The following is a 51,796-nucleotide window of genomic DNA, read 5'->3' as shown; positions in this document are numbered from 1 at the left end:
GCGGCCAGCGTCGCTGGCCGGCTCGTCAGCTTCATGCCCCAGAAGACGCAGCTGCCCGCCGCGAGCAGCCAGACCGCGAAGGTCGCGCCGCGCACCGTCCAGCTGCCGGGCGTCGCGTTCACCATGGGTTCACCATGCGGCGATTATCATTGAAGCGATGGCTTCCTCTTCCGTATCCCCGCGCCGCCGCGTCCGCACCGCATCCCACGGCTTCACCCTCATCGAGCTGATGGTGGTGCTGGTCATCATCGGCGTGCTGGCCGCGCTGATCGTGCCCAACGTGCTGGACCGCGCGGACGACGCGCGCAGCACCGCCGCACGCACCGACGTCAACAACCTGATGCAGGCGCTCAAGCTCTACAAGCTCGACAACCAGCGCTACCCCAGCGGCGAACAGGGGCTGGGCGCGCTGGTCACGCGGCCCACCACCCAGCCCGTGCCGCCCAACTGGAAGCCCTACCTGGAGAAGCTGCCCAACGACCCCTGGGGCCGCCCCTACCAGTACCTCAACCCGGGCGTGAAAGGCGAGATCGACGTGATGTCCTTCGGCGCGGACGGCCAGGCCGGCGGCGAGGGGAAAAATGCCGACGTCGGCTCCTGGCAGTAGCCGGGCCCCTCGCTCCCGCGGCTTCACGCTCCTGGAGCTGCTGGTCGTCGTCGCCATCATCGCCATCGCTTCCGCCGGCGTCAGCTTCGCATTGCGCGATGCCGAGGGCGCGCAACTCGAACGCGAAGCGCAGCGCCTCGCCGCATTGCTCGAATCGGCCCGCAGCCAATCCCGCCTGAGCGGCCAGCCCGTGCGCTGGCGCGCCACCGATGGGGCTTTCACCTTCGACGGCCTGCCGGCTGAATCGCTGCCCCGCACCTGGCTGGTGGAAGGCACGCAGGTCCTGGGCACCACGGTGCTGGTGCTCGGCCCGGAGCCGATCATCGGCCCGCAGTCGGTGGTGCTCGGCTCCACCCGGCAGCCGGGGCGGAGCCTGCGCATCGCCACCGACGGCCTGCGGCCCTTCCACGTCGCGGCCGACGCGCCATGAAAGCGCGGCTCGCCGGCTTCACGCTGATCGAAGTGCTGGTGGCGCTGGGCATCGTCGCCATCGCGCTCGTCGCGGGGCTGCAGGCCACGGCGGCGCTCACCAACAACGCGCAACGCCAGTCCGACATCCTGCTGGCGCACCTCTGCGCCGAGAACGAACTGGCCAAGGTCCGGCTGTCGCGGCAGGTCCCCAGCGTGGGCGACAGCGACCAGCCTTGCGAACAGGCGGGCCAGGCCTTCCAGGTGAAGGTGACGGTGTCGCCCACGCCGAACCCGAGCTTCCGGCGGGTCGATGCGCAGGTGGTGACGGCCGGCTACCCGGTCGTGCGCCTGTCGACGGTCGTCGGACGCTACTGAGCATGCGGCGGGCACGCGGCTTCACCCTGGTCGAACTGCTGGTGGCGCTGTTCGCGCTGGCGCTCCTCGCCATGCTGAGCTGGCGCGGCCTGGACGGCATGGCCCGCGCGCAGGAGCGCACGGCCGAACGGGCCGACGAGGTGCTGGCGCTGCAGATCGGCCTGGCCCAATGGACGGCCGACCTGGAGGCGCTGGTGCAGATTCCCCAGCTGACCGCACTGGAATGGAACGGCCGCGCGCTGCGCATGACCCGCCGCGGCACCGCGTCGGTCACCGACGGCCTGCGCGTGGTCGCCTGGACCCGGCGCGACGGCCAGTGGTTCCGCTGGCAGTCGCCCCCGCTGGTGACGCGCGGCGAGGTGGCCGCGGCCTGGCTGCGGGCCGACCAGTGGTCGCAGAACCCGGGCGATGCCGAACGGCGGGACGAAGTGATGGTGACGCCGCTGGAAGAGTGGCAGCTGTTCTACTTCCGCGCCGATGCCTGGACCAACCCCTTGTCCAGCGACGCCACCGCGGGCGTGGGCGAGGCGACCGGCAGCACGACCGGCGGCCGCGCCACCGGCATCATCCCCGACGGCGTGCGCCTGGTGCTGCAGTTGCCGCCCGGGCGCGCCATCACCGGCCGCATCACGCGCGACTGGGTCCGGCCCACCGTGGGGGGCGGCAAGTCATGAGGGTGCGCGAATCCGGGGCCGCGCTCCTGGCGGCGATGCTCACCGTCTCGCTGGTGGCGACTTTCGCTGCCGCCGCGCTGTGGCAGCAGTGGCGCAGCGTCGAAGTGGAGGCGGCCGAACGGGCCCGCGTGCAATCGTCCTGGATCCTCACCGGCGCGCTCGACTGGGCCCGCCTGATCCTGCGCGAAGACGCGCGCTCCGGCGGCGCCGACCACCTGGCCGAGCCCTGGGCGGTGCCGCTGGAGGAGGCGCGCCTGTCGACCTTCCTCGCCGCCGACAAGTCGAACACCACCGAGAACGACGCCGACAACACCTTCCTCTCGGGCCAGATCCTCGACCTGCAGTCGCTGCTGAATGTGACCAACCTGGTGGAAGCGGGCCGCATCTCCGAACCCGGCATGCGCAGTTTCATGCGCCTGTTCGACCTGCTGGGCCTGCCGCAGGCGCAGCTCAGTCGCATGGCGGAGAACCTGCGCTTCGCCTCCGACATCAGCACCGACAACCGCTCGGCCAGCCAGGCGCCGCTGCTGCCGCAGCGCGTGGAGCAACTGGTGTGGCTCGGCCTGCCGGTGCAGACCATCGCCGTGCTCGAGCCCTATGTGACGGTGCTGCCGGTGCGCACGTCGGTGAACCTGAACACGGCAAGCGCGGAGGTGATCCACGCCGCCGTGACCGGCCTCAGCATGGCCGACGCGCAGCGGCTGGTGGCCGAACGCGAACGCGCGCACTTCCGGCACATGACGGACGCGGCCAAGGCGATCGGAGCGGCCGACACGATCTTCGCCGACGGGACGGCCGGCGTGGTTTCGCGCTTCTTCGAAGTGCGCGGCCGGCTGCGCCTGGGCGAAGTGGTGGTCGAGGAGCGCTCAGTCGTGCAACGCGACGGCCTGGAAGTCCGCACCGTGCAGCGCGAACGCGGCGTCGTGGATCCGACGGCCCTGACGCGAGCGGCGCAGAAGCGTTAGGCCCTGGCGCCGACCCCGCACCTACAATCCCGCAGTCCATGAGTTCCCTGATCGTTTCGCTGCCGCGCGAGAGCGCCACCGCCGCCACGGAATGGGCCTACGCGCTCACGCCCGACGGCCGCATCCTGGCCAGCCACGGCACGGCGCAGGCCGCGCTGCTGCCGGTCCCCCGCGGAGCCGGCGCCGAAGTGGTGGCGATCGTGCCGGTGCACGCGCTGGCCTGGCACCGGGTCGAGCTCCCCAAAGGCATTGCGCCCGGTTCGCCGCGGCTGCGCGCCGCGCTGGAGGGCATGCTGGAAGAGCAGTTGCTGGACGAACCCGACGCCCTGCACCTGGCTTTGCAGCCCGGCGTGCACCTCGGCCAGGCCATCTGGGTCGCCGCCTGCGACCGCGCCTGGCTGCGCCAGGCGCTGCAGGCGCTGGAAGCCGCCGACCGGCCGGTGAGCCGGATCGTCCCGGAATTCGCGCCGGAAGGCGATGCGGCGCTGTACGTGCTGGGCGAGCCCGAGGACGCGACCGTCGTCGCCACCTCCGCCGAAGGGGTGCTGGCGCTGCCGCTGTCGGCTGCCGCCGGGGCGCTGCTGCCGCAGCTCGACGAGTCCGCGCCACGGATGGCGGAACCCGCCGTCGCGGCGCTCGCCGAACAGCTGCTGCAACACAAGTGGACGCTGCAGCAGGCGCCGCAGCGCTGGCTGCAGGCGGCCCAGTCGCGCTGGGACCTGTCGCAATTCGAATTCGCCAGCGCCGGTCGGGCGCGGATGATGAAGAAGCTCACCTCGGGCTGGGGTGAACTGCTGAACGGGCCGCGCTGGCGCCCGGCGCGTTGGGGCGCGGCGCTGCTGGTGCTGGCGCACCTGGTGGGCCTGAACGCCTGGGCCTGGAAGGAGCGCGACAGCCTGGAAGCCAAGCGCGAAGCCGTGCGCCGGACCCTGACCCAAACCTTTCCCCAGGTGAAGGTGATCGTCGACGCCCCGGTGCAGATGGAGCGCGAGATCACCGCGCTGCGCCAGGTCACCGGCGCTGCGTCCGGGCGCGACCTCGAGGCCCTGCTGGGTGCGCTGGCCTCGGCTTTGCCCCCGGGGCGCACGCCCTCCGCCCTGGAATTCACGCCGGGCGAACTGCGCGCCAAGGGCCTCACGCTCTCGCCCGACGAACTGCGCAGCGTCTCCGCCAATCTCAAGGGGCTGGGCTACGGGGCGACGCCGCAGGGCGACCTGCTGGTGGTGGTGGCGGAGGACGCGCGATGAGCGCCGCCCGGCCGCCCGAAGGCGCTCGCCCCCTCCGCTTGCGGAGGGGGGAGGCCCTCCAATGAACAAGTCAGAACTGCGCGCCCGCTGGAACGGGCTGGCCCCGCGCGAAAAGACGCTGGTCCTGGGTGCCGCCGCCCTGGTCGCCTTCGCGCTGCTCTGGTGGCTGGCGCTGGCGCCGGCGCTCGCCACCCTGCGCAGCGCGGAAAGCCAGCACCGCACGCTGGACGCGCAGCTGCAGCAGATGCAGCGGCTGCAGGCGCAGGCCCAGGCCATGCAGGCGCAGCCGCGCCAGACCTATGACGAGGCGCTGCGCCAGCTGGAACAGGCGATCCGGGGCCAGCTGGGCACCACGGCGCGCTATTCCATCGCGGCGGAACGGGTGACGGTGACCCTCACCGGCGCCTCGGGGCAAGTGCTGGGCCAGTGGCTCGCGCAAGTCCGCGTCAATGCCCGCGCCCTGCCGGGCGAGGCCCGCCTCGTCCGCAACGCCAACGGCAGCTGGGACGGCACGCTGGTGCTGACCCTGCCGCCGCGCTGACGGCCCCCCGCGTGGTGCGCGCACAGCGGATCGTGGTTCCCGCACCCTGGGCCTGGGCGGTCTGGGGCGGCGTGCTGGGTCTCGCGGGCGCGTTTCTGCTGTTCGCGCCGGCCCAGTGGCTGGCTTCCGCGGTGGCCCGGGCCAGCAACGGCCAGCTGCTGTTGAACGATGCCCGCGGCACCGTCTGGACCGGCTCGGCCCAGGTGGTGCTCACGGGCGGCCAGGGCAGTGCGGACGCCGCAGCCCTGCCGGGCCGCCTGGAATGGCGGCTGCGCCCGCGCTGGGACGGCGCCTGGGTGCGGCTGCGGTCGGAATGCTGCCTGCGCCAGCCGCTGGACGTCCGCCTGCGGGCCCGGCTGCGCGGCGCCGACGTGGACATTTCCGATTCGGTCTCCCAGTGGCCCGCCAGCGTGATGGCCGGCCTGGGCACCCCCTGGAACACTTTGCAATTGGACGGCGGTTTGCAGCTGTCCACGCAGGGGCTTTCAGTAGAATGGGCCGAAGGCCGCCCGGCAGTGACCGGGCGGGCCGAGTTGGTGGCGCAGCGCCTGTCGTCGCGCCTGTCTACCCTGAGGCCCATGGGCAGCTACCGCATCACCCTGCAAGGGGGCACCAGCACGACGCTGCGGGTGGAGACCCTCGAAGGCAGCCTCCAGCTGTCCGGCAGCGGCCAGTGGGTCGGCGCCCGGCTGCGCTTCCAGGGCGAGGCCAGCGCCGCGCCGGACCGCGAGGCGGCGCTGTCCAACCTGTTGAACATCATCGGACGGCGCAGCGGCCCCCGCTCGCTCATCACCATCGGTTAGAAGGTTTCATGATCTCTCGTCTTGCCGCCGCCTCCCTCGCCGCCGCGCTGCTGCTCGTGGCGGCGCCGGGCGCGCTGCACGCGCAACGCGCGAACGAACCCGTCACCCTCAACTTCGTCGGCGCCGAGATCGAGGCGGTGGCGCGCACCATGGCGGCCATCACCGGCCGCAACATCGTGGTCGACCCGCGGGTGAAGGGCACCATCAACCTCTCGACCGACCGCCCGGTGTCGCCGGCCGCCGCCTTCAACCAGTTCATGGCGACGCTGCGCCTTTCCGGCTTCACGGTGGTGGAGTCGGGCGGCTTGCTCAAGGTGGTGCCGGAGGCCGACGCCAAGCTGCAGGGCGGCGCCGTGTCGGTGGAGGCGCCCCCGGGCGGGGGCCAGATCGTCACGCAGATCTTCCGCCTGAACTACGAGAACGCCGGCAACCTGGTGCCGATCCTGCGCCCGCTGATCAGCCCCAACAACACGATCAACGTGAACCCGGGCAACAACTCGCTGGTGATCACGGACTACGCCGACAACCTGCAGCGCATGGCGCGCATCATCGCCGCGCTGGACGTCTCGAACGCCACCGACGTCGAGGTGCTGAACCTGCAGCACGCGCTCGCGTCGGACCTGGCGCCCATCGTGCAGCGGCTGGTCGAAACCGGTGGCGGTGCGGGGCCGGGCGGCGCGCCGGTGGCCGGCCAGGGGCAGGCGGACACCTCGTTCCGCACCACCGTGATCGCCGAGCCGCGCAGCAATTCGCTGATCGTGCGCGCGGCCAATGCGGCGCGCCTGAACCTCGTGCGCTCCCTGGTGGCGCGGCTGGACCAGCCCGGGCCCCAGGCCAGTGCTTCGGGCATGGGCAACATCTACGTCGTCTACCTGAAAAACGCGGACGCGACCAAGCTGGCGGCCGTGCTGCGCGCGGCGATTGCCAGCAACAGCACCACGGGCGGCGGCGCGGCCATCAACGTTCCCGTTGCCGCCGCGGCCAACATCAACCAGGCCGCGGGCAGCACCGCCGCCACGGCGCCCGTGCAAGGCTCGGCCCAGCCTTCCACCGGCGGCCAGATCCAGGCCGATCCCGCGACCAACTCGCTGATCATCACCGCCCCAGAGCCGCAGTACCGGCAGTTGCGCGCGGTCATCGACCGGCTGGACGCGCGCCGCGCCCAGGTCTTCGTCGAAAGCCTGATCGCCGAAGTGAACGCCGAGAAGGCCGCCGATTTCGGCATCCAGTGGATGAGCCCGCTGGGCCGCAGCGGCAACAACACCGTGGGCGTGCTGGGCACCAACTTCAGCCCCGGCGTCTCGGGCACCAACATCATCGACCTGGCACTCACGGCGGCGGGCGAGGGCACCACGCTGCCGTCGCCCGGGCTCAACATCGGGGTGGGCCGCAAGATCGGCGGCGTCTACGTGCTGAGCGCGCTGGCGCGTTTCCTCGAGTCCAAGGGCGACGGCAACATCCTCTCCACGCCCAACCTGCTCACGCTCGACAACGAGGAGGCGAAGATCGTCATCGGCCAGAACGTGCCTTTCGTGACGGGCCAGTATTCCAATTCGAATTCGGGCACCGGTGGCACGGTGAACCCGTTCCAGACCATCGAGCGCAAGGATGTCGGCCTGACGCTGCGCGTGCGCCCGCAGATCAGCGAGAACGGCACGGTGAAGCTGCAGATCTTCCAGGAGGTCTCCAACGTCGTGCCGAATTCGGTCAACTCGGCCTCCGGCATCATCACCAACAAGCGCTCCATCGAGTCGAACGTGCTGGTGGAAGACGGTGGCATCGTGGTTCTCGGTGGGCTGCTGCAGGACGAATACGCGGGCAACGTCGAGAAGGTGCCGGGCGTCGGCGACGTGCCGTTCTTCGGCAACCTGTTCAAATCGGAAACGCGTTCGCGCAAGAAGCTCAACCTGATGGTGTTCCTGCGGCCGATCGTCGTGCGCGATGCGTCGCAGACCGAATCGCTCTCGCTGGACCGCTACGACCTGATGAAGGGCAAGCAGGAATTCTCGCAGCCGGTGCCGAGCGTGGTGGTGCCGGTGAACGAGTCGCCCATCCTGCCGTCCGCGGGCCGCAGCCCCGCCGGCGCGATGCCCGCGCCCGCGCCACTGGGGCAGCCCGCCACGCCCACCCCTGTGCGCTAGCGGGAGCAGGACGATGCGGTACCCACTGCCCTACGCGTTCGCGCGCAGCCAGCAGTTGCTGCTGGAGGACGATGGCGACGAGCTGGTGCTGGTCCATGCCGGCAGCCTGGCGGCCACCGGCTTCAGCGAGGTGATGCGCAAGTACCCCGTGCGCACGCTGCAGCAGGTGGAGCCCGGCGCGCTGGCGCAGCGCATCAGCGCGGCCTATGCCCAGGGCGAGTCGAGCGCGGCCACCGTGGTGAGCGAAGTGCAGAACGACGCCGACCTTTCGCGCATCATGCAGGAGCTGCCGGCGGTCGAAGACCTGCTGGAAGCCAGCGACGACGCGCCCATCATCCGCATGCTGAATGCACTCCTGACGCAGGCCGCGCGCGACGGCGCCAGCGACATCCACATCGAGCCCTACGAGCGCCATTCGAGCGTGCGTTTCCGCGTGGACGGCACGCTGCGCGAGGTGGTGCAGCCGAACCGCGCGCTGCATGCGGCGCTGATCTCGCGCCTGAAGATCATGGCGGAGCTGGACATCTCCGAGAAGCGCCTGCCGCAGGACGGCCGCATCTCGCTGCGCATCGGCACCCGCGCGGTCGACGTGCGCGTCTCCACCTTGCCGAGCGCGCATGGCGAACGCGCCGTGCTGCGCCTGCTGGACAAGAGCGAGAGCCGCATCACGCTGGAAGCGGTGGGCATGACCGGCGACACGCTGGACCGCTTCCTCGACCTGATCACGCAGCCGCACGGCATCATCCTCGTGACCGGCCCCACGGGCTCGGGCAAGACGACGACGCTCTATGCGGCGCTGGCCCGGCTGGACGCCAGCAGCAGCAACATCATGACGGTGGAAGACCCCATCGAATACGAGCTGCCGGGGATCGGCCAGACCCAGGTCAACCCGAAGATCGACCTCGATTTCGCCAAGGCCCTGCGCGCCATCCTGCGCCAGGACCCGGACGTGATCATGATCGGCGAGATCCGCGACTTCGAGACGGCGCAGATCGCCATCCAGGCCTCGCTCACCGGCCACCTGGTGCTGGCCACGCTGCACACCAATGACGCGGCCAGCGCCGTGACGCGCCTGACCGACATGGGCGTCGAGCCGTTCCTGCTCAGCTCGTCGCTGCTCGGCGTGCTGGCGCAGCGACTGGTGCGCAAGCTGTGCCCCTACTGCAAGGTGGCGGTGGAGGGCGTGGTGCGCGGCTGCCAGCATTGCGGCCATACCGGCTACCAGGGCCGCACCGGCGTCTTCGAGCTGATGACGGCCGACGAGGCCATGCGCGCGCTGATCCACAACCGGGCCGCGGAAGCAGAGATCCGCAGCGCCGCGCTCACCACCGGCATGCGGTTGATGCGCGACGACGGGGAGCGCTTGATCCGCGAGGGGATCACCTCGCGGGAGGAAGTGCTCAGGGTGACGCGGGACTAGGTTCCCGACGCCGGCGCGGCTGCGGCCCGCGGCGGCACCCCCGTCGCGGCGAACAGCGCGAGGGCCTGCAGGACCTTCGGGTCCGCGCAATGAAAGGCGACCACGCCGCCGACGCGCATTCGCACGATCAGCCGTGGCGCCACCAGCCACTCGAGGCCGGGCACGGCCAGCAGGCGCGCCTGCGCGATGTCGCCCCAGGCGGCGCGTTTGGTCCAGATCCAGCTTTGCCGGATGCCCGCCGCGTCCACCGCCGTCCGGCTGCGCCAGATCCACCAAAGGCACCAGCCGACCGAAAGCCCCGCCAGCACGAAGACGGCCGCGGCGCTGTCCGTCCAGCCCGCCTCCAGCAGCGGCACCCCGACCCGCGTCCCCTGCAGCACCAGCGCGGCGACGAACACACTGGCGAGCCACTTCACCGTGAGCGGAAACGCGGTGCCCTCCACAGCGTAAACGGTATCGTTCATCTGGTGGCCGGCGCCGGCTTGAACAGCTCGTCGAGCTCCTTCTGGGTGTCCGTCGCCGGCTGCGGCTGCGGCTGCGACTGCGACTGCGACTCGGCTTCCCCCGGCATCTCGATCTTCACCTTGTCCAGGTCCACCGCCACTTCCTTGTCGAGAAACACGGTGACGGTCTCCGGCACGAAGATGACGATGACGACGAGCGCCAGCTGCAGGATCACCCAGGGGATGGAGCCGAGGTAGATGTCGCGCGACTCCACCCGCCTGGGAATCGCCCCGTTCTTGAACAAGGTGTCGGCGATCCCGCGGAGATAGAACAGCGCGAAGCCGAAGGGTGGGTGCATGAAGCTGGTCTGCATGTTGACGCACAGCAGCACGCCGAACCAGACCAGGTCGATGCCCAGCTTGTGCGCCACCGGCCCGAGCAGCGGCAGGATGATGAAGGCGATCTCGAAGAAATCGAGGAAGAACGCGAGGAAGAAGATGAACACGTTGACGACCAGCAGGAAGCCGATCTGGCCGCCCGGCAGGTTCGAAAGCAGATGTTCGATCCATTTCCCGCCGTCCACGCCCTGGAACACCAGCGAGAACACTCGCGAACCGATCAGGATGAAGACCACCATGGCCGTCAGGCGCATGGTCCCGCCCACGGCCTCGCGGATGAGGTTCCAGTTCAACCGCCGGTGCAGCGCCGCCAGCACGAACGCCCCGACAGCGCCCATGGCGCCCGCCTCCGTCGGCGTCGCGATCGCGTGCCGCATGCCGGGCAGGCCGCCCATGCTTCCGAGCACCATGAAGATCAGCACGGCCGAGGGGATGATGCCGCGCAGGCATTTCATCCAGAGGGCGAAGCCGTCGAGCGTCCGGGCGTCGCGCGGCAGGCCCGGCATGTGGTGCGGGCGGAAGCGGCTGAGCGCGAAGGTGTAGATCGCGAAGATCAGCACCTGCAGGATCGACGGCCCCCAGGCGCCCTTGTACATGTCGCCCACCGAGCGGCCGAGCTGGTCGGCCATGACCACCAGCACCAGCGAGGGCGGGACGAGTTGCGTGATCGTGCCGGAGGCGGCAAGCACCCCGGTCGCGTAGCGCATGTTGTAGCCGTAGCGCATCATCACCGGCAGCGAGATCATCGCCATGGCGATCACCTGGCCCGCCACCGTGCCCGTGATCGCGCCGAGGATGAACCCGACGATGATCACCGAGTAGCCGAGGCCGCCGCGGACGGTGCCGAACAGCTGGCCCATGGAGTCGAGCATGTCCTCGGCGAGCCCGCACTTCTCGAGGATCGCGCCCATCAGGGTGAAGAAGGGGATCGCCAGCAGCAGCTCGTTCGACAGGATGCCGAACACGTTCAGCGGCAGGTTCGCCATGAAGCTCGCCGGGAACCAGCCCATCTCGATGGCGTAGAAGCCGCACATCAGCCCCAGCGCCGAGAGCGAGAACGCGACCGGAAAGCCGATCAGCATGATGAAGATCAGCCCCGCGAACATGAGGGGCGCGAAGTTCGCCATCGTCATTGCAGCGGCCTCTCGTAGTGGAGGTCCATCTCGTACCGGTGCGTGAGCCAGCCGACGCGCTTGATGGCTTCGGAAATGCCCTGCAGGAACACGAGCGCGAATCCGAGCGGCAGCATCAGGACCGCCGGCCAGCGGATCAGTCCCCCGGCATTGTTGGACATCTCCCCGCTGGTGAACGCGCGCAGGAAATAGGGCGCGGCGAACCAGAACATGGCGGCCATCGAAGGCAGCAGGAAGAACAGCAGGCCGAGCAGGTCGACCCAGACCTTCCCGCGGCCCGGGAGCTGTCCGTAGACGAGGTCGACCCGCACGTGCTCGTTCAGTCGCAGCACGTGGGCCGCGCCCAGCATCACGCACGCGGCGAAGAGGTACCACTGGATTTCCAGCCAGCCATTGGAACTGACACCCAGCCCATAGCGGATGAACGCATTGCCCGCGCTGATCAGGCAGGCCAGCGCCGCGGCCCATTTGGCGACGAAGCCGAAACGGTCGTTCACCCAGTCGATGCCGTGCGCGAGCGCCAGCAGAACTTTCACGCGCGTCCCCTCGTCGTTTGTCAATCGAATGTATCGAGGGGGGCGTAAACGGCCCGTAAAAATCGGGCCCGGTCTCTGACGGACGCCTGACGCTCAGCCGCAGATCGCCTGCAAAGTGTCACGCGAGGACGCGGGCTCGCTGCTCCACTCGTGCTCGCGGAACAGGCGCCAGAGCAGGAGCGGCTCCCGCGCCGCCCGAAGCCGATCGCGAAATCCCGGGCTGCGCAGCAATGCGCGGTAGTGCTGCAGCATCGCGCTGTGCACACCCGTCGCCGGGCGGGGTGCCACCAGCACCAGCACTTCATGGACCGCCACGCCGTCGATGGTGCCGAGAAAATCGATGGGCGCCGTCGAGCGCACGAACGCCGCTTGCGGCCGGGTCAGGCCCCAGGCATCCGCGTGGGGCGTGGCGATGCCGTCACCGACGACGGTGGAGCGCCGGCCTTCCCGCGCGCACAGGCGCCTGACGAGTTGCAAGGCATCCACGCCATGGGCCTCGCTCAGCGTCGCCGCCGCCAGCTGGAACGCTTGCGCCGTCGTGGCGACTGCGGCGTCGCACACGATGCATTCCTGCCGCAGCAGTCCGCGGTTGATGGTGGCTTGCCAATTCACCCTTCGATTTCACAACCGGCCGCGTAAAGGCCGCGTAAGGATTGCAGACAGGTCCCGCGCGGCACAATGCCGCAGGGCAGGAGACGCATGCGGCAAGCCAGTAACAACTTTCTCGACCGGCTCGCGGCACGACGCCGTGAGCGCCTGGGTTGGGCGCGCGCATTCGCCGTTGTCGTGCTTTGTGCCTTTTGTGCCGAGCTCCTCGCACCGCACGCGGCCTTGCAGGACGTCATCATGGTCTACCTCGCCGGGGTGGCGTACGTGGCCTTGCACGAAGGCCTGCGCACCTCCGTCGCGACGGTCCTCGCCAGCATCCTGCTGTTCGACCTCCTGATCGTGCCGCCGCGCTGGGGCCTGAACCCCCTGCACACCAGTCACCTGCTGACCCTGGCGGTGATGCTGGCGGTCGGGCTCCTGATCAGCACCCTCAGCTCGCGCGCGCAGCAACAGGCCGCGCTGGCCGAGCGGCGCGCGCTGCGCGCGCAGGCCATGAGCGACCTCGCCGCGCAGCTGGCGTCGGCGCGGTCCCATGCCGAGGTGGAAAGGACGGTGTCCGCCGCTTCGCTGGCGATGCTGGGTTCCGGCTGCCGCATGGACCTGGACGGTCGGTTGCTGCTCGATCAAGCCGGCAGGCTCCTGACGGATGAAGAGCGCGAACTGTTCCGCGGCTTCGAACACCAGGGGCGGCTGGCGGTGGAGCGATGCGTCTTCGAACAGCGCAGCACCGAGGCCACCGTGGCGGCGGAACGGGAGCGGCTGCGCAACACACTGCTGTCGGGACTCTCGCACGACTTCCGCACGCCGCTCACCACCATCGTGGGCGCCGCGACAACCCTGCAGGAGCAGGGCGCGCGCCTCGACGATCGCATGCGGCAGACGCTGGTGAGCAGCATCCACACCGAAGCCAGGAGGTTGCACGAACGCATGAGCCACCTCCTGGATCTCACGCGCATGGAGGAAGGGGCGGTCCAGGTCAGTCCGGAATGGTGCCCCGCGGACGACCTGGTCGCCGAAGTCCTGCTGTCGTTCGGCGACCGGCTGGGCCGGCACGTGGTGGACGTGGACGCCGCCCCGGATGCCGTGGTCTGGTGCGATGCGCGCCTGGTGGAGCAGGCGCTTTCGAACATGGTCGACAACGCGTTGCGCTGCACCCCGGCGGGTGGCGTGATCCGGATCCGCGTGAAGACGCAGGAGACGCAGTGGTGGCTCAGCGTGTCGGACACCGGCCCGGGGCTGCCGCCCGGCGCCACGGAAGACGTGTTCCGCAAGTTCTACCGGGGGCAGGCCGAACCCGCCGGCACGGGCTTCGGACTCGGCCTCGCGATCTGCGCGGCGGTGGCGCGCCTGCACGGCGGCTCGATTGCCGCGCACAACGAGGGCGGCGCGGTCTTCACGATGCGGCTCCCTCAGCCGCAGCGCCTGCCTCTGGAGGAAGGATGAGTGCGCGCGGCGCGCAGATCCTGCTCCTGGAGGACGAGGAGCAGATCCGTCGCTTCCTCGTCACTTCACTGGAAGCGGAGGGCCACGTCGTGCTCGAAGCGGGCACCGCCGCGCTGGCGACCCAGCTGGCGGCGAACCGCCGCATCGATGTCTATCTGGTGGACCTCGGCCTGCCCGACCTCGACGGCGTGGAGTTCATCCGGCGGCTGCGGCAGTGGACGCAACGCCCGGTGATCGTGCTGTCGGCGCGTTCCCAGGAGCGGGAAAAGGTGGAGGCGCTGGATGCCGGCGCCGACGATTACCTCACCAAGCCGTTCGGAGCGGCGGAGCTGCACGCGCGTCTGCGCGTTGCCTTGCGGCACGCCGCGCAGACGAGCCAGGGGGGCGAGTCGGTGCTGCGCATCGGCGCACTGCGCATCGACCTGCAGGCAGGCGCGGTGTACCGGGCCGGCGAGCTGGTGCGACTCACGGCGACCGAGTGGCGGCTGCTCGAGGCACTGGCGCGCCGTGCTGACCGCGTGGTGACCGCGACGCAGTTGCTGCGCGATGTCTGGGGTCCGGGACGCAGCGAGCACGGCCACTACCTGCGCATCTACATGCGCCAGCTGCGGCAGAAACTCGAAGCCGATCCGGGGCGCCCCAGGGTGCTGCTCACCGAGACGGGGGTGGGCTACCGGCTGGTGGCTGGGGTCACGGACGGGAGTCCGGGGTAACGCAATCGCAGCGCTTTCTGAGTGACTACACCGTGATCACTTCGTCGTCCGTCGTCTTGCACTTCGCGATCATCGCCAGCGCCAGGGGGTCGCCCGGGAACGCTTCGGTGATCTCGATGAAGCGCTGGCGCGCCTGCCCGATGTCGCCGTCCTCGAACGAGGCATAGGCCTTGTTGGTCATCTCGCACAGGCGGATGATCTGCGGCGTGGCCAACAGCTCGGGGTCGCCGTCCTTCAGGCCCATCAGCTCGTAGACCTGCAGGTCCTGCCGGCGGCCCTTGACCGTCACCACGCCGATGCGGCGGATCCACAGGCGCTCGCCGGCTTCGCGGAACACGGCGTGGCTGATGCAGATGTTGGTGCCGAATTCCTTGTTCGTGCCTTCCAGCCGCGCCGCCAGGTTGACGCCGTCGCCCATGACGGTGTAGCTCATGCGGTCGGGCGCGCCCATGTTGCCCACCAGCACGGCGTCGCTGTGGATGCCCACGCGCACTCGCAGGGGCGGGATGCCCCTTTCGGCGTAGTCGGCGTTGAGCTTGTCCATGCCGCGCTGGATGCGCAGCGCCGCCACGCAGGCGTGGTAGGCATGGTCTTCCAGCTGCGCCGGGGCGCCCCAGAAGGCCATGACGCCATCGCCGATGAACTTGTCGAGGGTGCCCTTCTCGACGATGGTCGCGCGCGTCACGACGTCGAAGTAGTGCGAGACGCGGTCCAGCAGTTCCTGCGCCGGCGTGATCTCGGTCAGCGTCGAGAACGCCTCCAGGTCGGTGAACATCACGGTCAGGAACTGGCTGCGCCCGCCCAGTTCGAGCTTGTGGCCGGTGGCGATCAGCTGCCGCACCAGTTCGCGCGGGACGAAGGCCGAGAACGCGGTGATGGCGCCCTGCAGCGTGCCCACCGAGGTCGCCAGCGAGGAGATCTCGCGGATGCGGGAACGCACCGGCTCGCTGTGGGTCGTCTTGAAGTCCTGGACGTCCTGCACCTGCTGCTCGAGCTGCTCCAGCGGCCGGGCGATGCGGCGCGACAGCGCATAGATCACCAGCACCTGCAGGCCGATGGCGACCAGGCCCATGAGGAGCAGCTGGCGGTTGTTGGCGCTGGCCTCGCCGACGAAATCTTCCAGCGGCGTGACGATGACGACGTCCCAGGCCTTGCCGAACTCCGGCGGGAACGGGGCGAACATGGCGACGTACTCGTCGCCGCGGTGCATGAAGTTGAACTGCGCCTGCTTGTGGGCGCCTCGCTCGCCGAACGCCAGGGCCGGCAGCGGGTCTTTCAGTTCGTTGATGCGCACGCGGCTCAGTGCACCGGCGACGTCGCGCTTCAGGACCTGGCTGGCATCCGAGTGGGCCACGATGAGCCCGTCACGGTCGACGATGAGCGACAGCGAATTGGGGCTGACCAGGCGCGCCTTCAGGAAGTGCGACAGGCTGTCCATCAGGATGTCGATGGCGACCACCCCGCCGACCTGGCCCTTGACCATGAACGGCATGGCGACGGTAATGCCGGGGAGGCCGGTCGTGGCGTAGATGTAGGGGTTGGAGGTGATCAGCCCCTTCTTTTCGACGGCATCCTTGTACCAGGCCCGCACGCGCGGGTCATAGGTGGTGGTGGCCGTCGAGGTGCCGAGCACCTGGCTGCTGGTGTCCAGGAAGGTGTAGACCTCCAGCGGGCTCTTCGCGCTGCGGTCGATCCAGCGGTTGGCATACAGCGTGATGGGCGGGGGGTCCTTGCCATGGATCTTCACCTTTGGCGGCACGCGCAGGGCCATGCGGTAGGAACCGTCGGCGAAGCCGACGTAGACGCTGCTGATGGTGGGGCTGTGGCTCAGCACCTCCAGCATCGTCGGCAGGGCGCGGTCCTGGCGGAAGAACTCCGGCTGCTCCGCGGCCAGGCGCGAACTCACGCGCACCAGTGAAGCGATGGGGTCGACCAGTGCCTCGGTGTGGCCGATGGTTTCCACGCGCGCGCGGTCCACGGATTCCTCGGCCTGGCTGCGTGCCATCCGCTCCAGCGAAACGTAACCCGCCCAGATGGCGGCGGTGAAAACCGGCAGGACCATGGCGATGAAGAGCACAACGATGCTCGGGCGCAACCGCCATTCGCCCAAACGCATTCTCATCCGCGGCCCCTTCATAGCTGTGGCGGGCCCGCGCGTAAGCGGCCCACCGGCCATCATAGACCGGGGGGTGGCTCGCCGTCGATTGGTTCAGACCCTCTGGGGCACGGAGCTGTCGCCTGGAAGCTTCACCGGCGCCTGCGGCCCGCGCTCCTCCTCGATCGGGGGCGGCATGGGCTGAGGGTCATTGGGCGAGGGTTCCGGGGTCACCGGCGGCACGGGTTCCGGCGTGTGGAAGCGGGCCTTGAACATGACCATGGCGGGCGTCCTCATGCCGGCTGCTGCGTCACGCTGGGCTTGCCCGTGTCGCCGTCGTCGGCGATGCCGGGGCCGGAGTCGATGACGGGGTCCGCCTCTTCGTCCTCCAGGTCGGCGGCGCGGATCTCGGCCTCGAGGGGCAGCGGCGGGCGGCCGGTGACCGGGGGCAGGGGCCCGGCGGCGCGGCCCGGTGGCGGCTCGGGAATCACGGCGCGCTCGGGGGGCTGGTGGAACGCCTCGCCGCCGTGGGGAGTGGTGTCGTCAGGCATGGGCAGGTCCTTTCCTTCCCATGAAGCTTCGCGCGCCGAACGCGGGCAGGCGTTAGTCCAAGCTCCCGCGCGGCTGTCGGAACAGCGCCCCTTTTCGCTCAGCAGCCCAACTGACCGGCCAAGTCTTCGAGGCCTTTGGTATGCATATCGTTATCCGGCCGGGCCGTGACGTCCTTCACGTGCCCGGCACCGAATTCCAACGGCCGCTCGACATAGGCCGTGCGCAGCCCGCAGGCGCGCGCCCCGGCCAGGTCGTCGTGGTGTGCCGCCACCAGCATCACGCGCGCAGGCGGCAGATCGAACACACGCGCCACGCCGAGGTACGTGGCTGGATCCGGCTTGTAGGCGCGGAACACTTCGGCGGACAACACGCAGTCCCAGGGCAGCCCGGCGCGCTTGGCCATGCGCGTGAGCAGGCCCAGGTTGCCGTTCGACAGGCTGCAAAGGATGTACTTGCGCTTCAGCCGCTGCAGGCCCGCGACAGCCTCGGGCCACGGGTCCAGCCGGTGCCAGGCGCGATTGAGATGCCGCCGCGCCTCTTCGTCCAGGGCTTCCAGGCCGAACTGCGGCAGGATGCCGTCGAGGATGATGCGGTGCAGGTCGTCGATCAGGGTCCAGCCCAGCTCGCCGGACATCACGCGCGCCATCGCCGGCTGGTAGCCGGCGCGCCAGGCGCGCGCGAACGCATCGCCATCCACCTGCGGCTGCAGCTGCGCGAGTTCGCGCACGATGCTGCCGTGCCAGTCGACGACGGTGCCGAAGATGTCGAACGCGAGGACGTCGACCTCGCCCGCCAGTGCGTGCGCCACGATCAATCGAGCTTGATGTTGCCGGCCTTGACGACGCGGCCCCACTTGGGGACTTCGCTTTCGATCAGGGCCTTGAACTGCTCGGGCGTGGTGCCGCCGACGATGAAGCCCTGGCTGCCGAAGAACTCCTTGATGTCGGCGCTCTCCATGGCCTTGACCACTTCGGTGTTGAGTTTCGCCAGCACCTCACGCGGCACGCCGGCCGGCGCGAACAGGCCCTGCCACGAGGCCGCTTCGAACTGCGCGAGGCCGGGCAGGCCGGTCTCCGCGACCGTCGGCACGTCGGGCAGCATCGGATGGCGGCGTGCCGAGGTCACGGCCAGCGGCGTGACCTTGCCGGCCTTGATCTGCGGCAGCAGCACGAGGAAGTCCCCGAACATGGAATCGAGCGTGCCGCCCAGGAGGTCGTTCATGGCCGGCGCGCTGCCCTTGTAGGGCACATGCATGAGGCGCACCCCGGCGGCCTGGTCGAACATCTCGGCGGTGAGGTGCATCGAGGTGCCGTTGCCCGGCGTGCCGTGAGACAGCGGCTTGACCCGCGCCGCGGCCACGTAATCGCGCACCGACTTGATGGGACTGCCGGCGTTCACCGACAGCACCAGCGGCGCCGAGACCAGCTGGCTCACCGGCGCGAAATCCTTCAGCGTGTCGTAGGGCAGTTTGGGGTACAGGCTGGCTGCGATGGCGTTGCTGCCGGTCACGCCCATCAGCAAGGTATAGCCGTCGGGCGCCGACTTCGCGACGAAGTCCGCGCCGGTGGTGCCGCCCGCGCCGGGCTTGTTCTCGACCACCACGGGCTGGCCCATGGCGGTGGCGAGCTTCTCGCCGAGGCGGCGCGCCAGCAGGTCGGTGCTGCCGCCCGGCGGGAAGGGCACGACGATGCGGATCGGCTTGTTGGGATAGGCGCCTTGGGCGAGTGCCAGCGTGGGCAGCAGGGCCAGGGTGGCGGCGAGGAGGGTACGGCGGGTGAACGGCATGGCCAAAGTCTCACGCAATTTCCGGTCCCGCGGACCCGGGCAAGCCCCAGCCACCGGCGCCCGCGGTCTCGATCACCAGCCGGTCGCCGGCGTGCCATTGCGCTTGCGCCTTGGCGGGCAACGGCACGACGGTGCCATCCGCGCGTTCGATGCGGGCCGAGCCCGGCGCGCCTGCGGCGGCGCCGGTCGCGCCCTGGGCCACGCTGCGATGGCGCTCGCCGCGGTACGAGATCATCCCGCTGCCTTCCAGCAGCCGATAGCAGCGCACCACGCCGTCGCCGCCGCGGTGCTCGCCGGCGCCGCCCGAACCGCGGCGCACCGCGATGCGTTCCACCCGCAGGGGCGCGATGCCTTCGATCGTTTCGGCCGGTGTGTTGCGCGCGTTGCCGACGTCGGTGGACACGCCCGAGCCGCCCGGCCCCCAGGGCGCGCCGCCCGAGGCGGAGGCGATGATCTCGGTGAAGAGCCACTCGGTGCCCTCGGCGCGCTGGCCGCTCAGCGAAAGCACGACCGAGACCCCGGCGTTGGCGGCCGGCATGTAGTCGGGCAGGGCCTGCGCCCAGGCGCCCATCAAGGCATTGGCCAGCAGCTTGACCAGGTTGGTGCGCGCGTTCAGCGCCGCCGGGAAGCCCGGGTTGACGATGGTGCCCGGCGCCGTCTTCAGGGTGATCGGCGCGGTGCAGCCGTCGTTGCTGGCGGCCTGGGGTGCCAGCATGCGTGCCAGGTAGCTCACGGCGGCCCAGACCGAGGCCCGCGACGCGTTGGCCGGCCCGCGCGTCTGGGGGGCGCAGCCGCGCAAGTCCACCTCCAGCGTGTCGCCGCGCTTGCGCAGCACCACGTCGATGCGGACCGGCTCGTGGCTGATGCCGTCGCCATCGAGCGCGTCCACGAAACGGTAGTCGCCGTCGGGCGCGGCCGCCAGCGCGGCCCGCGTGGCCGCTTCGGAAGCGTGCAGCGCGGCTTCGCATTGGGCGGTGAAGCCGACCTTGCCGGCCAGCAGCGGCTGCAGTGCGGCGTCGCCGTGCAGCAAGGCTGCCCATTGCGCCCGCAGGTCGCCAGCCAGGTGATCAGGCGTGCGGCTGTTGGTGCACAGCAGGCGCAGCAGGCTGGGGTCGGTCTGGCCGGCGCGGTACAGCTGCACCGGCGGGATGCGCAGGCCTTCCTGGTGCACCGACGTCGCGTTGGCCGGCAGCGACCCGGGCGTGATGCCGCCCACGTCCTGGTGGTGCAGGATGCAGGCCACCAGCGCTTGGACACGGCCGCCTTCGAACACCGGCCGCAGCAGGATGAAATCCGGCAGGTGCGTGCCACCGCGCCAGGGATCGTTGCTCAGGTAGCCGTCGCCCGGCACCATGGCGTTCACCGGGCATTCGGCCAGGATGCCCTGGACCGCCGGCGACAGGCTGCCCAGCAGCAAGGGCAGGGTGCGCGCCTGCGCCACCATGCGGCCATCGGGCAGGAAGATCGCCGTGGCGCAGTCCATCGCCTCGCGCACGATGGTCGAGAACGCCTTCTCGGCGATGACGTTCTGCATCGCATCGGCGATAGCTTCCATCTGCGCGGGGAAGCTGTCCTGGTCGCCGGGCGCGGCCTGTTGCGGTGGGACCAGAGCGGCGACGTCGAGGCCGGCGGCGGCCACGGCGGCGAGGGTGCGTTCGTACTCGCCACCCGGGCCCTCCGCTTCGTGCGAACAATGGACCGGCACGTGCGGCAACGTGGCCACGAGCAGTTCGCGCACCTGTTTCTCGTGCAATGGATTGCGGCTGGCGAACAGGAGGCTGACGGCAATCGCCTCCGGCGGCTCCGGCAGTGCCTTCAGCGCCGCGACGAGTCCCTTGGCGTCCAGTGGCTCCACTTCGGCACCGTGCGCGTCGATGCGCCCGCCGACTTCGAAGCGGCGTTCGGGCGGCAACGCCGCCAACCAGGGCGACGCCGGAACGTGCAAGGCATAAGGGTCGGCGCGGTTCTGCCGGGCCAGCGTCAGCACGTCGGCGAAGCCGCGCGTGCAGACCAGGGCGACTCGCTTCACGGCGCTTTTCAGAAGCGGTCTGGCCGGAAGGGCGCCAGGTCCACCTGCGGCGCCCGGCCGGCCACCAGGTGGGCGACTTCGCGGCCCGTGGTGGCGCCGCCGCACATGCCGACGTGGCCATGGCCGAACGCCAGCCAGGCGTTTTGCAGGCGCGGCGCCCGCCCGATGACGGGCAGGCTGTCCGGCAGGCAGGGCCGATGGCCCATCCAGCGCGACGTGCGCGAGACGTCGAGGTGCGGGAACATCTCGCGGCCCTTGGCCAGCAGCACGTCGGCGCGGCGGTAGTCCGGCTGGCGTTTCAGGCCCGCGAATTCCACGCTGCCGGCCAGCCGCAGGCCCATCGCCATCGGGTTCACCATCAGGTTGTATTCGGGAGCCATCACGGTATGGCGCAATGCCAGGTTGCTGCTTTGCACGGTGACATGGTAGCCGCGCTGCGTCTCCAGCGGGACGCTCAGCCCCAGGCTTTGCGCGAGCGCGCGCGACCATGCGCCGGTGGCGACGACGACGCCTTCGCATTCCAGGCGGCCACCGCTGAGCAGGCGCACCGCCGTGACGCGATCGGATGAGCTGTCGAAGCCGATGGCGGCGTCATTGAGGCTCTGCGCGCCATCGGCGACGCACTGCGCGTGCAGCGCCTTCACCAGCGCGGACGGATCCACGGTCGAGCCGTTGTCGGGCGCGAGGATGCCGAAGCGGAAGCGGCCGCGCAAGTCGGGCTCCAGCTGGGCGAGCGCCGCCTCGTCCACGTCGCGCAGGTCCACGCCCAGCTGGCGGCGCAGGTTCATGCCCCACTGCCATTTGGCGGCGGCGTGCCCGGAGCTGTAGACGTAAAGGCAGCCGCTGCGCCGGACCAAGTGCTCCGCCTGCGCATGCGCCAGCAGCGGTGCGTAGCTCTCGAAGATCGGCGCGAGCAGGCAGCGCAACGCTGTGGCGATGCGCACCACCTCGGCGCGCGACGAGGCGCGCACGAAGCGCAGCAACCAGGGCAGCACCGTGGGCAGGTAGGACGGTTCGATGCGCAGGGGGCCGTCGGGGTCGCGCAGCCAGGCCGGGACCTGCTTCCACATCCCCGGCATGCCGACCGGCAGGCAGGCGCTGGGCGAAAGCGATCCGGCATTCCCGAACGAGCAGGCTTCGCCGGGCGGCGTGGGCGAGACGAAGGTGATCCGATGGCCGTCGCGCTGCAGCCAGGCGGCGGTGCAGGCGCCGACGATGCCGGTGCCGAGAACGGCGAGATGCATGCGAGGGAGTCTAGCGGCGTCGCCGGTTTCCGTATCAAATTGTTCGGTAGCTCATCCATATCCCCTAAGATGCGCGAACGCGCCTGACGGTGGGCGCGGTCGGAGGGGCTGATGCTCACGGAAGACGAAAAAAGAATCCTGCGCGAGTCCTGGCGGCTCGTCGCTCCCATCATGGACACCGCGGGGGACCTGTTCTACCGCCGCTTGTTCGAGCTCCAGCCCGCGTACCGCAAGCTGTTCCCGGACGACATGGCGGCGCAAAAGCGCAAGCTCACGGGCATGCTGGCGTTTGCCGTCCGCACGGCCGACTGGTCCGAAGAGAAGTGGGCCCAGGACGTGTCGAGCGACGATGACCTGTTCCTGGTCGTGCTGGCGCTGGGCCGGCGGCACGCTCTTCTCTACAACGTGCCGGAAGAGGCGTTCCCGACGGTGGGCGAAGCCTTGCTGTGGACGCTGAACATGGGGCTGGGCCAGGCCTTCACCGCCGAAGCCCGCGCCGCCTGGAGCAAGCTGTACGCGCTGCTCTCCGCCACCATGCTGATGGGCGCCCGGCAAGCCGGTACCCCCGCAGCGGCCTGACGAGGACAGCCACCATGCAATCCTCCCCCACCTTCACCCCGATCCCGTTCGGCACCAACGACGTGCAGATCATGACCGGCACCTTCGACGAGTTCACGTTCGACGATGTCATCCAGGTCCTGGGCCTGAGCCGGCAATGCCTGCGCTTCCTGGTGCGGCGCGGCGAGTCGGCGGTCAGCGAGGTCCTGCTGAAGGCCGGCCAGGTGCTCGACGCGCGCATGTCGAGCAGCTCCGAGCCCGAGACCGTGTTCGTCTCCCTGAGCGGCAGCGCGATCCGCGGCTCGGGCCTCTCGTTCGCGGTCTATCACACCCAGCCGACCGGCCCGTTCCCGCTGCCACGGGCGCGGCTGAGCGACCTGTATGCGCGATCACGCCGGGTCCAGCCTCAGTCTGTCTCGGCGAACGAGCCCACGCTGCGACTCACGGCGCAGCAGGCGCAGGCCCCGGCAGCTGCGGCGCAGGCGCCGGCGGCTCAGGCCACGGCCCCGGCGGCACGCCCCCCGGCTGCCGCAGCGACACCCGACCACCTGCTGCCGACGGTCTCGCTGCCCGCGACGTCAGCCGACACGCTGAGCAGGGCCGTGCTGGCCGACCTGCAGCCGGTGCTGCGGCAGGAACTGCAGGCCGCCATCCAGATGTTGCGCGAGCAGTCGCAGGCCCTGCACACCCTCGATGGCCGGCTGCAGGCCTTGCCCCAGCTCGTGGCCTCCGAGGTGCGGCTGGCGCTGGCGCAACAGGAAAGGCGGTCGGCCGCGGCGCCGGCACCGGCGCCGGTGGCCCCGGCCATCGTCCCTCCGCCAACATCGCCCGCCCTGCTGGCGGCGCTGGGCGCTGGCTTCATGATCCTGCTCGGAGTCATGGTGGTGCTCGTGGTGAAGCTGCTGCGCTGAGCCGATGACGGTGGTGGGCGCGGACTCGATCATCGCGGGACGCTACCTGGTCCGGCGTCCGCTCGGGACCGGCGGCATGGCGGACGTGGTGGCGGCGGACGACCTCGAAACCGGCCAGCTGGTCGCCGTCAAGCTGATGCGCGACCCGTTGGCCGACGGTGCCTTCGACCGCCGCATGCTGCAGGAGCTGCTGTCGACGGCCCAGGTCATCCATCCGAACCTGGTGGGCGTGCTGGACTTCGGCATCGTGGCGCACACCGGCCGGCCGTTCTTCGTGATGGAGCTGTTGCAAGGCGAGGACCTCTCGTTCCACCTCGCGCGCGAGGGCAGCTGCGCGGCCGACTGGATCATTCCCCTGTTCTGCGATGCGCTCGATGGCCTGCACGCCGTGCACGCCACGGGCATCGTGCACAAGGACATCAAGCCGGCCAACCTGTTCCTGGATACCAAGCCCGGCCTGCCGTGCCGGCTGCGCATCACCGACTTCGGCATCGCGCGCCACATGCAGCGCGCGCAGATCACGCAGGACGGCGGCCTCGCCTGCACCCCGAGGTACACGGCGCCGGAATATCTGGCCACCGGCACGGTGACACCCGCGTCGGACGTCTACCAGATGGGCCTGGTGCTGGCCGAGGCGCTGCTGGGTTGGCCCATGGTGGCCGAGGGCGCGTTTCCGGAAGTGATGAAAGCGCACGCTCAAGGCCTGCTGCGGCTGCCGGCGGGCATCGCGACCAGTCCGGTCGGCCAGATCCTGCGCCGCGCGCTGGCGCGGCACGCGATCGAACGCTATCTGCAAGCCAGCGAGTTCGCCGCCGCGTTGCGCGAACTCGATCTCGAAGCGGCCTCCGCGTCGATCGAGCTGCACGCGGCCTTGCACCGCCGCGCCATGACCGCGCAGCCGTAGCGGCGCCGGTCAGGCCGGCAGGACCTTCGTCTCGGCCGTGGGCGCGTTGGCCTTGACGGAAGCGATTCCGCCCTCCATCGCCGCCGCCGACTTGTACATCTCGCTCTTGCCGATGGTCTCTCCATTCACCGCCACCAGCACGAAATAGGACGAACTGTCCTTGGCGGACTTGCGGTGGAAGTGGGCGTCGACGGCGGCGTTCGTCTTCACCGATGCAATGCCGCCTTCGGCGGACTGCCTGGACGCGTAGGTTTCGCTGGTGAGGATGACTTCATGGTTGCCCGCCTTCAGGTTGAACATGAATTGCGAACCGGCGGCCGGTTTGAGTTCGAAGTAGCCTGCCATGACGAATCCTTTGGAGTGGAGGTCGAGTCTGGCACCTGCGCGCGGCGCGTGCGGGCCGGAGGTGGCGCATCTGTAAGCAAATAAGTGGCCGGCGGCGCAGGCAATCTGTGAAATCCGCAGGAGATTCCGCTGCCATCCCGGCACTGACGCCACGCGGGCGGACATGGCCCACTGACGCATCACACACCACCAGGAGAACCGTGATGAACGTCAAGTGGAAGCTGTTGCTGGTCACCGCCGGCTGCCTGTTGTCCTGCGCGAGCCTGGCGCAGGTCACCCTGTCGGGAGTCCGCTACGAAGCCGGCGCCGAATTGCGCGGTGGTGCCAAGGTGCAGTTGAACGGCGCGGGCATTCGCTACCGTGGTCCGTTCAAGGTGTACACCGCCGGTCTCTACCTGGGCCGCAAGTCCGCGATGCCGGAGGAAGTGCTCGCCGCGGCCGGCCCCAAGCGGCTGGCTGTCACCATGCTGCGCGACATCGACGCCTCGGAGCTGGGCAAGCTGTTCGTGCGCAGTGTCGAAGACAACATGGACCGCGCGTCGTTCTCCCGGCTGATCCCCGGCTTGATGCGCATGAGCCAGATCTTCACCGACCACAAGAAGCTGGCGGCCGGCGACGGCTTCACCATCGATTGGGTGCCGGGCGTCGGCACGGTGATCAGCGTGCGCGGCGTCCCGCAAGGCGAGCCGTTCCGTGAGCCGGAGTTCTTCACCGCGCTCATGCGCATCTGGATCGGCCCGGTACCGGCAGACTGGCAACTGAAAGAGCAGTTGCTGGGGCGGCCGGCCCAGGGCTGAGAAAACTTCAGCGCAGCGGCGCGGGCTCCGTCGTATCGAACGCGCTGTTGCCGTGCCGGTCGGCGGCGCCCTCCGCCAGCAGGCGGTCGAGGTCGGCTTTCGCGCCGCGCGTGGATGCGGCGCGTGTGCTGATGTGGACCGGACCGGCGATCACGTCGGCACCGGCCGCGGAGGCCATGGGGAGAAGGTTCGCGCGCGGCTCGTTCGGCTGCGCAGTCCAGGAGCCGGGCCGGGGCAGGGGCGCCACGACGGCGTCGGCTGCCAGCCCGAACTGCCACGAGAAGCCCATCACCCATTGATCGGCCAAGGGGTCGAGCGCCATCAGGCGCTGCACGAAACTCTGCTCGAGCCCGGGCGCGTGGACCATCAGCAGCGGATTCCAGTGCCTGATGATGAAGCGCGCGTGCACCCCGGTGGCCTTGCCGCTCGACGAGGCGGCGAGCGCATGCATCTCGATCCATCCGGCAGGGATGCCGGTGCGCGTGAGGGTGTCGCGCAGCACCAACCGCAGCAGGTCGCGCCGGACGGTGAACTGTTGCCGGGCGTCGAGCGGGACCTGGCTCAGCATGCTCGAAGTGGCGAAGCCGGAGGCGGTTGAATTCTGGAAGGTGGATGGATGGGCGGAGGCGGGCGGCACCCGGGCCCCCGGCTTCTTGCCGGCCCTGGCCTGTGAGGTCCCGAAGAGCGCACTGAGTAGTCCCATCCCGTCCCCGCTTGTCATGAAGTTGCCCGAATGTATTTGGATCGGCGGGGAATGCAAGATTGCCGGCGCGAAAAAGGGACAGGGCCGTGCGAAAAGCCGGGACCGTGACGCACGAGTGCTCCTCCGGTTGACCGCGCGCCAGCTTCACTTCTTTCGCGCGAAGAGTGCCACCGCGCCCAATAGCAACACGGCATCCATGAAAATTGAAAAAGCACCGAACCAGAAGCGGCACTCCGCTTCGCTGGTCGGTATGCGTAGACGGCCACTGGTGCAGCTGCGTTCGCCTGGGCCGAAAGCGGCCCAGTGCGTGATGACAAGGAACAGCGCCGCACCGACCATGAACGCCGCAGTGGACGCGCGCGCCATGCGCAAGCTGTGGAGCGCCCAGAAGAGGCCGAACATGAAGACGAAGCCGCCCAACACTTGGATCTGCCACGCCGCCACACCCGGCGCCGGGCGCAAATCACCGAAGCTGACGGCAAGACCCAGGATGCAGATGCCGGCGCCCAAGAAAGCACCTATTGGGCTTTTCCGGCTGGCGTCGAGTTCTTCCAGGCGGTGCAGCAACGGTGGATGGTCGGACATGGCGGTGGGGGTGTCGCGATGCCAGGGCAGGATACATCGGATGTCTTGGAGGTCGCCAAGAAAAACGCCCCGGAGCCAAAGGCTGCCGAGGCGATTTTTCACCAACTGGTGGCCTGGGGCGGAATCGAACCACCGACACGCGGATTTTCAATCCGCTGCTCTACCAACTGAGCTACCGGGCCGTGAGCCGGAAATTATATCAGGGCCGTCCCCGCTCGCTCGAGGTCACCCCGCCGCGCCGCGCTTGCCGCGCGACAGGTCCACGCCGAGCTGCTTGAGCTTGCGGTACAGGTGGGTGCGTTCCAGCCCAGTCTTCTCGGCCACGCGGGTCATCGAGCCGCCTTCCTTGGCCAGGTGGAACTCGAAGTAGCACTTCTCGAACTCGTCGCGCGCGTCGCGCAGCGGCTTGTCCAGTTCGAACAGCTGGCGGGCCTGCGGGCCCATTTCCACCACGGCCGGCAGGTTCTGGCCGCCGGTCATGGCGGCTTCGACGGTCAGTTCCACCTGCGGCATGGGGGCCACGATGCCCATGCCGGGCTTGCGGACCACCCCTGGCGCGGCTGCGGCGGCCGTCCCGCCATTGCGGACCAAGCCGGCTTCGACCGCCTTCAGCAGCTTCTGCATCGTGATCGGCTTCTCCAGGAAGGAGTGCGCGCCGATCTTGGTGGCTTCCACCGCGGTCTCGATGGTGGCGTGGCCGCTCATCATCACCACCGGCATGGTGAGCAGGCCGGTGGTGGACCACTCCTTCAGCAGCGTGACACCGTCGGTGTCGGGCATCCAGATGTCCAGCAGCACCAGGTCGGGGCGCTGGCGCTGCCGTGCCGCACGGGCCTGCGCCGCGTTTTCGGCGAGGTCGACGGTGTGGCCCTCGTCATTGAGGATTTCGGACAACAGATCCCGGATGCCCAGCTCGTCGTCGACCACCAGAATATTTGCCATCGCACCTGCTTCGTTGGTTTGCTTTGCGGGTCCAGCCGCCGGACTGCCCTGGGCTGTTGCTAACTCGCAACTGCGAATGATAACGAGACTTGGGCGCCCTGGATGACATCGTCCTGCACCCGGTTCTTCAAGTCGATCCGCGCGCCATGCTCGTCCGCGATTTTCTTCACGACGGCCAGCCCCAGGCCCGTTCCTTTGGGCTTGGTGGTGACGTAAGGCTCGAACGCCCGTTTCAGGATGTGTTCGGGGAAGCCGCCTCCGCTGTCCTGGACGATCAAGCGCACGCGCTTGGCCGCTTCGTTCCACTGGGTCTTCAGCGTCACCTCGCGCACCGGCCGGCCTTCGGTGGCGTCCTGCGCGTTCTGCAGCAGGTTGTGGATCACCTGCCGCAGCTGCTGGCCGTCGCCCAGCACGTGGGGGCACCTGGCGTCGAGCTCCATGCGGATCGGCACATGCGGCGCGTCCGCGCGCTCGGCCTCTTCCTCCCGGGCGTAAAGATGCAAGACATCCGTGACGAGTGCATTCAGGTCCACCGGCTTCAGCTCCGCGGCGGGCAGGCGGGCGTAATCGCGGAACTCGTTGACCAGGCGCTTCATCGCATCCACCTGGTCGACGATGGTGTGGACCGACTTGGTCAGCACGGCCTGTTCGGCCGCGCCCAGCTTGCCGGTCAGCTTCATCTCCAGCCGCTCCGCCGAAAGCTGGATGGGGGTCAGCGGGTTCTTGATCTCGTGCGCCAGCCGGCGCGCGACTTCGCCCCAGGCCTGGGCGCGCTGCGCGGACACGATCTCGGAGATGTCGTCGAACACCAGCAGCCTGGCCTCCCCGGGCATCTCGGCGCCGCGCGCAACCAGTGTCACGACGTTCGCGGCCTGCTGCGCGCTGGCCGGGCCGGCGTTGAGCTCGAACGATTGCTGCCAGTGATCCAGGCCCTGCTGCAGGCGCTCGTTCAGGTAGTCGTCGAAGCGCTGCTGCACCGCGCCGCCGAATGCCTCCAGGCCCGGCACCGACGCCAGCGGCTTGCCTTCGTAGGCGGCCAGCGGCACGCGCAGGATGCGCGTCGCGCCGGGATTGATCGAGAGGATGCGGCCCTGCGCATCCAGCACGATCACGCCGGCTGTCAGGTTGTCCAGGATGGTCTGCAGGTTGGCGCGCGCCGCGTCCACCTGGTGCATGCTGCGCTGGACCGCTGCCCGGGCGTCGGACAGCTGCTGCGTCATGTCGGCGAACGAGCGCGTCAGCCCACCCAGTTCGTCCTTGCCCTGCAAGGCGGGTTTCGGCGACAGGTCGCCTGCCGCCACCTCGCGCACGCCGGCGGCCAGCAGCACCAGAGGGCGGGCAAGCTGGTTGCCGAGGATCACCGCCAGCAGCACCGCCCCGAACACCGCGAGGAACAGGCTCAGCGTCAGCGTGCCGATGTACATGCGGCGCAAGCCACCGCGGGCCAGGGCGCGCTCCTGGTATTCGCGATTCGCCTCCTGGACGGCGATCGCGTTGGCCACCAGCGCCGGCGGCACGCTCATCGTTGCCTGCAGGTACCGGGTTTCGGCCAGCAGGCCGAAGTTCGGCTGCGGCACCAGGGCGATCGCCTTGATGCGCGTGTTCTGGATCGAGGTGAGGCCCGGGTCGTCCAGGCCTTCGATGACCGTCACCACGCGCTGGCTCCGCGCGTTGCGCAGCTGCTGCGCCGCCGGCCTCTCGGGGCGCAGCTGGAAACGCGAGGCTCCCGCGCTGCCGATCATCTGGCCGCCCGCGCCCCACAGCACCGCGTCGGTGGCCGACAGCTGCTCGCGGACGCGCTCCAGCGCCAGCGGCGCGGAGGATTCGGGCACCTCCGCCAACTGCGACGCGGCGCTGCGCGTCTTGTTGCCGAAGTCGCTGGCCAGCGTGTCCAGCGTGGTCCGCCCGAGCTCGAGGCCGGCGCTCAACGCGCCCTCCACTTTCACGTCGAACCAGCTTTCGATGGAGCGCGAGACGAACTGGTAGGAGACCACGTAGATCAGCATCCCGGGCAGGAAGCCCACCAGTGCGAAGATGGCCGCCAGCTTGATCAGCAGCCGGCTGCCGAATTTGCCGCGGCGCAGGCGCGAGGCCAGGCGGACACCCACCCAGAGGATGACGGCCAGCAGCAGGCTGGCCACCACCACGTTCAGGATGAACAGTCGGTTGTAGTTCTGCTCGTAGAGCTCGCGGTTGTTGGTGGCCTGCGTCAGCAGGAACATCAGCACGATGCCGATGGCGACGATGACCGTCACCCCCACCAGCAAGGCCCAGCGCAGCGCGCGCGAGCCCTTCACCAGCGCGCGGGCGGAGCCTTCCGCCGGCCGTTCGGTGGTCACCGGGGCGCCTCGGCCACCAGGCGCTGGTTGCGCCCCGCGCTGATGTTCCAGTCCGATTGCCCGACGGCCCCGATCTGGAAGGGCCTGGGCAGCTGCGACACGTCGAGCCGGAAGCGGAATTCCAGCTGGTGGGCGACGTCGGGGTCGACGTCGGAACTGTCGGCGATGCGCCAGCGCGAGACGCGTTGCACCGCGCCCAAAGCCTCTTCGCGCGTATCGAAGCTCTGGCCCAGGACCAGCCCCGAATTGCCGATCGGGCTGGACGACACCTGCAGCCGCCAGCGCCGGGTGAGCGGCTGGAACGACAGGCGCATATGCCGCGCGGCGCTGGCCACGCGCTTGTCGGCCCAGTACCAGCGTTCGCGGTAGATCGTCGCCTCGGCCACGAAGAACATCGGAATCCCCTTGGCCAGGGCTTCCTCCACCACGGGGGGCAGTTCGAAGCGGACGGTGCTGGAAAGCAGCAGGCCCTCTTCGCCCCGTTCGACGTGCAGGGCGGTGATCTCCGCTGGCGCCGTGTCGGCCCGGACCGGCGGGGCCACCAGCAGTGCCGCAGCGGCCAGGACCAGCGCGAACGCCAGCCAACGCCAGGCGCGCTCAGCCCTCAGGGGCAGGCGCGGCAGCGTCCGGCGCCCCTTTTTGCAGCACCGCGTAGTAGAAACCGTCGTGGTCACCCTGGGGATTGTCCCGGACGCCCGGGGCGTTCGCCCCGCTTTGGGGAAGCAAATGGCCGGGCGCGGGCTGCAAAGCGGCCGCATTGTGGTGTGCAACAAACGCCGCGACGCGAGCCTCGCCCTCGGCGCGGAAGACGGAGCAGGTGCAGTACACCAGCCGGCCACCCGGGCGCAGCAGTGGCCAGAGCGCTTCCAGCAGGCGCGCCTGCTGCCCCCCCAGCCGGGCGATGTCCGATTCGCGCCGTAGCCAGCGCACGTCGGGGTGCCGCCGCACGATGCCGGAGGCGGTGCAGGGGGCGTCCAGCAGGATGGCGTCGAAGGGCTGGCCGTCCCACCAGGTGGAGGTCTCCGCCGCGTCAGCCGCCTGGACACGGGCCTGCAGGCCCAGCCGGCGCAGGTTCTCGTGGATGCGCTCGCAGCGCGCCGGGTCCACGTCGAGGGCCAGCACGTCGGCATCCGCGAGTTCCAGCAGGTGGGCAGTCTTGCCGCCCGGGGCGGCGCAGGCGTCGAGAATGCGAAGACGCGCATCGACGGGCGCCAGGCCGTCCAGCAGCAGGGCGGCGGCGAGCTGCGCGCCGGCGTCCTGCACCGACAGCGCGCCCTCGTTCCAGCGGGGGAGCTCGTGCACCGGCCGGGCCTGCTGGAGGATCAGGCCCTGGGCGCCGACCGGTTGGCTGGCGATGCCGGCATCTGCCAGGGTTTGCTGCATCGCGTCGCGCGACGACAGCCGGGCGTTGACGCGCAGCGTCATCGGCGCGGCGGTATTGGCAGCCGCCAGGATCTGCTCCCAGTGCGCCGGATGGTCCTGCCGCAGCCGCTGGATCCACCATGCGGGATGATTCCAGCGCGCGACCGGGTCGTTGTCGGTGGCGGCCACCAGTGCGTCGCGCTCTCGCAGGAAGCGGCGCAGGCAGGCATTCAGGAACGCCTGCTGGGCGCGCATCGACGCATCGCGCTTGGCGGCCTCCACCGCCTGATCCACCAGCGTGAACGGCGCATAGGGCGCATCGGCTTCCCGCCAGCACAGGGCGAGGGCCAGGCACAGCAGCGCGTCGGCCGCGGGTGGCGGGGGCCGCTTGGCCAGGCGCTTGCGCAAGGCCTCGGCGCGGCCCAGTTGCCGCAGGGCATGGAAAGACAGCGATTGCGCGGCAGGTCGCAGATCGCCCGGCACGCGCGCCAGCGCCGGCGTGGCCGACTCGCCGCGGCGCACTGCCGCCAAAACGGAAGCGGCAGCCTGAAGCTGCCGCCACAGGGGAATCGGTGTCAACGTCAGGCCAAAGTGTCCGACCAGATGTTGCGCGCCCAGTTGTTGGCGTAGGCGCCTTCCAGCTCGGTGGGGCCGGGGCTGAGGCCCCCGGAGCCGGCGACCGTCTTGAAGGTCTTCTCCGCCGCCACGTACTCGTGCACGCTGGCCACGTGGACCACGTTCTTGTCGTCCACGAAGCTGTAGCAGGTGTTGGTGAGCATGGGCGCGGGGTTCACCGCCCAGCCGGAGAGCTGCGCGACGATCGCCGCGGCGGCAACCTTGCCGTGGCTGTTGGCCATGTGGCCGCTCTTGGGCATGCCCGGGGCGATCTGGATCGAATCGCCCAGCACGTGGACGTCCTTCGCCACCGTCGATTCGAAGGTCTGGTAGTCGACCCCGCACCAGCGGTTGTTGGCGAGGTTGTTCAGGCCCGCCTGCACGGCGATGGCGCCGGCGCGCATGGAAGGCAGCGCGTTGATCACCGCGGCTTTCACATCCTCCTGCACCTCGAACTTGACCACGCCATTGCGGGCATCGACCGCCGTTGTCTTGTGCTGCGGCCGGTATTCGACGATGCCGCGGTATTGCTCGGCCCAGACCTTCTTGAACAGGCCGGCCTTGGAGACCACGTCGGGGTTCGCGTCGAGGATCAGCACCTTGCTGCGCGGCTTCGCCTGCTTGAAGTACCAGGCCACCTGGCAGGCACGCTCGTACGGCCCGGGCGGGCAGCGGAACGGCTGCTCGGGGATCGTCAGCGCATAGACGCCGCCGTCCGGCATGGCTTCCAGCTGGCGCCGCAGCGCCACGGTCTCAGGCCCCGCCTTCCAGGCTTGCAGGATCTGGCCCGAAGCCTGCGCGGCTTGCGAGCCTTCGATGCTGTTGAACAGCAGGTCGATGCCGGGCGAGACCACCAGCTTGTCGTAGGCGATGACGGGGCCGCTGGCCAGCCGGACGTTCTTGCCGGCCGTATCGATAGCCGCGACCATGTCCTTCACCACCGTGACGCCGTGATTGCGCGACAAGCCCGTGTAGGGCGTGGTGACATCGGCGATCTGGCGGCTGCCGCCCAGCACGAGGTTCGACAGCGGGCAGGAGACGAAGGCGTCGTTGGGCTCGACGAGGACGACGTCGATCTTGTGGCCGGACAGGAGCCGGATGTACTTGGCGGTGGTGGCGCCGCCATAGCCGCCACCCACGACGACGACGCGTGCCTTGGAGGGCACACTGGTGGTGGCGCAGCCGGCGAGGCCCAGCAGGGCGAGGGCAGAGGAGCTTTGCAGGAAGGAACGGCGTTGCATGGAGTTGCTCCTTACTTCTGCGCGGCGAAGTAGCCGGCGATCTGTTCGAGCTGCGCGTCGGTGTAACCCTTGGCCAGCTGGTTCATGATGGTCGAGGGCCGGGTGCCCGCCTTGAAGGCCTTGAGTTGCGTGAGCAGCTGGTCGCGCGGCATGCCGGCCAATGCCGGCATGGTGGAGCCGACGACGGCGCGGCCGTCGGTGCCGTGGCAATTGGCGCAGGTGGCCGCCAGGCTGCGCACATAGAGTGCCTGCTGGTCCTGCGCCTGCGACGCGAAGGGCGCGGCGGCGGCCAGCAGGGCCGCCAGGGTGGCAAGGGGCTTCATCCGGTCTCCTCGGGTATGTTTGCCGCGACTATAAAGAGCGGCCCGCCGGGGGGCAAACAATTTATGGCGATGAGGTTATGGCCGGGCGCGCAGGCCGCGCCCCGGCTGGAAGCCGAACACCCACGCCAGCACCAGCGCAGGAAACTGCGCGATGGCCTCGTTGTAGCGTGTCACCGCCTGGTTGAACTGCTCGGTGGCTGTTTCCGTCATGCTGACCCGCTGCGCGCGTTCGATGCTCAGGTTGTCCGGCAGGCGCGAGCCGGCCAGGTCATGCGCATCGTCGCGCACGGCGCGATCCCAGGCGGTGGCCAGCACTTCCTGGGCGGCTCCCAGCGCCGCGATGCGCTCGCCATCCAGCGGCTTGATGCGGGCCGAAGCGAGCGTGGCCGCGAGTTGCGCGGCCGCGCCCTGCAGGCCACCCCAGAACACGCTGCCGCCGTCGAACTGCGAAGGCGGCTGCGAGGCGTCCTCCGGCAGGCAGGCGTGCACCAGCTGCACTTGCTTCGTGAGCTCCGCTTCGAGCGCCGCGAACGCCGAATTCGCGGCCGAGCGCAAGCGCATCAGGCGGTTGTAGGCACCAACCCCCCAGAACACCAGGATGGCGGCGATGACCCAGATCAGCAGAGACGATTCCATGGCCAATAAAAAAGCGCCACCGCCCGGAGGGGCGATGGCGCTAGCAGTTTAGGGCGGAACCTGGTTTTGGGCGTACGTGCCCCTCCTTGCCTTGGAGAGGCTGACTCTCGCGGGCGTTGATGCCGTCGAAGCCCACGACAAAGCTGGCACGTTGCGACGCCCTCACTTTGGAGCTTGCGTAAGAGGGCCATCCCGATTTATGGTCGTGCACGGAGATCAAGATGGCTTACGAATTCTTTTTTAGTTACAGCCGGAGCAACAATAACGAGTATTTGCAGACCTTCTTCGAGAATCTATCCGAGGCTGTTCGTGAAGAGCTTGGGAAAGGGAAAGGGGAAGTGGTCGGCTTTTTCGACCAACGCGACATCGAGCTCGGCGAGGACTGGGACCAGAAGATCTTTGAGGCCTTGCAGGATTCGAAGGTGATGGTGGCAGTCGGCTCGCCTGGCTACTTCAAGAGCATATTCTGCGGCAAGGAGTGGGAACTCTTTCGGCAGCGGTGTGCGAAGGCGGTCCAGAGCGGTGCGCCGCCGCCGCCGCTCATCAAGCCAGTTACCTGGATCGCCTTCAAAATCGAAGAGTTGCCAGCTGTGGTGCGTGCCGGCCAGGCTGCTATGGGCGACCCGCAGGCTCTTCACAACGTGAAGGGTCTCAAGCTGATGCTGCAGTCCCTAACCAAGTACAGCGTGGACTATCACGAATACATTGCCCAGCTGGCCCGGGAGATCGTCAAAGCGGGCAGGGAGCACACAATCCCGCGGCTTGCGGCCGCTCCCTCCTACACGCAGATGCAGCCGGCCTTTCCGGCCGCCCCCAGCGAACTTCCGCTGGGTGGCGCCGCTCCCGCTGTGCTCGGCCCAAAGCACATACGCGTCGTCTATGTTGCTGCGAATCCGCAGCAACTGGCAGGTGCTAGAACCCTCGAGCCGTATCTGGATTCGGGCGCGTCCGACTGGAAGCCCTTCCTGCCCATGCAGACGACACGCATTCATGCCGTCTTCCAACACTTGGCTTCGGCGGAGGGTCTCGGATTTACCAGTGAGGAGCTCTCGTTCGGTCCTACATTGGTCCAGGAAGTGCAGAAAGCCTGGAATCTGAGACAGATAGTGATATTGCTCGTCGACGGTTGGACACTTTCGTCCGACGCCAACTACCGCGCGATCCTGCAGCAGTTGGACCAGCGCCTAGACGTGCACTGGTGCGTGCTTGTCCCTTGGAATGAGGAGGACCACGACTCCATGGCAAACCGCCCTCAGATCGAACTGGCACTGCAGCAGACATTCTATTTGCATAGACACATTTCGCCGAATCCGATGTTTTACCGGGAGGGGATCCGCTCGCCCGACGAACTCCAGCAGGCGCTACGCGACGTGCTAACTCGCTTGAAGGAAGAGGTGCGGAAAAGGGCAGAAATCGAAATGCCCGTACCTGCAGGGCCGTCGAAGTACGTCATCAGCGCGGGCGCTTGACATGCACGATCTCTCGTCCCCGCGAAACGGACGCATCCTTACCTTCTACTCTTACAAGGGCGGCACAGGCCGATCGATGGCGCTTGCCAATGTCGCCTGGATTCTCGCGTGCAGCGGTCATCGCGTCCTAGTCATCGACTGGGACCTTGAGGCGCCGGGCTTGCATCGTTACTTTGCCCCGTTTCTGATCGATAAGGAGGTGAGTGGCTCTTCCGGCTTGATCGACATGCTCGACGAGTACGCCTCGGCGGCGATCCTGCCTAAGCCGAAGGACGGCGCCGAACCTGACGCGGCTTGGTACCGCCCCTATGCCGATATTTCTGACCACGTTCTGTCAGTGAACTTCAGCCATTTTCCTGGAGGCGGCTCCATAGACTTTCTTTCAGCGGGCTGCCAAGACGACACTTATGCCATTAAGGTCAGCTCCTTCAATTGGCAGAACTTCTACGACCGGCTCGGCGGCGGCGGGTTCATGGAGGCGCTGAAGGAAAACGCGCGCGCGGCCTACGACTACGTCCTCATCGACAGCCGTACGGGTGTAAGCGATACGGCAGGCATCTGTACCGTGCAGATGCCCGACACGCTCGTCGTCTGCTTCACATACAACAACCAAGGAATAAAGGGCGCTGCCGGCATCGCTCGCTCCGCCGTGAAGCAGCGGCATCGCATGGACGATGAACGACGTGAGCTGCTGAGGCAGGACAAGAACCTCGTCGCTCAACTCGCCACGACACCACTTCCATACCAAGTATTTCCGATTCCGATGCGCGTCGATCCCGGCGAGAGCGAGCGACTGGAAATTAGGCAAGCATTTGCACGTGAATCGTTCGATTCGCTGGTGGAACATCTCGAACCTTCAAAGGTACCTGCGTACTGGAGCTCGGTCGAAGTGCCGTACACCCCGTTTTACGCCTATGAAGAAGTGCTGGCGCCGTTCAAAGACAACCCAGAAGACCCGCGCAGCGTGCTGGCGTCTTTCCTGCGGATCACGCGCTACCTGACTGGCGGACGGGTGGGGGAGATGCGTATGCCGCTCCCCACCGCGGAGAGGCAGAAATTTCTCGATGCGTTCGCCGAGACTCCGCAGCGCAAGCGCGAACGCGAATCAACCGCACCGGTCGCCGCCACCTTAGCTTCAGTGCCGCTAGAACAGGCCGCGGTCATGGAGGCCGAGCGGGCTATGGCTAGTCTCGACAAGGACGAGCAGGTGATCGCGCGGCAGGTATTCGGACGGCTCGTGCGCCTCGTACACGCGACTGAAGGCGGGGGGTGCATCGCGATTCGTGCGGCGCTCCGTGACTTTCACCAGTCACAACGCAGCGTCATCGCAAAGCTGGCGAGCTTCGCTGTCCTCTCCATTTCAGAATCCGATGACAGCGGCACCTTCGTACTGCCACATCCGGCCGTGGTCAGCCACTGGAAGACACTCCAGGAATGGATCGAAAAGGACAGGGACTTTCTGCTGTGGCGCCAGCAGTTGCGCGGCTACATGATCGACTGGGAACGCAGTGGCAAGGATGACAGCGCGCTTCTCGTTGGGACCTTGCTGAGCGAAGCAGGCCTTTGGGCGACCAAGAATAGCTCGGATTTGAATGAGGGCGAACTTGCATACATCGCCGCGAGCAGGGAGAACGCGACACTCGCGGCGAAGCGGCCCACGATCTGGCGCCGCGCTGCGTCGATGGGGATCATGACCACTTGGACGCTTGCGATCGCAGGTGGGGTTTGGTTCGGCCTAGCATACCTGCTCGGCAGCCCGTCTCAAAACGTGCGATTGCACACACAACTGCCGGTCGATCGCGTACAGCTCGGCATGCTCCGCGCGGCAGCCGAAGAAGGGGTACGGACTGAGAATTACACAACGGCGATCGAAGCATATCAGCGCATGCTGGCGATCAGTTCAGAGAACGATACGAAGGTGGCCTTGGCATACGCCTACCGCAAGTCTGGACGGCTGGGCGATGCTTTGGTCCTCTTGAATGAGGTGGCAGCAACTGAGAACAGCGCGCGGGTCCAAATCGGGATCGGCCAAACACTCACCAGTCTCGGCCGCCTCAACGAGGCCGTGGTCGCATTCAGCAGAGCGATCGAACTGGACACCAGGGATGCTGATGCGTACTACTTGAGGGGCCTTGCTAATGTGTCAGCGGGCCGATCGGGAGAAGCGCTTGCTGACTTCACGCGTGCCATCGAGTGGCGTCCCACGTTTGCCGGGGCCTACATTGAGCGTGCGAACGTGTACGAGAACACCTCGAAGCTCGTCGAGGCACGAGCCGACTACGTCTCGGTGCTCGGCATTGTGAACGCCAGTCCGGAGGACCAACGCTTCGCCGCAGAGCGAATGAAGGTTCTGGAACCGAACCTGCGTGCAGCGGGCGGCGCGCGCCGCGTTTTCATTCAGTTCCAGTCCATTGGCGACGACAAGCTCGTCGAGGAATTGCGGCGTGCGCTTGGACAAGAATTCAAAGACGTGGCTGTTCCGCCCGGAGAAATGGCAACGATCTCGACAGCCGGCGATGTTCGCTTCTACTTTCCTGCGGACGAAAAGCTCGCCACAGCGGTCAAAGAGTCGATCGAGACTTTCATGGCCCGAAAGCGCATTCGAGTGGCTTTGAAATTGATCAAACGCGACATCGTCGAGAAGTCCAGTCCCGTTCGTGCTGGCACAGTTGAGGTCTGGCTGCCGCCCCTCACGGGCGGCACGCAGGGACTCATCCGACAGTCGAAATGAGCTTCACCTCGCCGAGAGGCCTCGTGCGTGATCGTTCCGCGTCCGTGGGCCAATTGATTCCGCAGGTTACTTGAGGGGCTTCGGCGCAGCCAGCGGCAATCTATGGTGGACAAGTCAGCTGTGAATCGGCAAGAAAAAAGGGCGCCACGTGCCCGTGGCGCCCCGCTTCAGGCGATGATGACTGCTTATTCGGCCGACGCGCCCTCGCTGGCTTCGGAGCCGCTCGCACCTTCCGCCAGCGTCGCCAGCTCGGCCGCTTCGGCGTCGGCGATGGCGCGGCGCTCGGCCTCGTCCATCATGTCCTTGGCCTTGCGCGCGTCGTGGTACGCCATGCCGGTGCCGGCGGGGATCAGGCGGCCGACGATGACGTTTTCCTTCAGGCCGCGCAGCTCGTCGCGCTTGCCCATGATGGCCGCTTCGGTCAGCACCCGCGTCGTTTCCTGGAAGGAGGCGGCGGAGATGAACGAGTCGGTCGAGAGCGAGGCCTTGGTGATGCCCAGCAGCAGGTTGCTGTAGGTCGCCGGCACCTTGTTCTCGCCGCGCAGGCGGTCGTTGGTGTTGAGGATTTCCGAGCGCTCGACCTGCTCGCCGGCGATGTAGTCCGACTCGCCCACGTTCTCGATGATCACGCGGCGCAGCATCTGGCGCACGATCACCTCGATGTGCTTGTCGTTGATCTTCACGCCCTGGAGGCGGTAGACGTCCTGCACTTCATCGACGATGTAGCGCGCGAGTTCTTCCATGCCCAGCAGGCGCAGGATGTCCTGCGGGTCGGCCGGGCCGTCCACCACGGACTCGCCCTTGTTCACCACCTGGCCTTCGTGCACCAGGATGTTCTTCTCCTTGGGCACGAGTTCCTCGTGGACGCCGCCTTCCGGGTCGGTGATCTGCAGGCGGATCTTGCCCTTGGTCTCCTTGCCGAACGACACCGTGCCGGTCATCTCGGCCAGCACGCCCTTGTCCTTGGGCGAACGGGCTTCGAACAGCTCGGCGACCCGCGGCAAGCCGCCGGTGATGTCGCGCGTCTTCTGCCCTTCGACCGGGATGCGGGCCAGCACTTCGCCGGGGCCCACGTCCTGGCCGTCGCGCACTTGCACCAGCGAGCCGACCTGGAAGGCGATCGTCACCGAGTGGTCGGTGCCGGGGATCTTCACCTCGTTGCCGGACGGATCGATCAGCTTCACCTGCGGGCGAATCACCTTCGCGGAGCCGCGGCGCTTCGGGTCGATCACGACCAGGGTCGACAGGCCGGTGACTTCGTCGACCTGCTTGGCGACCGTCAGGCCCTCTTCCACGTTCTCGAACTTCACCGTGCCGGCGAATTCCGTGATGATGGGTCGCGTCAGCGGGTCCCAGTTGGCCAGGATGGTGCCGGCCTTGACGGTCTGGTCCGCCTTGACCGCCAGGATCGCGCCGTACGGCACCTTGTGGCGCTCGCGCTCGCGGCCGTGTTCGTCATGGATGACGATCTCGCCGGAACGCGAGATGACGACCAGCTCGCCCTTGCTGTTGGTGACGTAGCGCATGGTCGGGTTGAACCCGATCACGCCGTTCGACTTGGCGTCCACGCTCGAAGCCACGGCGGCGCGCGAAGCGGCGCCACCGATGTGGAACGTGCGCATTGTCAGCTGCGTGCCCGGCTCACCGATCGACTGCGCGGCGATCACGCCGACCGCTTCGCCGACGTTCACCATGCCGCCGCGGCCGAGGTCACGGCCGTAGCAGCTGGCGCACAGGCCGAAGCGGGTGGCGCAGTTGAGCGCCGTGCGGACCTTGACCTCGTCGACGCCGGCGGCTTCCAGCTCGTCGATCAGATCTTCGTCCAGCATGGTGGCGGCAGAGACCATCACCGCACGCGTTTCCGGATGCAGCACGTCCTCGGCCGCGACGCGGCCCAGGATCCGGTCGCGCAGCGATTCGATCACTTCGCCGCCTTCGACGATGGCGCGCATCAGCGCGCCGTCGGCGGTGCCGCAATCGTGCTCGGTCACCACCAGGTCCTGCGTCACGTCGACCAGGCGGCGCGTCAGGTAGCCGGAGTTGGCCGTCTTCAGCGCCGTGTCCGCGAGGCCCTTCCGGGCGCCGTGGGTGGAGATGAAGTACTGCAGCACGTTCAGGCCTTCACGGAAGTTCGCCGTGATGGGCGTCTCGATGATCGAGCCGTCCGGCTTGGCCATCAGGCCGCGCATGCCCGCCAGCTGGCGGATCTGGGCGGCGGAACCGCGGGCGCCGGAGTCGGCCATCATGTAGATGGAGTTGAACGACTCCTGGTCGACTTCCTTGCCGTGGCGGTCGATGACCTTTTCCTTGGCGAGCTGGGCCATCATGACCTTGGACACTTCGTCGCCGGCCTTGCCCCAGATGTCCACCACCTTGTTGTAGCGCTCGCCGGAAGTGACGAGACCCGAGGTGTACTGCTGCTCGATCTCCTTCACTTCCTTCTCGGAGCGGGCGATGATGCTCGCCTTCTCCGGCGGCACCAGCATGTCGTCGATGGCGATGGAGATGCCCGCGCGCGTGGCCAGCCGGAAGCCGTTCTGCAGCAGCTTGTCGGCGAACACCACGGTTTCCTTCAGGCCGCAGCGGCGGAAGGACGTGTTGATCAGGCGCGAGATTTCCTTCTTCTTCAGTGCCTTGTTCAGGTTGCTGAAGGGCAGGCCCTTGGGCAGGATTTCCGACAGCAGCGCGCGGCCCACGGTGGTGTCCACCAGCTTGCGCGAGGCGACGAACTCGCCGGTGTCCTTGTCCTTGTTCCATTCGGTCAGGCGCACCGCCACCTTGGCGGTCAGCTCGACCACTTCGCTGTCGAGCGCACGCTGGACTTCGGACACGTCGGCGAAGATCATGCCCTCGCCCTTGGCGTTGGTGCGCTCGCGCGTCGTGTAGTACAGGCCCAGCACCACGTCTTGCGACGGCACGATGGAGGGTTCGCCGTTGGCGGGGAACAGCACGTTGTTGGAGGCCAGCATCAGCGTGCGGGCTTCCATCTGCGCTTCCACCGACAGCGGGACGTGGACGGCCATCTGGTCGCCGTCGAAGTCGGCGTTGAACGCCGCGCAGACGAGCGGGTGCAGCTGGATCGCCTTGCCTTCGATCAGGATCGGCTCGAAGGCCTGGATGCCCAGCCGGTGCAGCGTCGGGGCGCGGTTCAACAGGACCGGGTGCTCCTTGATGACCTCTTCCAGGATGTCCCACACCACCGGGGTGCCGGCTTCGACTTCCTTCTTCGCCGCCTTGATCGTGGTGGCGATGCCCATGGCTTCCAGGCGCGAGAAGATGAAGGGCTTGAACAGTTCGAGCGCCATCAGCTTCGGCAGGCCGCACTGATGCAGCTTGAGCGTCGGGCCCACGGTGATGACCGAACGGCCCGAGTAGTCGACGCGCTTGCCCAGCAGGTTCTGGCGGAAGCGGCCGCTCTTGCCCTTGATCATGTCGGCCAGCGACTTGAGCGCACGCTTGTTGGCGCCCGTCATGGCCTTGCCGCGGCGGCCGTTGTCCAGCAAGCTGTCCACGGCTTCCTGCAGCATCCGCTTCTCGTTGCGGGCGATGATTTCCGGCGCCTTCAACTCCAGCAGGCGCTTCAGGCGGCTGTTGCGGTTGATGACGCGGCGGTACAGGTCGTTCAGGTCGGAGGTCGCGAAGCGGCCGCCGTCCAGCGGCACCAGCGGACGCAGGTCCGGCGGCAGCACGGGCAGCACGTCCATCACCATCCAGTTGGGCTTCATGCCCGACTTCTTGAAGGCTTCCAGGACCTTCAGGCGCTTGGAGTTCTTCTTGACCTTGACTTCGGAGCCGGTCAGGTCGCCGCGCAGCTTCTCGATCTCGGTGTCGAGGTCGATGCCTTCCAGCAGGTCCTTGATGCCTTCGGCGCCCATCTTGGCGACGTATTCGTCACCGTATTCCTTGCGCTTCGCGTCGTAGTCGTCCTCGGACATGATGCCGAACTTCTTCAGCGGGGTCATGCCGGGGTCGGTGATGACGTAGGCCTCGAAGTACAGCACGCGTTCGATGTCGCGCAGCGTCATGTCGAGCACCAGGCCCAGGCGTGACGGCAGCGACTTCAGGAACCAGATGTGCGCGCAGGGCGCGGCCAGGTCGATGTGGCCCATGCGCTCGCGGCGCACCTTGGTCTGGGTCACTTCGACGCCGCACTTCTCGCAGATCACGCCGCGGTGCTTCAGGCGCTTGTACTTGCCGCACAGGCACTCGTAGTCCTTGATCGGGCCGAAGATCTTGGCGCAGAACAGGCCGTCGCGCTCGGGCTTGAAGGTGCGGTAGTTGATGGTTTCCGGCTTCTTCACTTCGCCGAAAGACCACGAGCGGATCTTCTCGGGCGAAGCGATGCCGATGCGGATGGCATCGAAATGCTCGTCCGGCGTGAACTGCTTGAACAGGTCGAGTAGGGATTTCATGTCACTCTGTCCTTGTCTTATGAGCGCTCGAGCTCGATGTCGATGCCCAGCGATCGGATTTCCTTCACCAGCACGTTGAACGACTCCGGCATGCCGGCGTCGATCGCGTGTTCGCCCTTGACGATGGACTCGTACACCTTGGTGCGGCCCTGCACGTCGTCGGACTTCACGGTCAGCATTTCCTGCAGCGTGTAGGAAGCGCCGTAGGCTTCCAGCGCCCACACTTCCATTTCGCCGAAACGCTGTCCGCCGAACTGCGCCTTGCCGCCCAGCGGCTGCTGCGTGACGAGCGAGTAGGGGCCGGTCGAGCGGGCGTGCATCTTGTCGTCCACCAGGTGGTGCAGCTTCAGCACGTGCATGTAGCCGACCGTCACCGAGCGCTCGAACTGGTCGCCGGTGCGGCCGTCGCACAGCATGGCCTGGGTGCGCGTGGCCGTGAGCCCCTTCACCTTGGCGATGTCTTCCGGGTACGCCTGGTGCAACATGCCGCGGATCTCCTCTTCGGAGGCGCCGTCGAACACCGGGGTCGCGAAGGGCACGCCTTTGGCCAGCTGGCCGGCCATCTCGACGACTTCGTCGTCGGAGAGTTCGTTCAGCGCTTCCTTCTTGCCGGACTTGTTGTACAGCTCGTCCATGAACTTGCGCAGCTCGGCGACGCGGCCTTCCAGCTGCAGCATGTTGCCGATGCGCTGGCCGATGCCCTTGGCGGCCCAGCCCAGGTGCACTTCGAGCACCTGGCCCACGTTCATGCGCGAAGGCACGCCCAGCGGGTTGAGCACGATGTCGCACGGCGTGCCGTCGGCCATGTAGGGCATGTCTTCGACCGGGACGATCTTGGACACGACACCCTTGTTGCCGTGGCGGCCGGCCATCTTGTCGCCGGGTTGCAGGCGGCGCTTGACGGCCAGGTAGACCTTGACCATCTTCAGCACGCCCGCCGGCAGCTCGTCGCCTTGCGTGAGCTTCTTGCGCTTTTCTTCGAACGCGAGGTCGAAGCTGTGGCGCGTCTGCTCAAGCGAGTTCTTGATCGACTCGAGTTGGGTGGCGACTTCGTCGTCGGCGGGGCGGATGTCGAACCAGTGGAACTTCTCGACGGAGGCGAGGTAGTCCTTGTCGATCTTCGCGCCCTTGGCCAGCTTCTGCGGGCCGCCGTTGGCCGGCTTGCCCACCAGCAGTTTCTCGATCCGGTCGAACGCGTCGGCTTCGACGATGCGCAGCTGGTCGTTCAGGTCGAGGCGGAAGCGCTTCAGCTCGTCGTCGATGATCTGCTGGGCGCGCTTGTCGCGCTGGATGCCTTCACGCGTGAACACCTGCACGTCGATCACGGTGCCTTGCGAGCCCTGGTCGACCCGCAGCGAGGTGTCCTTCACGTCGGAAGCCTTCTCGCCGAAGATCGCGCGCAGCAGCTTCTCTTCCGGCGTCAGCGTGGTCTCGCCCTTCGGCGTGACCTTGCCCACCAGCACGTCGCCCGGCTGGACTTCGGCGCCGACGTAGATGATGCCGGACTCGTCCAGGCGGTTCAGCTGCTGTTCCGAGAGGTTCGGGATGTCGCGGGTGATTTCTTCCGGGCCCAGCTTGGTGTCGCGGGCCATCACCACCAGTTCCTCGATGTGGATCGAGGTGTAGCGGTCGTCGGCGACGACGCGCTCGCTGATCAGGATCGAGTCCTCGAAGTTGTAGCCGTTCCAGGGCATGAACGCCACCAGCATGTTCTGGCCGAGCGCGAGCTCGCCCAGGTCCGTGGACGCGCCGTCGGCGATCACATCGCCCTTGGCGATGCGGTCACCGCGCTGCACGATCGGGCGCTGGTGGATGTTGGTGTTCTGGTTGGAACGCTGGTACTTGATCAGGTTGTAGATGTCCACGCCGACTTCGCCGGCCTGGGCTTCCGCATCGTTCACGCGCACCACGATGCGGGTGGCGTCAACGTAGTCCACGACACCGCCGCGGGTCGCCGTCACGACGGTGCCGGAGTCGATCGCTGAAACGCGTTCGATGCCGGTGCCGACGAAGGCCTTCTCGGGGCGCAGGACCGGCACGGCCTGGCGCTGCATGTTGGCGCCCATCAGCGCGCGGTTCGCGTCGTCGTGCTCCAGGAACGGCACGAGCGAAGCGGCGACCGACACGATTTGAGCCGGCGACACGTCCATGTACTGGATGCGCTCGGCGCCGCACAGGATGGATTCACCCTTTTCACGCGCGGACACCAGCTCGCCGGTCAGGCGGCCTTCCTTGTCGAGGATGGCGTTGGCCTGGGCGATGACGTACTTGCCTTCCTCGATGGCGGACAGGTAGTCGATCTGCATCGTCACCTTGCCGTCGCGCACCTGGCGGTACGGCGTCTCGATGAAGCCGTATTCGTTCAGGCGGGCGTACAGGGCCAGCGAGTTGATCAGCCCGATGTTCGGGCCTTCCGGCGTTTCGATCGGGCAGACGCGGCCGTAGTGGGTGACGTGCACGTCGCGCACTTCGAAGCCGGCACGCTCGCGCGTCAAACCGCCCGGGCCCAGGGCCGAAACGCGCCGCTTGTGCGTGATCTCGGACAGCGGGTTGGTCTGGTCCATGAACTGCGACAGCTGCGACGCACCGAAGAACTCCTTGAGCGCCGCGGAAATCGGCTTGGAGTTGATCAGGTCGTGCGGCATCAGCGGCTCTTGCTCGGCCTGGCCGAGACGTTCCTTGACGGCCTTCTCGATGCGGGCGAGGCCGGTGCGGTACTGGTTCTCGGCCAGTTCGCCGACGCAGCGGACGCGGCGGTTGCCCAGGTGGTCGATGTCGTCGACTTCGCCGCGGCCGTTGCGCAGGTCCACCAGGATCTTCACCACCGACAGGATGTCGTCGTTGGTCAGGACCATCGGGCCGGTGCTTTCGTCGCGGCCGACCTTGGCGTTGAACTTCATGCGGCCTACGCGCGACAGGTCGTACGTGTCCGGGTTGTAGAACAGGCGCTGGAACAGGGCCTGCACCGCGTCTTCCGTCGGCGGCTCGCCGGGGCGCATCATGCGGTAGATGGCGACGCGGGCGGCGAACTCGTCCACGGTCTCATCGATGCGCAGCGTCTGCGACATGTACGGGCCCTGGTCGAGCTCGTTGGTGTAGATCGCCTGGAGGTCCTGGATGCCGGCCGTGCGCAGCTTCTTCAGCAGCGCTTCGGTCAGCTCGTCGTTGGCCTTGGCGATGATCTCGCCCGTGTCCGGGTCGATGATGTTGCGGGCGACCACGCGGCCGACGAGGTAGTCCTCAGGCACGCTGATGTGCGTCGTGGCCGAGGCTTCCAGGTCACGCGTGTGCCGCGCGGTGATGCGCTTGTCCTTGGGGACGATGACCTTGCCGGACTTGTCGGTGATGTCGAACCGCGCGACTTCGCCGCGGATGCGCTCGGCGACGAATTCCATCTGCGCGCCGGTGTCCATCAGGCGGAAGTTGTCGTTGACGAAGAAGTTCGCCAGGATGGTTTCCGGCGTCAGGCCGATGGCCTTCAGCAGGATGGTGACCGGCATCTTGCGGCGGCGGTCGACACGGAAGTACAGGACGTCCTTCGGGTCGAACTCGAAGTCGAGCCAGGAGCCGCGGTACGGGATGATCCGCGCCGAAAACAGCAGCTTGCCCGAGCTGTGGGTCTTGCCCTTGTCGTGCTCGAAGAACACGCCGGGCGAGCGGTGCAGCTGCGAGACGATGACGCGCTCGGTGCCGTTGATGATGAAGGAGCCCTTGTCGGTCATGAGCGGCACTTCGCCCATGTAGACCTCCTGCTCCTTCACTTCCTTCACCACCTTGGACTGCGGAGTGGAGGACTCGCGGTCGTAGATGATGAGCTGGACCTTGGCCCGCACGGCGGACGCATAGGTCAGGCCGCGGGTCTGGCATTCACGCACATCGAACGCCGGCTTCGCCAGGTTGTATTCGATGAACTTCATCTCCACGAATCCGTTGTGGGAGACGATCGGGAAGGCGGAGTCGAACGCGGCCTGCAGGCCCTCGATCGTGCGCTTCTGTGGCGCCATGTCGGCTTGCAGGAAAGCGGTGTACGCGTCCTTCTGCATCTGCAGCAGGTACGGCACTTCGAGCACGCTGTCGCGTTTGCCGAAACTCTTGCGGATGCGTTTGCGTTCGGTGTAAGAATAGGCCATGAGATCTCCGGGCTAGGTCAGCTCGCAACTGTCGGCCACCTGTCCGGGACCACGGACGGGGGCGCTCTTGGCGGGTTGGCCACTACCAACCTTGGCGGACGGCCCCGCGTTGCACGGGGCCCGAACCAAGCAGTCTTCTGCAGTCGGGTCAGAAGACACTAATCAGCAGCCCGCGGGGCCGCTGATTGGTGTGCTCTGTAAAGCACCAAAGGCTGGAGGCCCTTGCGGGCACTCCAGCCTTGGAACCAGGGGCGAACTTACTTGAGTTCGACCTTGGCGCCGGCGTCTTCCAGCTTCTTCTTGGCAGCTTCGGCGTCGGCCTTGGCAATGCCTTCCTTGACGGCCTTCGGGGCGCCGTCCACCAGGTCCTTGGCTTCCTTCAGGCCCAGGCCGGTGATTTCGCGCACGGCCTTGATGACCGACACCTTGTTCGCGCCGGCTTCCAGCAGCTGAACGGTGAACTCGGTCTTCTCTTCCGCGACGGCGGCGGCGGGGCCCGCGCCACCGGCGGCCGGGGCGGCCATGGCCGCGGCGGACACGCCGAACTTCTCTTCAATGGCCTTCACCAGGTCATTGAGTTCCATGACGGTCATGCTGTCCAGCGCCGTCAGAAATGCGTCTTTGTCGAATGCCATTTTCTACTTTCCGAAATAAGTTGGTGGGGAGCAGGGTTACCAAGCTTGACCTGATGGGTCAATACGACTGACCTTGCGGTCAGGCCGCGGCAGCTTCCGGCTCTTCCTTTTTCTTCGCCAGGGCGCCCAGCACCACCGCGGTGCGCGAGATGGGCGACATGAGCAGGCCGCAAAGCTGCGCCAGCAACACTTCCTTGGAGGGAATGTTGGCCAGCTGCTTCACACCGGCGACGTCCAGGGCCTTGCCCGCGAATGCACCGCCGCGAATGACCAGCTTGTCGTTGGTCTTCGCGAAGTCGGCCACCACCTTGGCGGCGGCGACGGCATCCACGGAAAAGCCGTAGATCAGCGGGCCGGTCATCTGGTCCCCGACGACTTCGAATGCGCTCCCGGCGACGGCACGGCGAGCCAGGGTGTTCTTGAGAACACTCAGGGTCACGCCCTTGCCGCGCGCTTCGTTGCGCAGTTTCGTCATGTCGGCGACCGTGATGCCGCGGTATTCCGCCATCACCAGCGTTTGAGCTTTGGCGGCGAGAGCGGTGACGTCGGCGACGACTGCTTCTTTCTCACTGCGATTCAGACTCAAGGTCTACTCCTTCAAAATGCGCCTTCGGTCAGTACTGACTTACAGCGCGCCTTATTGCAGCGACCAACCGTTTCGGAAATCTCTCGATTCGTCTTCGGCGGGATCGCCATCTGCGTTGGCTGGTGAATTAAGCGAGATAGCACCTCGCGCCAACGGTCTTGGATGGCCCGCCGGGGTTTCGCTTTCGCTGGCCCCCGGCGGCCCACCACACCGGCAGGCGCCTCGCGGCGCCCGCCAATTTTTTTACGCCGCCGCCGGTGCGGTCAGCGACTGGATGTCCACGCGGACGCCGAGGCCCATCGTCGAGGACACGGCCACCTTGCGGAGGTACACGCCCTTGCTGGTGGCCGGCTTGGCCTTCGTCAGCGCGTCGATCAGCGCCGTCAGGTTGCCCTGCAGCTTGTCGGTGTCGAACGAGCGGCGGCCCAGGGTGGCGTGGATGATGCCGGCCTTGTCGGCACGGAACTGCACCTGGCCAGCCTTGGCGTTCTTCACCGCCGTGGCGACGTCCGGGGTCACCGTGCCCACCTTCGGGTTGGGCATCAGGCCGCGCGGGCCGAGGATCTGGCCCAGCGTACCGACGACGCGCATGGCGTCCGGCGCGGCGATGACCACGTCGAAGGGCATGTCGCCGGCCTTCACCCGGGCCGCCAGGTCGTCCATGCCGACGATGTCGGCGCCGGCGGCCTTGGCTTCTTCGGCCTTGGCGCCCTGGGCGAACACGGCCACGCGCTTGGTCTTGCCGGTGCCGTTGGGCATGACGACGGCGCCGCGAACCACCTGGTCCGACTTCTTCGGGTCGATGCCCAGCTGCACGGCCACGTCGATGGATTCATCGAACTTGGCGGTGGCGGCTTCCTTCACGTAGCCCAGGGCTTCGGTCAGGGGATACAGCTTGGTGCTGTCGACCTTGCCCTCGAGGGCCTTTTGTTTCTTGGTCAGCTTGGCCATTTACAGACCCTCCACCGTGATGCCCATCGAGCGGGCGGAACCGGCCAGAGTGCGGATGGCGGCATCCACGCTGGCAGCGTTCATGTCTTTCATCTTGGTCTTGGCGATCTCTTCGAGCTGGGCCCGGGTGATCTTGCCGACCTTGTCCGTGTGCGGCTTGGCGGAGCCCTTGTCGAGCTTGACGGCCTTCTTGATCAGGACGGTCGCGGGCGGCGTCTTGATGATGAAGGTGAAGCTCTTGTCCGCGAAGGCGGTGATCACCACCGGCAGCGGCAGCCCCGGCTCGACGCCCTGGGTCTGGGCGTTGAACGCCTTGCAGAACTCCATGATGTTCAAGCCGCGCTGGCCCAGCGCCGGGCCGATCGGGGGAGAGGGGTTGGCCTTACCAGCTGGCACTTGCAGCTTGATGAAGCCGACGATTTTTTTCGCCATTGCTTGCTTTCCTTGCGGGTTCAAACGCCTTGGCCTTCAGGCCTCGGCTCCCCGGGGGGTTGACAGCTCTTCTTCTTGAATTCCGCGCTGAGCTGGTAAGCGCGAAACAGGTCAGGTTTTCTCGACCTGGGAAAACTCAAGCTCGACCGGCGTCGCACGACCGAAGATCGTCACCGACACGCGGACCTTGCTCTTCTCGTAATTGACTTCCTCGACCGTGCCGTTGAAATCGGTGAACGGGCCGTCCTTGACGCGCACGTACTCGCCCGTCACGAATTCGACCTTGTGGCGCGGCTTCTCGGTGCCTTCTTCCATCTGGCCCAGGATCTTCGCGACTTCATCGTCGGAGATGGGGGCGGGACGGTTCTTGGCGCCGCCGACGAAGCCCGTCACCTTGTTGGTGTGCTTCACCAGGTGCCAGGTGTCGTCGTTCATGATCATCTGCACCAGGACGTATCCGGGGTAGAAGCGGCGCTCCGACGAGCGCTTCTGGCCGTTCTTGATCTCGACCACTTCTTCGGTCGGCACCAGGATTTCGCCGAACATGTGCTGCATGCCGGCGCGGTTGATCCGCTCGCGGATGTTGCGCTCGACGGCCTTCTCCATGCCGGAATACGCATGCACGACGTACCAGCGCAGATCCGGATTCACCGGCTTGACAGGCGTCTCGGGCGTTTCCGGCAGCTGGCCGTCGGCGGCCGCGGTTTCGATTTCGCTCATTACTGCTTCCATCCGAGGATCAGGTCGTAGAACAGCCACTCAAGGGTCTTGTCGGTCAGCCACAGGAACAGCGCCATCACCACGACGAAGGCGAAGACGTACAGCGTCATCTGGATGGATTCCTTGCGCGTGGGCCACACGACCTTGCGCACTTCCTTCCAGGCGTCGCGGCCGAAAGCCACGAATTCCTTGCCCGGCTCCGACACCAGGAACACGGCGACCGCCGCCACCAGGCCCGCGATCAACACGCCCCATTGCACGAGCTGGCCTTGCCGGGCGAGCAGGTAGAAGCCCGCCAGCGAGGCGATCACCAGGGCGATGGCGGCCCCGACCTTGGCCTTGTCGGCGCCGGTCGTGACGGTTTCAACTTGCGTAGTGGCCATATTCGGCTGAATCCCTTAAGACGCTGAAGCCCGTCACACAGGACGGGCTTGTTTTCGCGGTGCCACTCAGGTGGCAGGGGCAGTAGGAATCGAACCTACAACCTTCGGTTTTGGAGACCGACGCTCTGCCAATTGAGCTATACCCCTATGGCTTTACTCCATGATCTTCGCAACGACGCCCGAACCCACGGTCTTGCCGCCTTCGCGGATGGCGAAGCGCAAGCCTTCTTCCATGGCGATGGGGGCGATCAGCTTGACCGTGATGGTCACGTTGTCGCCGGGCATGACCATTTCCTTGTCCTTCGGCAGCTCGATCGCACCGGTCACGTCCGTCGTGCGGAAGTAGAACTGGGGGCGATAGTTGTTGAAGAACGGCGTGTGACGGCCGCCTTCGTCCTTGGAGAGGACGTAGATCTCGGCGGTGAAGTGCGTGTGCGGCTTCACGGAGCCCGGCTTGCACAGGACTTGCCCGCGCTGCACGTCTTCGCGCTTGGTGCCGCGCAGCAGGATGCCGACGTTGTCGCCAGCCTGGCCCTGGTCCAGCAGCTTGCGGAACATTTCCACGCCGGTGCAGGTGGTCTTGACCGTCGGGACGATGCCCACGATCTCGATTTCCTCGCCGACCTTGACCACGCCGCGCTCGACGCGGCCGGTGACCACGGTGCCACGCCCGGAGATGGAGAATACGTCTTCCACCGGCATCAGGAAGGCACCGTCGACCGCGCGCGCGGGCTGCGGGAAGAAGGTGTCCATCGCGTCAGCCAGCTTCATGATGGCCTGCTCGCCCAGCGGCCCCTTGTCGCCTTCCAGGGCCAGCTTGGCGCTGCCGTGGATGATCGGGGTGTCGTCGCCGGGGAAGTCGTACTTGGTGAGCAGTTCGCGCACTTCCATCTCGACCAGCTCCAAGAGCTCGGCGTCGTC

The 51,796-nt window shown here is 67.6% G+C and carries 48 protein-coding genes and 2 tRNA genes; 18 read left to right on the top strand and 32 right to left on the bottom strand.

Annotated elements, in window-relative coordinates:
* Nucleotides 1-157: 157 nt before the first annotated feature.
* The 10 genes from gspG (at nt 158) to gspE (ending at nt 9,184) form a co-directional block, all read left to right on the top strand.
* Nucleotides 158-607 (top strand): type II secretion system major pseudopilin GspG, encoded by a 450-nt coding sequence (gspG, locus tag FN976_RS27395; RefSeq protein WP_145897023.1) that lies wholly within the window; start codon nt 158-160, stop codon nt 605-607.
* Complete coding sequence (locus tag FN976_RS27390) at nt 582-1,037, top strand: pilus assembly FimT family protein (protein WP_145897021.1); 456 nt, start codon at nt 582-584, stop codon at nt 1,035-1,037. Before gspG ends, FN976_RS27390 begins: the two co-directional genes overlap by 26 nt.
* Nucleotides 1,034-1,393 (top strand): type II secretion system minor pseudopilin GspI, encoded by a 360-nt coding sequence (gspI, locus tag FN976_RS27385; protein ID WP_145897019.1) that lies wholly within the window; start codon nt 1,034-1,036, stop codon nt 1,391-1,393. The genes FN976_RS27390 and gspI overlap by 4 nt, the downstream gene beginning before the upstream one ends.
* A 2-nt stretch (nt 1,394-1,395) precedes the next feature.
* Complete coding sequence (locus FN976_RS27380; protein ID WP_145897017.1) at nt 1,396-2,067, top strand: PulJ/GspJ family protein; 672 nt, start codon at nt 1,396-1,398, stop codon at nt 2,065-2,067.
* On the top strand, nt 2,064-3,032 hold the full coding sequence (gene gspK / locus FN976_RS27375) for a type II secretion system minor pseudopilin GspK (RefSeq protein WP_145897015.1): 969 nt from the start codon (nt 2,064-2,066) through the stop codon (nt 3,030-3,032). The genes FN976_RS27380 and gspK overlap by 4 nt, the downstream gene beginning before the upstream one ends.
* 38 nt (nt 3,033-3,070) lie before the next feature.
* Nucleotides 3,071-4,279, top strand: a complete 1,209-nt coding sequence (gene gspL / locus FN976_RS27370) for a type II secretion system protein GspL (RefSeq protein WP_145897013.1) — start codon at nt 3,071-3,073, stop codon at nt 4,277-4,279.
* A 61-nt stretch (nt 4,280-4,340) separates the two neighbouring features.
* Nucleotides 4,341-4,820, top strand: coding sequence for a type II secretion system protein M (locus tag FN976_RS27365; protein WP_145897011.1), 480 nt, complete (start codon nt 4,341-4,343; stop codon nt 4,818-4,820).
* Nucleotides 4,821-4,831: 11 nt separating this feature from the next.
* Nucleotides 4,832-5,623: a type II secretion system protein N gene (gene gspN / locus FN976_RS27360; RefSeq protein WP_255440875.1), complete on the top strand. Its 792-nt coding sequence runs from the start codon at nt 4,832-4,834 to the stop codon at nt 5,621-5,623.
* An 8-nt stretch (nt 5,624-5,631) separates the two neighbouring features.
* A complete protein-coding gene (gspD, locus tag FN976_RS27355; RefSeq protein WP_145897009.1) occupies nt 5,632-7,764 on the top strand; it encodes a type II secretion system secretin GspD in 2,133 nt (710 codons plus the stop codon).
* A gap of 13 nt (nt 7,765-7,777) precedes the next feature.
* Complete coding sequence (gspE, locus tag FN976_RS27350) at nt 7,778-9,184, top strand: type II secretion system ATPase GspE (RefSeq protein WP_145897007.1); 1,407 nt, start codon at nt 7,778-7,780, stop codon at nt 9,182-9,184.
* Here the strand turns inward: gspE and FN976_RS27345 are convergent.
* From FN976_RS27345 to FN976_RS27330, 4 genes are all read right to left on the bottom strand, one after another.
* Nucleotides 9,181-9,648 (bottom strand): hypothetical protein, encoded by a 468-nt coding sequence (locus tag FN976_RS27345; RefSeq protein WP_145897005.1) that lies wholly within the window; start codon nt 9,646-9,648, stop codon nt 9,181-9,183. The two genes, gspE and FN976_RS27345, sit on opposite strands and share 4 nt — an antisense overlap.
* Complete coding sequence (locus FN976_RS27340; protein WP_145897003.1) at nt 9,645-11,159, bottom strand: TRAP transporter large permease; 1,515 nt, start codon at nt 11,157-11,159, stop codon at nt 9,645-9,647. Before FN976_RS27340 ends, FN976_RS27345 begins: the two co-directional genes overlap by 4 nt.
* A complete protein-coding gene (locus FN976_RS27335) occupies nt 11,156-11,695 on the bottom strand; it encodes a TRAP transporter small permease subunit (protein ID WP_145897001.1) in 540 nt (179 codons plus the stop codon). The genes FN976_RS27340 and FN976_RS27335 overlap by 4 nt, the downstream gene beginning before the upstream one ends.
* Before the next feature lie 93 nt (nt 11,696-11,788).
* On the bottom strand, nt 11,789-12,307 hold the full coding sequence (locus FN976_RS27330; protein WP_145896999.1) for a PTS sugar transporter subunit IIA: 519 nt from the start codon (nt 12,305-12,307) through the stop codon (nt 11,789-11,791).
* A gap of 87 nt (nt 12,308-12,394) precedes the next feature.
* Here FN976_RS27330 and FN976_RS27325 point away from each other — a divergent pair, with 87 nt between their 5' ends.
* The gene (locus tag FN976_RS27325; protein WP_186511237.1) at nt 12,395-13,747 is read left to right on the top strand and encodes a sensor histidine kinase; all 1,353 of its coding nucleotides are present in this window, start codon (nt 12,395-12,397) and stop codon (nt 13,745-13,747) included.
* Nucleotides 13,744-14,460 carry a response regulator gene (locus FN976_RS27320; protein WP_145896995.1) on the top strand — a complete coding sequence of 239 codons (717 nt, stop codon included), beginning with the start codon at nt 13,744-13,746 and terminating at the stop codon, nt 14,458-14,460. The genes FN976_RS27325 and FN976_RS27320 overlap by 4 nt, the downstream gene beginning before the upstream one ends.
* Before the next feature lie 25 nt (nt 14,461-14,485).
* On the opposite strand, the gene FN976_RS27315 is transcribed toward FN976_RS27320, so the two are convergent.
* The 7 genes from FN976_RS27315 to FN976_RS27285 all read right to left on the bottom strand — a co-directional run bounded on the left by FN976_RS27315 (nt 14,486) and on the right by FN976_RS27285 (nt 22,165).
* Entirely contained in the window at nt 14,486-16,582 is a 2,097-nt protein-coding gene (locus FN976_RS27315) for an adenylate/guanylate cyclase domain-containing protein (protein WP_145896993.1), read from the bottom strand.
* A gap of 87 nt (nt 16,583-16,669) precedes the next feature.
* The gene (locus FN976_RS27310; protein ID WP_145896991.1) at nt 16,670-16,852 is read right to left on the bottom strand and encodes a hypothetical protein; all 183 of its coding nucleotides are present in this window, start codon (nt 16,850-16,852) and stop codon (nt 16,670-16,672) included.
* The gene (locus FN976_RS27305) at nt 16,849-17,106 is read right to left on the bottom strand and encodes a hypothetical protein (RefSeq protein ID WP_145896989.1); all 258 of its coding nucleotides are present in this window, start codon (nt 17,104-17,106) and stop codon (nt 16,849-16,851) included. The genes FN976_RS27310 and FN976_RS27305 overlap by 4 nt, the downstream gene beginning before the upstream one ends.
* 98 nt (nt 17,107-17,204) lie before the next feature.
* Nucleotides 17,205-17,915, bottom strand: coding sequence for a haloacid dehalogenase type II (locus FN976_RS27300; RefSeq protein ID WP_255440874.1), 711 nt, complete (start codon nt 17,913-17,915; stop codon nt 17,205-17,207).
* Nucleotides 17,916-17,917: 2 nt separating this feature from the next.
* Nucleotides 17,918-18,892: a tripartite tricarboxylate transporter substrate binding protein gene (locus FN976_RS27295; RefSeq protein ID WP_145896986.1), complete on the bottom strand. Its 975-nt coding sequence runs from the start codon at nt 18,890-18,892 to the stop codon at nt 17,918-17,920.
* Between the two features lie 10 nt (nt 18,893-18,902).
* Nucleotides 18,903-20,921 (bottom strand): hydantoinase B/oxoprolinase family protein, encoded by a 2,019-nt coding sequence (locus FN976_RS27290; RefSeq protein WP_186511235.1) that lies wholly within the window; start codon nt 20,919-20,921, stop codon nt 18,903-18,905.
* A gap of 8 nt (nt 20,922-20,929) precedes the next feature.
* Nucleotides 20,930-22,165: an NAD(P)/FAD-dependent oxidoreductase gene (locus FN976_RS27285; RefSeq protein WP_145896983.1), complete on the bottom strand. Its 1,236-nt coding sequence runs from the start codon at nt 22,163-22,165 to the stop codon at nt 20,930-20,932.
* Nucleotides 22,166-22,276: 111 nt separating this feature from the next.
* On the opposite strand from FN976_RS27285, the gene FN976_RS27280 reads away from it, so the two are divergent.
* Genes FN976_RS27280 through FN976_RS27270 form a run of 3 tightly spaced genes read left to right on the top strand, consistent with a single transcriptional unit; the run spans nt 22,277 to nt 24,538 of the window.
* Entirely contained in the window at nt 22,277-22,744 is a 468-nt protein-coding gene (locus tag FN976_RS27280) for a globin domain-containing protein (protein ID WP_145896981.1), read from the top strand.
* A 14-nt stretch (nt 22,745-22,758) separates the two neighbouring features.
* On the top strand, nt 22,759-23,634 hold the full coding sequence (locus FN976_RS27275) for a hypothetical protein (RefSeq protein WP_145896979.1): 876 nt from the start codon (nt 22,759-22,761) through the stop codon (nt 23,632-23,634).
* Nucleotides 23,635-23,638: 4 nt separating this feature from the next.
* On the top strand, nt 23,639-24,538 hold the full coding sequence (locus FN976_RS27270) for a serine/threonine-protein kinase (RefSeq protein WP_145896977.1): 900 nt from the start codon (nt 23,639-23,641) through the stop codon (nt 24,536-24,538).
* 9 nt (nt 24,539-24,547) lie between these two features.
* On the opposite strand, the gene FN976_RS27265 is transcribed toward FN976_RS27270, so the two are convergent.
* A complete protein-coding gene (locus FN976_RS27265) occupies nt 24,548-24,883 on the bottom strand; it encodes a YegP family protein (protein ID WP_145896975.1) in 336 nt (111 codons plus the stop codon).
* A 203-nt stretch (nt 24,884-25,086) separates the two neighbouring features.
* Between FN976_RS27265 and FN976_RS27260 the strand changes: the two genes are divergently transcribed.
* Nucleotides 25,087-25,680 (top strand): chalcone isomerase family protein, encoded by a 594-nt coding sequence (locus FN976_RS27260; RefSeq protein WP_145896973.1) that lies wholly within the window; start codon nt 25,087-25,089, stop codon nt 25,678-25,680.
* Between the two features lie 7 nt (nt 25,681-25,687).
* On the opposite strand, the gene FN976_RS27255 is transcribed toward FN976_RS27260, so the two are convergent.
* The 10 genes from FN976_RS27255 to FN976_RS27210 all read right to left on the bottom strand — a co-directional run bounded on the left by FN976_RS27255 (nt 25,688) and on the right by FN976_RS27210 (nt 34,426).
* Nucleotides 25,688-26,383, bottom strand: a complete 696-nt coding sequence (locus tag FN976_RS27255) for a hypothetical protein (protein WP_186511233.1) — start codon at nt 26,381-26,383, stop codon at nt 25,688-25,690.
* 144 nt (nt 26,384-26,527) lie between these two features.
* Nucleotides 26,528-27,070, bottom strand: a complete 543-nt coding sequence (locus FN976_RS27250) for a hypothetical protein (RefSeq protein WP_145896969.1) — start codon at nt 27,068-27,070, stop codon at nt 26,528-26,530.
* 4 nt (nt 27,071-27,074) lie between these two features.
* Nucleotides 27,075-27,150: transfer RNA gene (locus FN976_RS27245), tRNA-Phe, on the bottom strand.
* A 43-nt stretch (nt 27,151-27,193) separates the two neighbouring features.
* Nucleotides 27,194-27,910 carry a response regulator gene (locus FN976_RS27240; RefSeq protein ID WP_145896967.1) on the bottom strand — a complete coding sequence of 239 codons (717 nt, stop codon included), beginning with the start codon at nt 27,908-27,910 and terminating at the stop codon, nt 27,194-27,196.
* Nucleotides 27,911-27,969: 59 nt separating this feature from the next.
* Nucleotides 27,970-30,249 carry a sensor histidine kinase gene (locus tag FN976_RS27235; RefSeq protein WP_145896965.1) on the bottom strand — a complete coding sequence of 760 codons (2,280 nt, stop codon included), beginning with the start codon at nt 30,247-30,249 and terminating at the stop codon, nt 27,970-27,972.
* The gene (locus tag FN976_RS27230) at nt 30,246-30,791 is read right to left on the bottom strand and encodes a DUF4390 domain-containing protein (protein WP_349291427.1); all 546 of its coding nucleotides are present in this window, start codon (nt 30,789-30,791) and stop codon (nt 30,246-30,248) included. The genes FN976_RS27235 and FN976_RS27230 overlap by 4 nt, the downstream gene beginning before the upstream one ends.
* Before the next feature lie 55 nt (nt 30,792-30,846).
* Nucleotides 30,847-32,190 (bottom strand): 16S rRNA (cytosine(967)-C(5))-methyltransferase RsmB, encoded by a 1,344-nt coding sequence (gene rsmB / locus FN976_RS27225; RefSeq protein ID WP_145896963.1) that lies wholly within the window; start codon nt 32,188-32,190, stop codon nt 30,847-30,849.
* Nucleotides 32,191-32,192: 2 nt separating this feature from the next.
* Nucleotides 32,193-33,467, bottom strand: coding sequence for an NAD(P)/FAD-dependent oxidoreductase (locus FN976_RS27220; RefSeq protein WP_145896961.1), 1,275 nt, complete (start codon nt 33,465-33,467; stop codon nt 32,193-32,195).
* An 11-nt stretch (nt 33,468-33,478) separates the two neighbouring features.
* Nucleotides 33,479-33,790, bottom strand: coding sequence for a c-type cytochrome (locus FN976_RS27215; protein WP_145896959.1), 312 nt, complete (start codon nt 33,788-33,790; stop codon nt 33,479-33,481).
* A gap of 75 nt (nt 33,791-33,865) precedes the next feature.
* Nucleotides 33,866-34,426 (bottom strand): LemA family protein, encoded by a 561-nt coding sequence (locus FN976_RS27210; protein ID WP_145896955.1) that lies wholly within the window; start codon nt 34,424-34,426, stop codon nt 33,866-33,868.
* A gap of 221 nt (nt 34,427-34,647) precedes the next feature.
* On the opposite strand from FN976_RS27210, the gene fsxC reads away from it, so the two are divergent.
* Nucleotides 34,648-35,895, top strand: a complete 1,248-nt coding sequence (gene fsxC, locus FN976_RS27205) for an FxsC protein (protein ID WP_145896953.1) — start codon at nt 34,648-34,650, stop codon at nt 35,893-35,895.
* Between the two features lies 1 nt (nt 35,896).
* Nucleotides 35,897-38,626 (top strand): KGGVGR-motif variant AAA ATPase, encoded by a 2,730-nt coding sequence (locus tag FN976_RS27200; protein WP_145896951.1) that lies wholly within the window; start codon nt 35,897-35,899, stop codon nt 38,624-38,626.
* Between the two features lie 185 nt (nt 38,627-38,811).
* On the opposite strand, the gene rpoC is transcribed toward FN976_RS27200, so the two are convergent.
* From rpoC to FN976_RS27150, 10 genes are all read right to left on the bottom strand, one after another.
* Entirely contained in the window at nt 38,812-43,038 is a 4,227-nt protein-coding gene (gene rpoC, locus FN976_RS27195) for a DNA-directed RNA polymerase subunit beta' (RefSeq protein WP_145896949.1), read from the bottom strand.
* A 17-nt stretch (nt 43,039-43,055) separates the two neighbouring features.
* The gene (rpoB, locus tag FN976_RS27190; RefSeq protein WP_145896947.1) at nt 43,056-47,168 is read right to left on the bottom strand and encodes a DNA-directed RNA polymerase subunit beta; all 4,113 of its coding nucleotides are present in this window, start codon (nt 47,166-47,168) and stop codon (nt 43,056-43,058) included.
* Between the two features lie 257 nt (nt 47,169-47,425).
* Complete coding sequence (rplL, locus tag FN976_RS27185) at nt 47,426-47,803, bottom strand: 50S ribosomal protein L7/L12 (protein ID WP_145896945.1); 378 nt, start codon at nt 47,801-47,803, stop codon at nt 47,426-47,428.
* 79 nt (nt 47,804-47,882) lie between these two features.
* A complete protein-coding gene (gene rplJ / locus FN976_RS27180; protein WP_145896943.1) occupies nt 47,883-48,389 on the bottom strand; it encodes a 50S ribosomal protein L10 in 507 nt (168 codons plus the stop codon).
* 243 nt (nt 48,390-48,632) lie between these two features.
* Nucleotides 48,633-49,340, bottom strand: coding sequence for a 50S ribosomal protein L1 (gene rplA / locus FN976_RS27175; RefSeq protein ID WP_145896941.1), 708 nt, complete (start codon nt 49,338-49,340; stop codon nt 48,633-48,635).
* Nucleotides 49,341-49,772 carry a 50S ribosomal protein L11 gene (rplK, locus tag FN976_RS27170; RefSeq protein ID WP_145896939.1) on the bottom strand — a complete coding sequence of 144 codons (432 nt, stop codon included), beginning with the start codon at nt 49,770-49,772 and terminating at the stop codon, nt 49,341-49,343.
* Nucleotides 49,773-49,883: 111 nt separating this feature from the next.
* Nucleotides 49,884-50,492, bottom strand: coding sequence for a transcription termination/antitermination protein NusG (gene nusG / locus FN976_RS27165; RefSeq protein ID WP_255440873.1), 609 nt, complete (start codon nt 50,490-50,492; stop codon nt 49,884-49,886).
* Entirely contained in the window at nt 50,492-50,875 is a 384-nt protein-coding gene (gene secE / locus FN976_RS27160) for a preprotein translocase subunit SecE (protein ID WP_145896937.1), read from the bottom strand. Before secE ends, nusG begins: the two co-directional genes overlap by 1 nt.
* Before the next feature lie 71 nt (nt 50,876-50,946).
* Nucleotides 50,947-51,022, bottom strand: a tRNA-Trp gene (locus FN976_RS27155).
* Between the two features lie 6 nt (nt 51,023-51,028).
* Nucleotides 51,029-51,796: elongation factor Tu (locus FN976_RS27150; protein ID WP_145896935.1), on the bottom strand; the 768-nt coding region annotated here is incomplete at its 5' end.

It is taken from the genome of Caenimonas sedimenti, from assembly GCF_007833165.1.
Lineage (GTDB): Bacteria > Pseudomonadota > Gammaproteobacteria > Burkholderiales > Burkholderiaceae_C > Ramlibacter > Ramlibacter sedimenti.
The sequence above is the reverse complement of the archived record's forward strand: the minus strand, read 5'-3'. Positions and strand labels throughout refer to the sequence as shown.

What these genes read in the sequence shown, in the direction of transcription:
- gspG (WP_145897023.1), top strand. Translation starts at nt 158, where the DNA reads ATGGCTTCCTCTTCCGTATCCCCGCGCCGCCGCGTCCGCACCGCATCC.
- FN976_RS27390 (WP_145897021.1), top strand. Translation starts at nt 582, where the DNA reads ATGCCGACGTCGGCTCCTGGCAGTAGCCGGGCCCCTCGCTCCCGCGGC.
- gspI (WP_145897019.1), top strand. Translation starts at nt 1,034, where the DNA reads ATGAAAGCGCGGCTCGCCGGCTTCACGCTGATCGAAGTGCTGGTGGCG.
- FN976_RS27380 (WP_145897017.1), top strand. Translation starts at nt 1,396, where the DNA reads ATGCGGCGGGCACGCGGCTTCACCCTGGTCGAACTGCTGGTGGCGCTG.
- gspK (WP_145897015.1), top strand. Translation starts at nt 2,064, where the DNA reads ATGAGGGTGCGCGAATCCGGGGCCGCGCTCCTGGCGGCGATGCTCACC.
- gspL (WP_145897013.1), top strand. Translation starts at nt 3,071, where the DNA reads ATGAGTTCCCTGATCGTTTCGCTGCCGCGCGAGAGCGCCACCGCCGCC.
- FN976_RS27365 (WP_145897011.1), top strand. Translation starts at nt 4,341, where the DNA reads ATGAACAAGTCAGAACTGCGCGCCCGCTGGAACGGGCTGGCCCCGCGC.
- gspD (WP_145897009.1), top strand. Translation starts at nt 5,632, where the DNA reads ATGATCTCTCGTCTTGCCGCCGCCTCCCTCGCCGCCGCGCTGCTGCTC.
- gspE (WP_145897007.1), top strand. Translation starts at nt 7,778, where the DNA reads ATGCGGTACCCACTGCCCTACGCGTTCGCGCGCAGCCAGCAGTTGCTG.
- FN976_RS27345 (WP_145897005.1), bottom strand. Translation starts at nt 9,648, where the DNA reads ATGAACGATACCGTTTACGCTGTGGAGGGCACCGCGTTTCCGCTCACG.
- FN976_RS27340 (WP_145897003.1), bottom strand. Translation starts at nt 11,159, where the DNA reads ATGACGATGGCGAACTTCGCGCCCCTCATGTTCGCGGGGCTGATCTTC.
- FN976_RS27325 (WP_186511237.1), top strand. Translation starts at nt 12,395, where the DNA reads ATGCGGCAAGCCAGTAACAACTTTCTCGACCGGCTCGCGGCACGACGC.
- FN976_RS27320 (WP_145896995.1), top strand. Translation starts at nt 13,744, where the DNA reads ATGAGTGCGCGCGGCGCGCAGATCCTGCTCCTGGAGGACGAGGAGCAG.
- FN976_RS27315 (WP_145896993.1), bottom strand. Translation starts at nt 16,582, where the DNA reads ATGAGAATGCGTTTGGGCGAATGGCGGTTGCGCCCGAGCATCGTTGTG.
- FN976_RS27310 (WP_145896991.1), bottom strand. Translation starts at nt 16,852, where the DNA reads ATGAGGACGCCCGCCATGGTCATGTTCAAGGCCCGCTTCCACACGCCG.
- FN976_RS27305 (WP_145896989.1), bottom strand. Translation starts at nt 17,106, where the DNA reads ATGCCTGACGACACCACTCCCCACGGCGGCGAGGCGTTCCACCAGCCC.
- FN976_RS27295 (WP_145896986.1), bottom strand. Translation starts at nt 18,892, where the DNA reads ATGCCGTTCACCCGCCGTACCCTCCTCGCCGCCACCCTGGCCCTGCTG.
- FN976_RS27285 (WP_145896983.1), bottom strand. Translation starts at nt 22,165, where the DNA reads ATGCATCTCGCCGTTCTCGGCACCGGCATCGTCGGCGCCTGCACCGCC.
- FN976_RS27280 (WP_145896981.1), top strand. Translation starts at nt 22,277, where the DNA reads ATGCTCACGGAAGACGAAAAAAGAATCCTGCGCGAGTCCTGGCGGCTC.
- FN976_RS27275 (WP_145896979.1), top strand. Translation starts at nt 22,759, where the DNA reads ATGCAATCCTCCCCCACCTTCACCCCGATCCCGTTCGGCACCAACGAC.
- FN976_RS27270 (WP_145896977.1), top strand. Translation starts at nt 23,639, where the DNA reads ATGACGGTGGTGGGCGCGGACTCGATCATCGCGGGACGCTACCTGGTC.
- FN976_RS27265 (WP_145896975.1), bottom strand. Translation starts at nt 24,883, where the DNA reads ATGGCAGGCTACTTCGAACTCAAACCGGCCGCCGGTTCGCAATTCATG.
- FN976_RS27260 (WP_145896973.1), top strand. Translation starts at nt 25,087, where the DNA reads ATGAACGTCAAGTGGAAGCTGTTGCTGGTCACCGCCGGCTGCCTGTTG.
- FN976_RS27255 (WP_186511233.1), bottom strand. Translation starts at nt 26,383, where the DNA reads ATGGGACTACTCAGTGCGCTCTTCGGGACCTCACAGGCCAGGGCCGGC.
- FN976_RS27240 (WP_145896967.1), bottom strand. Translation starts at nt 27,910, where the DNA reads ATGGCAAATATTCTGGTGGTCGACGACGAGCTGGGCATCCGGGATCTG.
- FN976_RS27220 (WP_145896961.1), bottom strand. Translation starts at nt 33,467, where the DNA reads ATGCAACGCCGTTCCTTCCTGCAAAGCTCCTCTGCCCTCGCCCTGCTG.
- FN976_RS27215 (WP_145896959.1), bottom strand. Translation starts at nt 33,790, where the DNA reads ATGAAGCCCCTTGCCACCCTGGCGGCCCTGCTGGCCGCCGCCGCGCCC.
- FN976_RS27210 (WP_145896955.1), bottom strand. Translation starts at nt 34,426, where the DNA reads ATGGAATCGTCTCTGCTGATCTGGGTCATCGCCGCCATCCTGGTGTTC.
- fsxC (WP_145896953.1), top strand. Translation starts at nt 34,648, where the DNA reads ATGGCTTACGAATTCTTTTTTAGTTACAGCCGGAGCAACAATAACGAG.
- FN976_RS27200 (WP_145896951.1), top strand. Translation starts at nt 35,897, where the DNA reads ATGCACGATCTCTCGTCCCCGCGAAACGGACGCATCCTTACCTTCTAC.
- rpoC (WP_145896949.1), bottom strand. Translation starts at nt 43,038, where the DNA reads ATGAAATCCCTACTCGACCTGTTCAAGCAGTTCACGCCGGACGAGCAT.
- rpoB (WP_145896947.1), bottom strand. Translation starts at nt 47,168, where the DNA reads ATGGCCTATTCTTACACCGAACGCAAACGCATCCGCAAGAGTTTCGGC.
- rplL (WP_145896945.1), bottom strand. Translation starts at nt 47,803, where the DNA reads ATGGCATTCGACAAAGACGCATTTCTGACGGCGCTGGACAGCATGACC.
- rplA (WP_145896941.1), bottom strand. Translation starts at nt 49,340, where the DNA reads ATGGCCAAGCTGACCAAGAAACAAAAGGCCCTCGAGGGCAAGGTCGAC.
- rplK (WP_145896939.1), bottom strand. Translation starts at nt 49,772, where the DNA reads ATGGCGAAAAAAATCGTCGGCTTCATCAAGCTGCAAGTGCCAGCTGGT.
- nusG (WP_255440873.1), bottom strand. Translation starts at nt 50,492, where the DNA reads ATGAGCGAAATCGAAACCGCGGCCGCCGACGGCCAGCTGCCGGAAACG.
- secE (WP_145896937.1), bottom strand. Translation starts at nt 50,875, where the DNA reads ATGGCCACTACGCAAGTTGAAACCGTCACGACCGGCGCCGACAAGGCC.